This window comes from Streptacidiphilus carbonis, assembly GCF_000787775.1.
In the GTDB taxonomy this organism is placed as follows: domain Bacteria; phylum Actinomycetota; class Actinomycetes; order Streptomycetales; family Streptomycetaceae; genus Streptacidiphilus; species Streptacidiphilus carbonis.
Window position 1 is genome coordinate 205740 of the sequence record NZ_BBPM01000003.1, and the last position, 57249, is coordinate 262988.

Sequence of the window (57249 nt, forward strand, 5' to 3'; positions counted from 1 at the left end):
CTGCCGCCCCCGCCGCCGCCGTGCCCGCCGCCGGCCCCGAGCTGCCCGACCAGCCGTCCGGCCTGCGCCGGGACCTGGTCTCGGTGCGCCGCCGCGGCGCGGGCACCGATCTGCCCCCGAACGCGTGACCCCGCTGCGCCCGCTGCCCCCGGCGACCCAGATGTCCGCTTCGTCCAGGCTCGCCCCGGACCGGCTGCTCGAACTCGACCGCGCCCACGTCTGGCATCCCTACGGCGCGATGCCCGCCGCCGTCCCCCCGTTCGCGGTCGAGTCCGCGCGCGGGGTGCGGCTGCGGATGTCCCAGCCGGTCGAGGGCCGGGACGAGCTGATCGACGGGATGTCGTCCTGGTGGGCGGCGATCCACGGCTACGGTCACCCCGTGCTGGACGAGGCCGTCCGCGACCAGCTCGGCCGGATGAGCCATGTGATGTTCGGCGGCCTCACCCATGAGCCGGCGGTCCGGCTGGCCGCCCGGCTGGTGGAGATCACCCCGGAGCCGCTGCAGCATGTCTTCCTCGCCGACTCGGGCTCGGTCGCGGTCGAGGTCGCGGCGAAGATGTGCCTGCAGTACTGGCGCTCGGTCGGCCGCCCGGCCAAGCAGCGGCTGCTGACCTGGCGCGGCGGCTACCACGGCGACACCTTCCACCCCATGTCGGTGTGCGACCCCGAGGGCGGGATGCACCAGCTGTGGAGCGGGGTGCTGCCCCGTCAGATCTTCGCCGACGCACCCCCGGCCCCAGGGCCTGTCCGGAGTTCTGGCGCCAACGGCTTCGACGCCCCGGTCGACCCCGGCTACGCCGCCCACCTGGACGAATTGATCGGCCGCCACGCCGACGAGACCGCGGCCGTGATCGTCGAGCCGGTGGTGCAGGGCGCGGGCGGGATGCGGTTCCACTCCCCAGCGCTGCTGCGGGAGTTGCGGCGGCTCTGCGACCGGCACGGTGTGCTGCTGGTGTTCGACGAGATCGCCACCGGCTTCGGCCGCACCGGCGCGCTGTTCGCCGCCGACCACGCCGGGGTCTCCCCCGATGTGATGTGCGTGGGCAAGGCTCTGACCGGCGGATACCTGACCCTGGCGGCGACCCTGTGCACCGGCGCGGTGGCCGCGGGGATCAGCGGCGGCGAGGTCCCGGTGCTGGCGCACGGGCCGACGTTCATGGGCAACCCGCTGGCCTGCGCGGTGGCCAACGCCTCCATCGAGCTGCTGCTGAGCCAGGACTGGGCCTCGAACGTCAAGCGGATCGAGGCCGGGCTGCGGGCCGGGCTCGCGCCCGCCGCAGCGCTCCCCGGCGTCCGCGACGTCCGGGTGCTGGGCGCGATCGGGGTGGTCCAGCTGGACCACGAGGTGGACGTGGCGGCGGCCACCCGCGCCGCGGCCCGTGCGGGCGTCTGGCTGCGCCCGTTCCGCGACCTCGTCTACACCATGCCGCCGTATGTGACCGGCGACGACGATCTGGCCGCGGTCTGCGCGGGGGTCGCCGCCGCCGCCGGGAAGGGCTGATCCACGATGACCATCATGCTGGTGACCGGCACCGGGACCGAGATCGGCAAGACCGTGGTGACGGCCGCGGTCGCAACTCTGGCGCTGGGCGCCGGACGACGGGTCGCGGTGCTCAAGCCCGCGCAGACCGGGGTCGGCCCGGACGAGCCCGGCGACACCGACGAGGTCGTGCGCCTGGCGGGCCCGCTGACCACCAGTGAGCTGGGCCGCTACCCGGAGCCGCTGGCCCCGGCCACCGCCGCCGCACGCAGCGGACTGCCGCCGGTATCGCCGGAGCAGATCGCCAAGGAGGCGGCCCGGCTGGCCCTGGACCACGACCTGGTCCTGGTCGAGGGCGCGGGCGGGCTGCTGGTCCGCTACGACGAGCAGGGCTCGACGCTGGCCGAGGTGCCGGCCGCGCTGGCGGCGCTGGGCCACTCCTGCACGGTGCTGCTGGTGACCACGGCCGGCCTGGGCACCCTCAACACCACCGCGCTGACCGCCGAGGCACTGCGGAACCGGGGCGTACCGCTGCTCGGCCTGGTGATCGGCGCCTGGCCGGCCGAGCCGGACCTGGCCGCCCGCTGCAATCTGGCCGATCTGCCGGTCGTCGCCGGGGCGCCGCTGCTGGGCGCGCTCCCGGCCGGGCTGGTGGGCTCCGCGCACGGGGGAGCGGACCGTGTCCCCCTCCGGACCACGGCCCGCTCCTGTCTCGCGCCCGCCCTCGGCGGGGTGTGGGCGGTCAGCCCGTGATCTTGTTGAAGACCTTGGAGTAGGCGTACTTCACGGCCTTGTCGTAGCTGTCGACCTCCCAGAACGCCAGCTCCTGCACGCCCTTGGAGGCCGCGAAGGACTCCAGGGTTGCGGCGTTGGCCTGGGTGAAGTTCTCGTTGTCGTCGTTCTTCCCGGCGATCGGGGTCAGACCGATCTTGTTCCAGGTCGCCGAGGAGCTGGTGCCGTAGATCGAGGCGAGCTGCTTCTCGGTGGCGTTGGCGCCCGACTCGGCGTCCTTGAGGGCGTTCTCACCGTCGCCGAAGTCCATGGTCATGATGTTGACCAGGTTGACGTTGACGCCCTTGCTCCTGGCGTCCTTGAGCAGGGTGAGCGCGTTGGACTCCAGGCCGGTGGGGTCGACCGGGAGGGTGTAGTCCACCTGGACCGAGGGGTTGGACTTCTGCAGCGCCGCCAGCGCCTGGTCCCGGCGGGAGTTGGCCGCGGTGTTGTTCAGGTAGTCGCCCTCGATGTCGAAGTCCAGCCGGGTGATCCCGTAGGTCTTCACCACGTTGGCGTACGCGGCGGTGAGGCTGCTGACCGAGGTGCAGGTCTGGGCTATCTCGCCGCCGGACGCGCCGCCGAAGGAGACGATCACATTGCCGCCGGACGACTTCAGCGAGTTGACCTGCGAGGTGAACGCGCCGAGCGAGCTGTTGCCGTCCTCCCACATGGGCGTGCAACCGGACTTGGGGATCAGGAAGGCCAACGTGTAGTACTTGTCGCCGCTCGCCTTCAGGTCCGCGGCCATGTCGCCGGCGCTGCTGCTGGAGAGCTCCAGGTAGGGCGCGGAGTAGTGGGTGGGGAAGGAACCCGAGGCGTGGGCCGGGAGGGCACCGGCGAGCAGCGCCAGTGCGGGGGCGATGGCTGCGGCTGCGGCGAGGGCGACGGAGCGTGTGGGGGTCTTCGCCATGACGACCTTTCAGTTCCTGGTCGGATTATCGTTAGGAAGGTTTCCTAACTGCTGGCAAGGATCGTGGCCTTTTGCTAGGGCACTGTCAAGAGGTCGCACGGAAAGCACCGGCCGACTGCATGTAAGGGGCATCCGCAACCGGGGCGTCCTGCAGGAGGATGCGATTGTCAGTGCCCCCGCTTAGGCTCCTCTCAGGCGCCGCACATCCGGCGGCGGACCGACTGGGGGTGGGTCGATGCCTGCAATCTCCGAACCGGAACCGTCCGGGCGTACGCCGTCCGGGACCCCATCGCCCGGCAGTCCCGCGTCCGGGCATGCGACTGCGCCCGCTGCCGCCCGGGCCGAGCGGCTGACCAAGGCCTACGGCGCGGGCGACACCCGGGTGGTGGCGCTGGACACGGTGGACGTGGAGATCGGGCGGGGCCGCTTCACCGCCATCATGGGCCCCTCGGGCTCCGGCAAGTCCACCCTGATGCACTGCCTGGCCGGCCTGGACACGGTCACCTCGGGCCGGATCTGGATCGGCGACACGGAGATCACCGCGCTCGGCGAGAGGCAGCTGACCCGGCTGCGGCGCGACAGCGTCGGCTTCGTCTTCCAGGCGTTCAACCTGCTGCCCACGCTGAGCGCCGAGGAGAACATCACCCTGCCCGCCGACATCGCCGGGCGGCGCACCGACCCCGACTGGCTGAAGCGCGTGATCGAGACGCTGGGCATCGGGGACCGGCTGCGGCACCGGCCGTCCGAACTGTCCGGCGGGCAGCAGCAACGGGTCGCGGTGGCCCGGGCGCTGGCCTCCCGACCGGAGATCATCTTCGCCGACGAGCCCACCGGCAACCTGGACTCGCGCAGCGGCGCCGAGGTGCTGGGCTTTCTGCGCGGCAGCGTGGACGAGCTGGCGCAGACCGTGGTGATGGTCACCCACGACCCGGTCGCCGCCTCCTACGCCGACATCGTGCTGTTCCTGGCGGACGGTCGGATCGTGGAACAGCTCACCGCGCCGACGGCGGACGCGGTGCTGGAGCGGATGGGCCGCCTCGACGGCCAATCCGTCGACGGCCCGTCCATCGACGGCCGGTCGTCCGGGAACCGCTGACCGAGGGGAAGGTGAGCGCACCATGCTGAAGGCGACGCTGCGCGGCTTCCTGGCCCACAAGGGCCGGCTGCTGCTCTCGCTGCTGGCCGTGCTGCTGTCGGTGGCCTTCGTGGCCGGGACGCTGATGTTCACCGACACCATCAGCGGCACCTTCGACCGGCTGTTCCGCAACACCGCCCCCGATGTCAGCGTCACCCCGCACACCGAGCTGGCCACCGGCCGGCAGGACCTCTCCGGCTCGGTGGCCACCCTGTCCGATGCGCTGGTGGCCAGGGTCGCCGCGGTCCCGGGCGTGGCCGCGGCCCGGCCCGGGGTCGGCGTGTCCGGAATCGTGCTGGTGGACGCGGCCGACCACAACATCGGCTCGATCGGCGGAGCGCCGACCATCGGCGTCAACTGGGTGCCGACCTCCCGCTCGGTGGTGGACCTGACCTCGGGGAGCGCCCCGGCCGGCGACGGCCAGGCGGTCATCGACGCCGACACCGCGCGCAAGCACCATCTGACCCTCGGCGAGCAGCTGCGGGTGATCGCCGGGCCCGGCAGCTTCCCGATCCGGGTCACCGGCATCGCGACCTTCAACACCACCAACCCGGGCGCCACCCTGGTCTTCCTGGACACCGCGACCGCGCAGAAGCGCCTGCTCGGCCGGGCCGGCCTGCTCACCTCGGTGGACGTCACCGCCGCCCCGGGCGTCTCGGACGACGTGCTGAAGCAGCGGGTCGAACCCGTGGTCGGCAGCGGCTACGACGTCAAGACCGCCGCCCAGACGGCTAAGGACTCGTCGCAGCAGCTGGGCACCTTCCTGTCCGTGATCAAGGACGCGCTGCTGGGCTTCGCCGGGATCGCGGTGCTGGTGGGCATCTCACTGATCCTGAACACCTTCTCGATGCTGGTCGCGCAGCGCACCCGGGAGCTCGGCCTGATGCGGGCGCTGGGGGCCAGCCGACGGCAGGTGAACCGCTCGGTGATGGTGGAGGCGGTGCTGCTGGGGGTGGTCGGCTCCACCCTGGGGCTGCTGGTCGGGGTGGGGCTGGCGCAACTGCTGATCAAGCTGATCGGCGGGGTCGGCATGGAGCTGAAGGGCAGTGAGATCGCCTTCCGCTGGCCCACTCCGGTGGCCGCCTACGCGGTGGGCGTGATCGTCACGGCGGTCTCCGCCTACCTGCCGGCCCGGCGCGCCGCCTCGGTGTCGCCGATGGCCGCGCTGCGCGAGGCGGACACCCCGGGCCGCGGCGCGCCGCTGCGGCGGCGGGCGGTGCTCGGCGGGACGGTGGTGCTGCTGGGCGCGGCCGCGCTGGTGGCCGCGGGGACCCTGCACGCGGCCGGGACGGCGGCGGGCCTCCTCGGGATCGGCGTGCTGCTCAGCCTGATCGGCCTGATCATGACCGGGCCGCTGCTGGCCCGGCCGGTGATCCGGGTGCTCGGCGGCTGGTTCCCCCGGGTCTTCGGCTCCATCGGCGCACTGAGCCAGCGCAACGCGCTGCGCAATCCCCGCCGGACCAGCGCCACCGCCTCGGCGCTGATGATCGGCCTGGCGCTGGTGGCCGCGCTGTCCGTGGTGGGCTCCTCGATGGGCGCCTCGTTCGACAGCCAGGTCGACAAGACCATCGGTGCGGACTTCATCGTCCAGAACGGACAGGGCCAGCCCTTCCCTGCGGAGGTGGCCCAGGCCGTCCAGGGCGTCCCCGGGGTGGGCCTGCTGGTACGCACCCAGGCGGTTCCGGTGACCGAGATCGCCCCCGACGGCAGCCGGACCAAGGTGAACATGCTCGGCAGCACCAGCGGCCTCGACCGGGTGGTGCACCTGTCGCTGCGCTCCGGCACGGTCGCGGCGGCCACCGCCCCGGGCGCGGTGATGATCGCCTCCACCTACGCGGACGACCACCACCTGGCCCTCGGCAGCAGACTGACGGTGCTGTTCCCCAACGGCACCCAGGTGCCGCTGACTGTCGGGGCGGTCAACAACGTCGACAACAACAGTCTGACCGGCATCGGCAAGAGCCCGGTCGCCGGCACCGCCACAGTCCAGCAGTACGCCCCGGGGGTGCAGGACGACGGAGTGTTCGTCGACGTCGCCGCGGGCGCGGACAAGGCGCAGGTCAAGGCGGCGATCACAACGGCGATCGCCAAGGACCCGCAGGTCCAGGTCCGGGACCAGTCCGACTACAAGAAACTGATCCGGCAGCAGATCGACGTCCTGCTCAACCTGGTCTACGGCCTGCTGGCGCTGGCGATCATCATCGCGGTGCTCGGCGTCGTCAACACCCTGGCGCTGTCCGTGGTGGAACGCACCAGGGAGATCGGCCTGCTGCGCGCCATCGGCCTGTCCCGCCGCCAACTGCGCCGGATGGTGCGGCTGGAGTCGGTGGTCATCGCCCTGTTCGGCGCGGTGCTCGGTCTGGGCCTGGGACTGCTCTGGGGGCTGGCGGCCCAGCACCTGCTCTCCCTGAAGGGCATGCAGTCCCTCTCCATACCGTGGACCACCGTCATCGCCGTCGTCCTCGGCGCAGCCCTGGTCGGCCTACTGGCCGCCCTGGGCCCGGCCCTGCGCGCCTCCCGGCTGAACGTCCTGGACGCCATCGCCCACGAGTGACGCCGATGACGGACAACCGACCCCTAGAACTTCTTCACCCAGCGGCGCCACTGCGACTCCGGCGCATAGCCGGCGGCACGCCACGCCCGTTGGCCCAACTCGTTGCGCTCCAGCACCATCGCGTCGCCACGACGCCCGCCGAGCGCGGTGAAGCGCTGCTCGGCGGCCTCCAGCAGCGCGCCGCCGATCCCCTGGCGGCGGGAACCGGGGTCGACCGCCAGGCGGTACAGATGGCAGCGCCAGCCGTCCCACCCGGCGATGACGGTGCCGACCATCCGCCCGTCCCGCTCGGCGATGAGCACCGCATCGGCGTCCCGGGCGATCAGCCGGCCCACGCCGGCCTCGTCGTCGCTGATGCTCGTCCCCTCGGCGGCGCTCCTCCAGAACTCCAGCAGCGGGACGACGTCGGCGCGGGTGGCAGTACGTATCTGCAGGTCGGTCATGCACCGAGCCTCGCACGCCCGGTGGATCAGGTGCCAGTCATCCGGACAACGGCGGGAAGGACAGCTTCAGCAGCGCCAGCGTCTGCGGCCCGGCGCCCTCCAGTGCGACCTGCTGGGACCCGCCTCGCACACTCAACGTGCTCCGCTGGCACCCGGTCAGCGTGTCGACAGCCACGGCCACCGGCGACGCGGCGTCCGCTCCGCTGCCCCGGTAGAAGTCGACGGTGATCTCCGCGCCGAAATCCGCCGGGCAGGAGAACACCCCGACCGGCGCCGTGGGCAGCGCATCGACCAGGGGCACCGTCCTCGCCACCAGTCCCGGGTCGGTCACGGTCACCGGCGACCAGGACGGGAGAGGAGCGGGGCTGGACCTCCTGGACGCGGTGACCACCAGCCGGGTCACTCCGGTCGGGACCGTCGCCGCCGCCGGATGGGCGGGACGCCAGGTGTCCTCGGCCTCGACCCGCATCAGCGTGGCCCCCCTGTACGCCGCAAAGGAGACGTCCGTCGCGCGTGACTGAAGCAGCGCGCTGCCGGGCCAACCGAAGGTGAGCTCGTCCGGTACACCGTTCGTGCTGCCTCTGCCTATGCCCCAGTTGCCCTTCGGGGGATGCGCGGTGAACCAGCCGACGGCCTGCTGCGGGGTGCCCGGATAGGTCCAGTACGCGGTCGCGACCACAGTGTTGGCACCGGTCGGCAGTGCGTAGAACACGGCGGCGGATCCGGCGGGGGCAGCCGTCAACTGCAGGGCGCCTGGCGGCGCGACGAAGCCACGCAGCCTCGCGGACACGTCGGCCCGGGCGTCCTGCTGCGGTGTGGCGGCGCTCTGAGAGGCAGAGGGGGATGCCGGGTGTGCGGCCGAGGAGGCAGCCCCGCCCTGCGCCGCACACCCCGCCAGCAGTGCCGCGACGGCACCGAGGAGCACCCTTCGGTTCACTGTTCGAGTCATGGCCGTCTGACGTGGCGACTCACCTACCGGTTCCGCACCACCGCCCGGACCGGCACCGGGAGGGCGGCGGCGAACAGGTGGTTGCTGAGGCGACTCGGCTGGGGTCGTGCGTGGTTGATCGCGCAGTTCCCCGCGCCCCTGAGGGCTGCAACTGAGCCGGTTGCAGATGGTCAGGGGCGGCGGGGAACTGCGCGGCAGACCATGCGCACGCCTGCGGGCGGGGCAGCTCGGTAGCATGGCCGACGGGAGGTGCCAGGTGGCCGGTGTGCCGCTTCTCAGTGAGCTGATGCCGTGGTCGGTGCCCGGGCTGCGGGTGGGGCGGGGGTGGGTCAGGTCCGCGCATCCCGAGGTGCTGGCCGCGCGCTGGCACCGGCTGGCCGGGGCCGACCCGCGGCAGCGGGCCGAGCTGTTCCGGCCCACCCGGTCCCGGACGGTGGACAGCGCCGTACCCCAGCTGGCCGGCCAGGCCACCTCGACCCGGCGGCTCTCCCAGGAGCCCGGTCCCGCCCCGGAGCCGGTCCGGATCCGGCACGGCGCGTTCGACCGGCAGTGGCTGCTGGCCGACCAGCGGCTGCTGGACCAGCCCCGGCCCGAGCTGTGGCGGGTGGCGGACGGACGCCAGCTCTTCGCCGCCGTCCAGCCCCCCGACGCGGCCGGGGCTGCTCCCGGCGGCCCCGCCGTGGCCTTCTCGGCCGAGCTGCCGGACGGCGCCCGCCCCAAGGGCACCGGCCGGATCCATCCGCTCTACCGCCGCCCCGGCGGCACCGAGCCCAATCTGACGCCGGGTCTGACCGCGCTGCTGCGGCGGAAGTTGGGCGTTCCGGTCGGCGCCGAGGACCTTTTCGCCTGGATCGCGGCGGTGACCGCGCACCCGGTCGGCCGCACCGGCGAGGAGGTGCCGGTACCCCTGCCCGCCGACGCCGGCCTCTGGGCGGAGGGCCTGGAACTGGGTCGGCGGGTGCTCTGGCTGCACACCTTCGGCGAACGCTCCGCCGCCGGCCTCGGCCCGCTGCGGATGCCGGGCGGACGCCGCCCCTTCGTCCGGGAACGGGTCACCGGCCTCCCGGACGCCCTGGACCACGACGCCGAGGACGACTCCCTGCTGATCGGCAGCGGCCGCCTCTCCCCCGTCGCCCGCAGCGCCTGGGAGTTCCACGCCGCCGGGGAACCGGTGCTGGCCCGCTGGTTCACCGAGCGCTGCGCCGACCCCGAGGCCCAGCCGGGAACCCTGGAGGCCCTGGGGCTGACCGGCTGGCCCCAGCAGTACACCGCCGACCTCGTCGACCTGGTCACCGTCCTGACCCTCCTCGCCGAACTGCGCCCGGCCCTGACCGCGGTCACGGCCAAGGCCGCGGCGGACGGAATCGGCACCGCCGACCTGTCCGCGGCCGGCGTACTCCCCGTCCCGGACCGCTCCCGCCGCCCGGCGTCAGTGCTGCTGCACCACGAGGAAGGGCCTGACGGCCAGTTCGTCCTGTTGTGAGGGAGGGGCTTGCATCTCCAGCGGCTGGAGGTCGCAGACTCTGGGCCATGGACGGCACGCAGAACGCAGCCGCACCGCTGCTGACCATCGGTGAACTCGCACATCGTACCGGGCTGCCGGTCCGGACCATCCGCTACTGGTCCGAGGCCGGGGTGGTGGTCGAGGCCACCCGGAGCGCGGGCGGACACCGGCTCTACGATCCGGCCGGGGTGGCCCGGCTGGAACTGGTGGCCACCCTGCGCGAGCTGGGCCTCAGCCACGCCGAGGTCCGCAGGGTGCTGGACCGCGAGAGCACGGTGGCCGAGGTCGCGAGGACCCACGTCGCGGCCCTGGACACGCAGATCGCCACGTTGCGGCTGCGCCGCGCGGTGCTGTCCGCCATCGCGGCAGGAGATCGGGAGGAGCCCGAGAACATGGACCGGTTGAACCGTATGGCGCGGCTGTCGGCGCAGGAACGGCAGCAGATGATCGACGACTTCGCGGCCCGCGCCTGCGCGGGCCTGGACGGCGGACCCGAGCTCCAGGCCCGGCTCCGCGGCGCAGCACACCACCTGCCGGACGACCCCACCCAGGAGCAGACGGACGCCTGGCTGGAGCTGGCGGAGCTGATGTCGGACCCGGGCTTCCAGCAGCACGTCCGGAGTGCGGTGGAGCAGAGCTCCCAGCCGGAGCGGCACGGCCGTTTCGCGGAGAACCTGGACCGCACGGTGGGCGCAGCCCTGCGGGAGGGGCTTGCGCCCGACTCGCCCGAGGCGGCGGCAGTGGTCGACCGCCTGCTCGGCGACCCGGGCCCGGAACGGCTCGCAGCCGTCCGGGCCCGGGTCGGGGCCCAGCTCGACCCGGGCTACGACGAACGGCTGGAGAGCTATCGCCGACTGCTCGCGGTACTGCAGGACCAACCGGCGCCGACCTCCCGCCGGGCCGTCTACACCTGGCTGGTCGAAGCCATCGACGCCGTCGGCTGACCACCTTCTGACGCGCAGCTCCCCGGGCCCCTGATGGTGCGACTTGCTCCCGGTGGTTCGGTTGCAGCCCGGTAGGGGCGCGGGGAACTGCGCGACAAGTCCGGCACACGCCGCACCCGAGTCCCGACAACCACCCCGCAGGCGACCAACACGCTTCCCGCGATCTGGCCGAGGCCGAGCGTCCCCGTCCCCACCAGCGGCGCGGCCCCCGCCGCTGCGACCGGGATGACGCCGCTGAAGAGCCCTGCCCGCTCGGGTCCCAGCCGTTCGACCCCGGTGTACCAGGCCCAGAAGGCCAGTACGGTGACCGGCAGCGCCATCCAGGCCAGGGCCAGGGCCTCGGCCACGGTCGGCACCCGCAGCGCCGCCGGCCCCTGCAGCGCCAGCCCCAGCAGCAGGGCCTGGACCGAGCCCGCCGCACACGCGCACCCGGAGAGCAGCAGCGGGCCCAGCGGAGCGATCAGCGGGACGGCGACCAGGCCGAAGGCGACCTCGCCCAGGAGTGCGAGCAGCGAGAAGCCCAGACCGGCCGCGTCGGTGCGGCCGAAGCCCTGGACCACCGCCGCCCCGGCGACCACCAGCAGGGCCGCGCCGGCGATCCGCGGCGAGGGGCGGCGGCGCTCCAGCAGCGGTGCCAGGATCGCGATGGCCAGCGGGGCGCAGCCGACGACGACGCCGGGCACGGCCGGTTCGGCGCTGCGTTCGGCGGTGAGGACCGCGAGGTTGAAGCCCACCATTCCGGTGGCCGCCAGCAGTGCCAGCCGCAGCCAGAGCCGCAGCGGCAGCTCACGGGCCGGGGCCAGCCCACGCGGGCCGCGGGCGGCCAGGAACAGCAGTACCACGGCCGCCGCGCCGTAGCGCAGTCCCTGGCCACCGAGGCCGGGATAGCCGCCGAGCAGGCTCATCGCGACGAAGCTGGTGCCGACGAGGAGGGCGGCGCCGGCCGCGAGGACCGCGCCGGAGGCGGAGGGGAGGGGTGGTCGGTTCATGCAAGCAGCTTCCCGGCCGCAGTGGTCCGGATTAAGGTCCACTCCCATGCGGAGTTCACGGACCACTTCCCCCAGCGACTCCCCCGCTTCCCCCGCTTCCCCCGCCTGGGAGCTGCTGCTCCCGGCCGCCTCGGGTCCGCAGCGCGGCCGTGGCCGGGAGCTGGGCGCCGCGCTGCGGCAGGCGGTGCGGGAGGGGCGGCTCACGGCCGGGACCAGGCTGCCGTCCACCCGGGACCTGGCCCGGGACCTGCGGGTGTCGCGCAGCCTGGTCAGCGAGCTGTACGGGCAGCTCATCGCCGAGGGCTACCTGACCAGCCGTCAGGGCTCCGGCACCTGGGTCGCCGCGCTCAGCCCCACCCCGTCCCCGCCCGCCGTTGCCGCGCCTCAGCCGGTGCCGCCGCCGGTGACCGACTTCCGTCCCGGGCTGCCGGACCTCGCCCTGTTCCCCCGCGCGGCCTGGTCCGCCGCCCACCGCAGCGCCCTGACCGCCCTGCCCGACGCGGCCCTGGACTACCCGGACCCGCAGGGCCTGCCCGAGCTGCGCGCCGCCCTGGCCGAGCTGCTGGCCCGGCGCCGGGGGGTGGTCGTCGCGCCCGAGCGGGTGCTGGTCTGCTCGGGCGTCGCCCAGACGCTGACCCTGCTCGGACGGGTGCTGCGGGCCCGGGGACACCGGACGGTCGCCCTGGAGGACCCGGGCAGCCTGCCCCAGTACCCGCTGCTGACCGCCGCCGGACTGCGTCCGGTCCCGGTCCCGGTGGACGCGGAGGGCCTGGACCCCGGCGCGCTCGCCGCCAGCGGGGCCCGCGCGGCGGTGATCACGCCCGCGCACCACTTCCCCACCGGCGTGGTGCACTCCCCCGCGCGCCGGGCCGCGCTGCTCTCCTGGGCGGCGGCCGATCGCGGCCTGCTGGTGGAGGACGACTACGACGGCGACTTCCGCTACGACCGGGCCCCGGTCGGCGCGCTCCAGGGCCTGGCCCCCGACCTCGTCCTCTACACCGGCTCGGTGAGCAAGTCGCTGGCCCCGGGGCTGCGACTGGGGTGGATGGTGCCGCCCGCCGACCTGCTGGACGAACTGGTGGAGGCCAAGCGGGTCACCGACCTGGGCAACGCCGTCGCCGAGCAGGCCGCCTTCGCCGCCTTCCTGCGCTCCGGCCGCTACGACCGGCAGTTGCGGCTGTGCCAGCGCCGTTACCGCGAGCGCCGGGACGCCCTGATCGAGGCGCTGACCGCGGCCGTCCCCGGGGTCCGGGTCAGCGGCATCGCCGCCGGGCTGCACCTGATCGCCGAGTTCCCCTTCCCACTGCCGGAGGCCGTCACCGCGGCCGCCGGGGTGTGGCTGCGCCCGCTGAGCGACTACTGCGCCGAGGAGCGGCCCCGGGACGCCACCCGCTTCGTCCTCGGCTACGCCCACCTCACCCGTCCGGATATCCAGCGCGCCTTCGCCAGACTGGCCGAATCTTTGCGCAGTGTTGCCATTTGATACCGAAGCCGTTCATGAGCTGCAGAAACGCTCGCGAGCGCGCGCACCCCCCGGATACCATCCGGCTACCCCCGGGTACTCGAAGGAGAGCGGCTCGAAGGAGAGGGAAGGCGGAGAGTTGGCACAGCTCACCGGCGGCGACTCGTCGCTGCTGCGGCGGATCAACTCCGCCGTGACCCTGCACGCCCTGCGTGGCGGCGACGCGCTGACCCTCACCCAACTGGTCGGCGACACCGGCCTGTCCCGCCCCACCGTCGAGGGCGTCATCGAGGGCCTGATCGAGTCCGGACTGGTCGTCGAGGTCCATCCGGACCCCGACTCCCGCCGCGGTGACAGCACCCGCCAGCGCGGACGTCCGGCCCGCCACTTCCGCTTCCGCGCCGAGGCCGGCCACCTGCTCGGCATCGAGATCGGCACCCACGGCGCCCGGGTCGCGCTGGCCGACCTGACCGGCCGGCTGATCGGCTCCTACGCCCGTCCCATCGACGAGTCCACCGGCGCCACCGAGCGGCTGGGCCTGGTCCGGGCCACCGTCGCCGAGCTGCTGCGGCGCTCCAATGTGTCCAGGGACACCCTGTGGGCGGTCGGCGTCGGCACGCCGGGCGTGGTGGACGCCGAGGGCGTGGTGCGGCTGGGGACGGCACTGCCCGGCTGGACCGGCCTGGAGCTGGGGGCGCGGCTGCGCCGCTCGTTCCGCTGCCCGGTCCTGGTGGAGAACGACGCCAACCTCGCCGCCATCGGCGAGCACTGGAAGGGCGCCGCCGCCGGCATGGGCGATGTGGTCTTCGTGCTGGCCGGGCTCAGCCCCGGCGCGGGATCGCTGATCAACGGCCGGCTGCACCGGGGATTCGGCGGCGCGGCCGGCGAGATCGGCTCACTGCACCTGCTGGGCCGCGAGTCCAACCCGGCCCAGCTGCTCTCCGCGCCCAGCAAGCCGATCGACCCGCTGGACGAGGCGGCGGTGGCCCGGGTGCTGCGGCTGGCCGAGCAGGGCGACCAGGTCGCCCTGGACGTCCGGGACCGCTTCCTGGCCCGGCTGGTGCGCGACGTGGCCGCGCTGGTGCTCGCCATCGACCCGGAGATCGTGGTCATCGGCGGCTGGGCGGCCGGTCTGGACGGGATGCTGGAACCGCTGCGCCAGCAACTGACCCGGATGTGCCTGCGGCCCCCGGAGGTGCGGCTGTCGGCGCTCGGTGACGACGTGATCGCCACCGGCGCCCTGCGGCTGGCCCTCGAACACGCTGAGGAGCAGCTCTTCTCGGTGGATCAGGAGGCGGTGCGGACCTCGGCGGCGACCGGCTCGGCCGGGGCGACGTCGACGACGCCGGAGGCGCCGAAGGTCAGTCGGCACATGTCGGCGCGGTAGGTGGAGACGGCGACGGCGACCGTGCCGCCCTGGGCCTGGTAACGGGTCGTCAGCACCAGCACCGGGGTGCCCGGCGGGCGCTCCAGCAGTCGGGCCTGCTGCTCCTCGGCGACGCCCAGCTCGACCGAGCGGGACTCGCCGTCCAGCTCCAGCCGCTGCAGCTGGCGCAGCACCGAGCGGGCCCGGCTGGAGTCGGCGATGCTGGACCTCGCGAAGATGGCGGGCACATGCGAGGCCACCGTCTCGGGCACGTAGAGCGTCTCCGCTCCGATGGCCTGGCCGTGCATCAGCCGCAGCCTGCGGACCGCGTGCACGGATTCGTCGGCGGGGACGCCGAGGGTGGCGGCGACGGCGGCCGGGGCCGGGGCGTAGCCGGCGTCGACGATCCGCCAGCTGTCGCGGCCGGTCGTCCCGGCGACCGGGACGCCCATCCGCGGGGCGGCGACCAGGGTGCCGATGCCGCGGCGGCGCACCAGCCGGCCCTCCAGCTCCAACTGGTCCAGCGCCTGGCGCAGGGTGGCCCGGGCCACCCCGAAGCGCGCGGACAGGTCCCGCTCGTTGGGCAGCACCTCACCGGCGCTGAACTCCGAGTCGAGCGCCCGCACCAGGACGGTGCGCAGATGCCAGTACTTGGGCTCGGGCGCGTCCGCGACGGCGGCCCCGTTCCCTTGCGCGGCCTGTGTGGTCCCCACCCTGTCCTCCGCCTGTGAGCCGGTGCCCGTATTTATGAGCCCTTATTTTTTAAAGGACCCTGCACTAAGGCGACAGTAGGGGCTTCCCGGATCATTGGTCAAGACCAATGCCCAGGATGTCGCACACGGCCAGATACCGCGTCAAGCCGGTCATTCCACTGCTCATCATCACCGCGTGGTTGAGCCTGAAGGCCGGCCTGCCGGGCACCGCGAGCAGTCTCATCAGCGGCTTGCGCACTTCGACGTCCTCGTCGAAGACGGCCACCGCCGCGCCGTCGCCCCTGGTGGTGACGGTCCATCGGGTACGGCCCTCCAGGTCTCCGGTGAGCCGCGCCTCCAGCACCCCGGCCGCCGGGTCCTGCCGCGCCTCATGGGCGGTCACCTGCAACACATAGGGAAGCAGCGAGCGGAAGCGCATCGCGCCGGTGCTCCCGTCGAACTGCCGTACTTCCAGGATCTCCGGCCACCACACCGGGTAGGTGCGCGGATCGGACAGCACCGCGTAGACCCGGGCCGGCGGCGCGGGCAGGTCCCAGACGGTGGTGAAGCGGTAGCGGTGCCGGTCGGGTCGTCGAGACGTCATGGACAGCAGTCTCGCCGCTGGGGAGGGTTCGGCTGCCGGTAGCGTGCACTGCAGCCTTCGTTCTTTCACCATCCGGGAGCACCCCATGACCGAACCCGTAGCCCGACCGCTGATCGCCGCCGTCGCCGGACGCACCCCGGAGGTGGACCCGCAGGCGTTCGTCGCCCCGACCGGGACGGTACTGGGCTCGGTGCGCCTCGCCGCAGGATCCAGCGTCTGGTACGGGGCGGTGCTGCGCGGCGACTGCGAGACGATCAGCCTCGGTCCGGACAGCAACATCCAGGACAACTGCTCGGTCCACGCCGACTTCGGTTTCCCGGCGACGGTCGGCGCCCGGGTGTCGGTTGGCCACAACGCGGTGCTGCACGGCTGCACCGTCGAGGACGACTGCCTGGTCGGCATGGGCGCCACCGTCCTCAACGGCGCGGTCGTGGGCGCGGGTTCGCTGATCGCAGCCAACGCGCTGGTGCCGCAGGGGATGCGGATCCCGCCGGGCTCCCTGGTGGCCGGCGTCCCGGCCAAGGTCAGGCGCGAACTGTCCGACGAGGAGCGGGCCCACATCAAGCTCAACGCCGAGTGGTACACCGCGCTCAGCGGGCAGCACCGCGAGGCGTTCGGGGGTTGAGGCCCTGTCGGATCTTCGGCTGCGGACCGTAGCCGGCTCGTCGCGCAGTTCCCCGCGCCCCCGAGGGGCTGCAACTGCATCAGTTGCACATGCTGAGGGGCGCGGGGAACTGCGCGACAAGCCATGCACAACCCGCACCAGTACCTCTAGACGGGGCGCTCGTACCGCAGCATCACCACGCCGTTCCCGAACGCCCTGGTCTCCACCAGCCGCAACGAGGCGAACACGTCGGAGTCCTGGAACAGCCGCTTGCCCCGCCCGATGAGCACCGGATGCACGTAGATCCGGTACTCGTCGATCAGGTCGAGCTCCCGGAAGGCCCCCGCCAGGTCCGCGCCGCCGAGCACCAGGTCGCCGCCCGGCTGCGCCTTCAGGGCCAGCACCTGCTCGGCCACCACCTCCCGGACGACAGTGGTGTTCCAGTCGGCGTGCTCCAGGGTGCGCGAGTAGACGATCTTGGGCATGTCGCGCCAGATGCCGGCGAACTCGGCCACCTCCGACGACGCCTCCGGGGCGGCATCGGCGGTCGGCCAGAACCCGGCCATCAGTTCATAGGTGACCCGGCCGTCCAGGAACATGCCGGCCCGCCTGAGCGAGTCGTTGAAGTGCTGGTGCACCTCGGCGTCGACCCGGTGCCAGTCGATCTGCCGCTCCGGGCCCTCGATGAATCCGTCGAGGGAGATCGAGAAGGTGAGCACGATCTTTCGCATCCCACCAGCCTACGGCGAGGGGGCGGGGACGAGGTGGGCGAAGACCACGACATTGCCGAGGTAGCCGCTGGCCCGGGTGTAGCCGCCGCCGCAGGTGATCAGGCGCAGCTCGGGGTAGGGCGTCGGCCCGTAGACCTTGCGGTCCGGGAAGGACGTGCGGGAGTAGACGTCGATGCCGTCGACCCGGAACGTCGCGGTGCGCCGGTCCCGCCGCAGGATGCTCACGGTGTCGCCGCGGTGCAGCGAGCCCAGGCCGTAGAAGACCGACGGGCCGTGGGCGTTGTCGACATGGCCGGCGACGATCGCGGCGCCGGCGGCGCCCGGGGCGGTGCCGCCCGTGTACCAGCCGGCCAGGTTGCGCTGCCCGTCCGGCGGCGGCACCAGGTGGTGCTGCCCGTCCAACGTCAGTCCGGTCAGCGGTGCGTCCACGGAGATCGCCGGGATCCGGATCCGCAGCGGCACCGAGGCGGGCAGCGGCGCCGTCGGCGGGGCGTCGGCCCAGTCGGGGTGGGCGGCCAGGGCCTCCGCCGAGGTGGGTTGCGGCGGCGCCCCGCCCATCAGTCCGTGGTAGATCAGCGCCACCCCGAGGAGCATCACGGCGGCCAGTCTGGGGAACCCGGCCTTCCTCGCCCGTGGGGAGGCTGCCTCCGGGGAGGCAGCGGCCGGATCGTCAGGAGACCCCATCCGCGCCGCCGCGCCCGCTCCGCCGCCGCCGCCACACCGCCGTCCCGCCCGCGCCGAGCACCAGCGCGGCACCGGCGGCGATCTGGGCCGGGCTGGCCGAGTAGGTGCTGCCGCCGACCCCGGTCCGCACCGGGCCGACGACGCCCTCGCGCTCCCGGCGCGGACGCTCGGACTCCCGCGCGTCGTCGCCGCGGACCACCGTCAGCGTGGTCACGAACCCCGAGGACCGGGCGTCGTCGGGCTGGCACGAGCCGGCGACCGAGTAGGTGCCGGGCTTGACCGAGGTGCGGATGGTGGCGGCCGCGGAGAAGTGGCCCAGCACGCCGGCCACCGGGTGCAGCGGCACGGTGGAGCTGAAGGCCTGCGAGGAGACTCCCGAGGGCCGCGGGGTGTCGTAGGCGGAGCAGTCGACGTCGATCGACACCGTCCGCCCCGGCTCCAGCCGGGTCGGCGACAGCGCGATCGTCGCCGCGCTGCCGCCGCTGGAGGCCACCGCCACGGGCGCGCCCAGTCCGACCGCGCAGACGACGGCCGCCCCTATGGTGGCCAACGGTTGCATTCGCATCATTTTGAACCTCCGCGCCGAGTGCGGACCACGGGCCCGAGGCCCGGGTGCGGGGGGACACACCAGGCGATCGACCGTGATCGTCACCGTGCGCGCACGAATGCTAACCCTCCGGTCACACTATTCACCCGTTCGGCAGCCCCCAGCGCGGCGCCGGCGCGGTGGGCGGGACCGGGGCCACGGTGAGGTCGGGATCGGTGCCCACCGGCAGCACCAGCACCGACCGGCCCCGCTCCAGCGGGATCCGCAGGGTGCCGCCGCCGAGGTTCTGGTAGCTCACCGGCCTGCCGTCCTCGCCGCGCACCTCGACCGCGTCGGAGGGGATGTCGGTGCGCAGCGTGAGCGGCGCGCCCGCCTCGCTGTGGACCCGGACCCAGCGGGTTGCGCCGCCGGTGCGGGAGGCACTGAGCAGGAAGGCGCCCTGGGTCCGGAACTGGTGCACCATCAGATCCGGCCAGCCGTCCGGCACCGCCGGGAACACCCGGACCACCTCGCCCCAGCTCTGGCAGACCATGTCGTGCAGCGACTGGGCTGCCGACAGCGGGGTCTCGATGACCGGGCCGCTCTCCAGGTACATGGTGTTGGGCTTGACGTACTTGGCGAGCAGGTCGGCCAGGTAGCCGGCGGCCGCCGTGCCGTCCAGCATCTGCGCCGCGAACGAGGCCGCGCCGGTGTAGCTGTAGCCCTGGAGCGCGCCGGTGAAGCTGATCCAGTGGTCCACCGAGGTGCGGATCAGGTCGCGGTTCTCCGGCTGCTCCCAGTTGACCAGGTACAGCGGGTAGACCGAGAGCATGTGCGAGTAGTGCCGGTGCGACATCGCGAAGGGCTGGCCGGCGCCGATCATGAAGCCGTTGCCGTCGACCGGGTACGGAGTCAGCCGCCGCAGCACGTCCTGCCAGCGCGGCAGCAGCGGGTCGTCGACGCCCAGCAGCCGGGCCGAGTCGATCAGCGTGCCGCAGCCCCAGCGGATCAGTGCCAGGTCGTAGTTGGTGTCCGGGGTGTCCACGCCGTACTCGGGCGAGAAGGTCTTCGGCAGGTGGTAGCGGCCGTCCGCGCCGAGCGCCAGGAAGTGCAGGTAGTAGTTGACCGACTGGCGCAGCATCGGGAAGACGACGTCGCGCAGCACCGACTCGTCCATGCTGTGCCGGTACCCCAGCCAGACGTTGTGGAGGGCCCAGGTGAGGTTGCCGACCTCGGGGGTGGGAGGGTCCTCCCCCGGCACCGAGACCGTGTAGGTGCCGGAGCCGTCGTCCACCCCGTGGGTGAGGGTGATGTCCTGGCTGCGCGCCATGACCAGCGAGTCGGACCGGAACTGCGGCAGCACCTGGCCGCGGATGTTCTCCCGGTACTCCGACAGCGAGCGGGTCAGCGCGTCCAGCTCCGGGTGGTTGGAGCCGTTGATCAGCCAGTACTCCAGCTGGACGTTGAGGTTCCACCAGCTGGCCGGCCAGGGCGTGGGTTCCAGCCACGGCCCGGTGGTGGCCATCACCGGGGAGTCCCGGCGGGAGGCGGAGGCGACCTTGTAGAGCTGTATCCAGTAGAAGGACTGCAGTCTGGCGTCCGGGATGGACAGGAACGAGCGCTGGTAGTAGCGGTTCCACCAGTGCCGGTGGTCCGCGGCGAGGGCGTCCAGCGGATGCGTGGAGGCGTCCCGGACCGTGCGCAGCGCGGCGTCGGTGTGGCCGTCGGCGGGGAAGGAGTGCGCGACGGCGGCGTAGAGGGTGCGGCTGCCGCCGCGGACGACCTCCTGCCAGGCGGTGGTGTGGCCGCCGCCGGCGGTGAGGGTCTGCACGGCGGCGTTCGCGGCGGCGCGGCCGGATCCGTGCACCGCGACGGTGGCCGGCGGATTGGCCGCGTAGCCGGCGGGCAGTGGCTTGAACTGGGCCCTGGGGCTGATCGCCCGCGCCGGGTGGAAGGTCCAGCCGAACCCGGACTCGCCCGGCCCGGGAGTGACCTGGACGGCCAGCACCCCGCGGGCGCTGTGGATCAGCGCACGCAGGGTGAGCACCCCGGCGGTGGTGGTCACCGTGCCGGAGAGCTCGGCGTTCCACAGGTCCAGCCGCCAGTCGACGCCGGTGACAGTCCCCACCGGATCCAGGGTGAAGTAGCCGATCGGCAGCCTGCCCAGACCGAAGAGCGATCCGAACTCGGGCCGGTGGTCCTGGACTTCGCTGTGCTGGACCATGAAGCGCACGGCGTTGGCGCCCGGTTCGGCGTAGATGCCGGAGCCCAGCCGGGAGTTGCCCAGGAACGGGCCCTCGTACCAGGTCCTGGGCATGCTCTGCCAGACCGGGTCGGAATCGGCCAGCAGCTCGCGCCAGGAGCTCTCCGGCGCATGGATCCCGCCCGGCACCGCGCCGTGGCCCCCACTCGCCGCACCCGCCGTACCGCCTTCCGCGGCGGCCCCGGGCGGCGCGGCCCCGGTCCCCGCGACGGCCAGACCGGCGGCCCCGGCCATGGCTCCCCCGAGAACTCCTCTGCGTGACAGCTCGCTGCTCATGGCACCCTCCTGAACCAGACATCGGATCTCTCGGTGGGCGACGGTAGAAGGAAGTTGATGTGACGTCAACAAGGCTGGGCATCAGCGCTGGTGAAAGCCGCATCACCATATTCGACCCGTCAGGTGATGGAACATCAACAATGGAAACCTCCGACCCGTGCATTGACCGGGCCGTCGGACGGCGCGTACAACGGTGTCTGCGGATTCACGGACCCAATCCCTGTTCATGTATATGACCTGAAGGAGTTCGCCGTGCGAGTCCCCACCCGTCTCGTTCTCGCCGCCGCCACCGCGCTGGCCCTCGCCGGAGGCACCGTCCAGGCGTCCGCCGCCGGCTCCCCGGCCACCCGCGGTCCGGACCTGTCGCTGATCCGCACCTCGCCCACCCCGCCGATGGGGTGGAGCAGTTGGAGCGCCATCCGCAGCCATCCGACCGAGGCGAACATCGAGGCCCAGGCCCTGGCGATGCATCAGAACCTGCAGCGCTACGGCTACGAGTACGTCAACATCGACGCCGGCTGGTCCGACCACCTGGACGCCTACGGCCGCTGGGCCTGGAACGCCACCGCCTTCCCGGACGGCATCCCGGCCGTCGCACAGTACGTCCACCGGCTCGGGCTGAAGTTCGGCATCTACCTCACCCCGGGCGTCCCCAAGGCGGCCTACGACGCCAACCTGCCGATCAAGGGCACCCCGTACCACCTGCAGGACATCGCCGACCCGACCCAGCCCGGCAACACCCACAACGACTCCTACCGGATCGACTACGGCAAGCCGGGCGCCACGGCCTACATCCAGGGCTACGCGGACCTGTTCGCCTCCTGGGGCGTGGACTACGTCAAGATGGACTTCGTCGGCCCCGGCGGCGGTCTGGTCCCCGGCGACCAGCGGCCCGACATGGAGGCCTGGCACCAGGCGATCGTCAACACCCACCGCAGCATCCACCTGGAGCTGTCCAACTCGTTGAGCATCGCCGACATCGGCACCTGGAAGTCGACCAGCAACGGCTGGCGGATCGACGGCGACATCGAGTGCTACCACTGCACGACTCCCGGCCTGACCAGCTGGGCCCGGATGGCCGGCCGCTTCAAGGACGCGCCCGCCTGGGCCCGCTACGCCTCGCCGGGCGGCTGGAACGACCTGGACTCGCTGGAGGTGGGCAACGGCGCCGGCGACGGGCTCACCCCGGACGAGCGGCAGACCCAACTGACGCTCTGGGCGGTGGAGAAGGCCCCGCTGCTGCTCGGCACCGACCTCACCCGGCTGGACCAAAACGACCTCGGGCTGCTCGGCAACCGGGAGGTCGTCGCCGTCGACCAGCACGACACCGCGGCCGCCGTCCCGCTCTCGCAGGCCACCGACCAGCAGGTCTGGTCCGCCCGCAACCACGACGGCAGCTACACCGTCGCCCTGTTCAACCTGGGCCCGGCGCCGGCCACCGTCGCCGCCTCCTGGTCCGACCTGGGCTTCGGCGGCAACGCCCTGGTGCGGGACCTCTGGGCGGGCCGCTTCACCGGCATCGAGGGCACCGGCGTCTCGGCCACGCTGCCCGCGCACGGCTCGGCGCTGTACCGGATCCAGCCGCTGGGCAGCGGCGGCCGGACGGCGCAGACCGCGGGCTGAGCCCCCGTTCCCGCCGCACCCGTCCTGCCGCACCCGCTGCTACAGCCAGCCCCGTTCACGGGCGATGCGCACCGCGGTGTGGCGGTTGTCGGCGGACAGCTTGGCGGTGGCGGAGGACAGGTAGTTGCGGACGGTGCCCGGGGAGAGCGAGGCCCGTCGGGCCACGTCGCCGATCGGGGCGCCGTCCGCGGCCAGCTCCAGCACCTCCGCCTCGCGCGCGGTCAGCGGCGAGTCGCCGGCGCTGATCGCGTCGGCCGCCAACTCCGGGTCCACGTACCGCCCGCCGGCGTGCACGCTGCGGATGATCACCGCCAGCCGCTGGGCCGACACCGTCTTGGGAACGAAGCCGCGCACCCCGGCGGCCAGCGCCCGCTTGAGGTGGCCGGGCCTGCCGTGGCTGGTGACGATCATCGTGCGGCAGTCCGGCAGGACGGTGCGCAGCTCGGCGGCCACGGCCACCCCGTCCACCCCGCCGGGCATCTGCAGGTCCAGCACCGCCACGTCCGGCCGGTGCGCCCTGGCCATCGCCAGCGCCTCGGCGCCGCTCGCGGCCTGCGCCACCACCCGCAGGTCGTCCTCGTAGGAGAGCAGTGCGGCGACCGCGCCCCGGATCAGATGCTCGTCGTCGGCCAGCAGCACCCGGATCGGCCCGCTCATACGGCCGCTCCCCGGGGGTCCGCCGCGACCAGGGCGCCGTCCGTTCCCTCCGCGGTCGACGGAGGTCCGGGCAACGGGACCCGGGCCGTCAGCCGGAAGACCCCGGACCGCACCTCGGTGTCCAGGCTGCCGCCCAGCGCCGCCAGGCGTTCGGCCAGCCCCGCCAGGCCCGTCCCGGCCCCGGTGCCCGCGGCGGTACCCGCCGCCTCCGGCACCCCGTCGTTGTCGACCGAGAGCACCGCCGAGGCGTCCGCCGTCAGCCGGATGGTGCAGCTGCGCGCCTCGCTGTGGCGCAGCACATTGGTGGTCGCCTCGCGCACCACCCAGCCCAGGGCGGCCTGGACCTGGGCCGGCAGGCCGCCCCCGCCGTCGCCGTGCGCCTGCCCGTCGATGCCGGCCGCGCGCAGCACCGACAGCGCCCCGGCCAGTTCCACCGCCAGATCGGCGCCCCGGTAGCCGCGCACCACCTCGCGCACCTCGCGCTGCGACTCGCGGGCGATCCGCTGCACCTCGGTCATCTGCTCCACCGCGTCGGGATCGCCGTGGCGGGCCAGTTGCACCGCCAGCTCGCTCTTGAGCGCGATCACCGCCAGGTTCCGCCCCATCACGTCGTGCAGATCGCGGCCGAACCGCAGGCGTTCCTCGGCAACGGCCAGCTGCGCCTGCGCCTCACGGGCGGCGTCCAACTCCCAGACCACGCTGACCAGCCACAACGAGCAGCCGCTGGTGAAGACCATGGAGGCACCGGTGATCAGCACCGCGAGGGTGAGCGCCGTGCAGGACGAGAGGTCCAGGCCGAGCAGCACCGCCGCCAGGGCGGTGCCGGCCACCGCGCCCAGCAGCCAGGACAGCATCCCGCGGATCCCCCGCACGCCCAGGACGGCCGCGCCCAGGCCGAAGGCGAGCAGCCCCACCGCGACCACCGCCGACTGGCTCCCGTCCGGGATAGCCCCGGCCCGGTGCCCCATCGCCGCGGCCAGTGCCCCTCCCGCCGACAGCGCGACGACAGCGGCGAGCAGCCGGACCGGGCGCTCGCGCCGGGACAGGATCCAGTCGAGCCCCCGCGCCGACAGCAGCGCGCACAGCGCCGCGTGCACCAGCACCAGGGCGCTCAGCACGACCTTCACCCCGGCCGGCCCGTGCGCCTGGACCATCGGGCCGAGCAGGGCCGAGAGCTCGATCAGCGCGAAGAGGTGGAACGAGGAGCGGGTGTAGAGCTCGATCCGAGCCGGATCGCTGCGCCGGTCCCACCAGCCCGTCAGCCTGGCCATCCGTCTCCTCCTAGCGGCGCGGTTCCCAGCGGAACCACCGGTGTACAGCAAACACGGCCAGCAGCGTCCAGGCCAGCACCGCGCCCAGCTCGCGGACCAGTTCGGCGGCCGACGGGGTCCCTCCGAGCCAGCCGGCCCGGACCAGGTCCAGCACCGGGGTCAGCGGCAGCCATCGGCACACCTCCCCGAGCGGGAACGGCATGGACGACAGCGGCAGCAGCAGCCCCGAGCCGAGGGCGGACACCACCAGCAGCGGCGTGGTGGTGAGCTGGGCGAGCTCCACACTCCGGGTGATCACGGTGGACAGCGCCGCCAGCGCGGCCATCAGCACCACCCCCAGCGCCACCGCGACCAGCAGCAGCTCGGGGCGGCGCGGCAGCGGCAGGTGCAGCAGCGCCGTCCCGGCCGCGACCAGCGCCAGGCACTGGGCCACCGCCACCGCCGCGGCGGGCAGCGCGGTACCGGCCAGGATCTCCAGGTCGGTCGGCTCGCCGGTGCGCAGCCGCTTGAGCACCAGGGTCTCGCGGCGCGCCACATAGGCGGCGACCAGGTTGTAGTAGACGACGAACAGCAGGATGAAGCCGATGCCGCTGCTCACCAGCAACTCGTCGGCGTCAGCGGTCGCGGCCGCCCCGCCGGGGGCGAGTCCGCGCATGGCCGGGCGCCAGGCCGCGACCATCAGGGCCGGCAGCAGCAGGGCCGTGGCCAGCGCGGTGCGGTTGCGCAGCAGCAGCGTCGCCTCGGCCCGGCCCAGGGCCGCCAGTCTGCCTCGGGCCGGGGTCGCGGTCATCGCCCGGCTCCGTCCGCCGGGCCCGCGCCGGCGATGGCCAGGAAGGCCTCCTCCAGCGACGCCGTCCGCGCGTCCAGCCGGTCCAGGGCGACGTCGTGCTCGTCCGCCCAGCGCAGCAGTGCCGAGAGCGAGTACTGGAGCCGGTCGGTGTGCAGCAGCACCCGGCCCTCGCGTTCCTCGTGGGCCAGCACCGCGAGTTCCGGCAGCGGCGGCAGGTCACCCAGGTGCCAGCCGGTCGGCAGCCCGAAGCCGATCCGGGCCGGCCGCGCGCCGGTCACCTGCGCGGGCGTGCCGCAGGCCATCACCCGCCCCTGGTGGAGCACGGCCAGCCGGTCGGCGAGCGCCTCGGCCTCCTCCAGGTAGTGCGTGGTCAGCAGCACGGTCGTGCCCCCCGCCCGCAACTCGCGCACCAACTCCCAGGTGTCGTGCCGCCCCTGGGTGTCCAGACCGGTGGTCGGCTCGTCCAGGAACAGCACCTCCGGCCGGCCCAGCAGCGCCAGCGCCAGGTCGAGCCGGCGCCGCTCACCGCCCGACAGCTGTCCGACCCTGACGTCGCGGCGCTGCGCCAGCCCCACCAGTTCCAGCGCCTCGTGCCCGGGACGGGAGCCGCTGACGCAGCCGGCCCACATCCGCACGGTCTGTCCCACCGTCAGATCCGGTGCGAAGCCGCCCTCCTGGAGCATCACCCCGGTCCGGGGCCGGACCCGGGCCCGCTCCCGGTGCGGATCCCGGCCCAGCACCCGCACCGCACCGCCGCTGGGCCGGGCCAGACCCTCCAGCAGCTCCATCACCGAGGTCTTACCGGCCCCGTTGGTCCCCAGCAGCGCGAACAGCTCACCCCGCGCCACCTCGAACGACACCCCGCGCACCGCCTCGAACCCAGCCCCGTAGCGGCGGCGCACCCCGACGGCCTCGATCACCTTCTCCGCACTGTCCATGCCTCCAGCGTCGGGCCCGGAGTGCGCACCGGGCCGGGCGGACCGTCACCGAAACCGATGACAGATGTCACTGCTGGGACCGCGTCGGACGACGTCACCGTCAAACAGTTCCAGAAGTTCCAGGGATTCCAGGGGTTCCAGGGCAGGCGGGAGCGGTGCGCGCCGGACGGACGGGGGACCATCGGCGCGCACCGGGTGTCCGGTCCGGTGAAACAGGACCATGGACACCGGATACACAACTAGATACATTACTTTATGTCAAGCTGAGAGTAATGGGCGGCTCCGGGCAGACCGAGCCCCGCCGGAAGGGCCCGGGATGACAGGACTCGACAGCACCACGCGCCTGCTGCTCGCACTCGCCGTCCTGCTGGGGCTCAGCCGGGTGGCGGGGACGGCCGCGGCCCGGCTTGGCCAGCCACCGGTGGTCGGGGAGATCCTGGCCGGGGTGGCCCTCGGCCCCTCGCTGCTGGGCCACGCGTTGCCCGCGCTGCACCGAGCGCTGTTCGGACCCGACGTCCTGCCGTCGGTCAACGGCCTGGCGCAGGTGGGCCTGGCGCTCTACGCCTTCGAGATCGGCAACGAGCTGACCGCGCCCGGCCGCGGCAGGCCGGCCACGGGCCGACCGCTGCTGTGGATCACCACCGCCTCGCTGCTGGCCCCGGCCCTGGCGGCTCTCGCCCTCGGTCCGTACCTGCACGGCGACCACCTGGCCGGACCGCACGGGACCCCCGCCGCCCTGACCGTCTTCCTGGCCTGCACGCTGGGGGTGACCGCGGTGCCGGTCCTGGCCCGGCTCCTGCAGGACCGCGGCATGGCCGACACCACCGCCGGACGGCTGAGCCTGGCCGCCGCCTCGGTCGGCGACGGGGTCTGCTGGTGCCTGCTGGCCCTGGCCCTGCACCTGACCGGGCTGATCGGGACGGCGCGGACCGTCGCCGGGGTGGCCGGGGCCGCGTTCGCCGTGCTGGTGATCCATCGCCGGCACAGCCGCCCGCCCGGCCGGTCCGACGGGAGGCGGTGGGGGCTCGGCCCGATGCTGGCCCTGCTCTGCCTGGCGGCGGGCACCTCCTCCGCGCTGGGGCTGCACCCGCTCCTCGGAGGACTGCTGCTCGGCGCCGCCTGGCCCTCCACCGGCCCGAGCTCGGAGGTACTGCGGCGGATCCGCCCGATGGCCGCGGCACTGCTGCCCTGCTTCTTCCTGGGGATGGGCCAGCAGATCGACGTGACCTCGGCGGTCGGCGGAGCCGGCTTCATCCCTCTGGTCCTGCTGCTGCTCGCCGCCGCCGTGCTCACCAAGCTGGCCGCGGTCACCGGCGTCGGCCTGGCCTTCCACTCGTCGCTGCGCGAGTCGACCCGGCTCGGCGTGCTGATGAACTCCAAGGGGCTCACCGAGATCGTCGTGCTGTCCATCGGCTACCAGGACGGGCTGATCGGCAGGACACTGTTCGAAGCCCTGGTCGTCGTCGCCCTGGTCACCACGGCGATGACCGGACCGGCACTCACCCTGCTGGACCGGCCCCCGGCCGAGGACCGGGACCGGTCCGGAGACGGGAGCCGGACCGGAGACGGGAGCCGGACCGGACGCGAGGCACCGGCGCAGCTACTTTCTGACGGCGTAGTAGACCGGGGTACGGAAGCCGTCCATCGCCACGTCTGACACGGCGGCCGAATAGCCGGCGACGCTGTTCTCGTACCAGAGCGGGATCACCGGCATGACCGTCACCAGCTGCTTCTCGGCCTGCTGGTACAGCCGGTCGGCAGTGGCGGTATCGGGTGCCGCATTGGCCTCGTCGACCAGCGAGTCGAAGCTGCCGCTCCGGAACCCGGAGTCGTTGTCGGCGCCGTCGCCCGTGTAGGCGGGCTGGAGGAAGTCCTGGGCGAGCGGGTAGTCCTCCTCCCAGGAGTCGCGGAAGGGCCCGGTCATCCGCCGGCCGGTCACCTGGTCGCGCAGCTCCGCGAAGGTGGGAACCGGCCGGCCGGCGCAGGCGTGCTCGTCGCCCATCACGTTGTTGATGCTGTTGCAGACGGCGTCGACCCAGGGCTGGTTGCCGCCGTCGGCGTTGTAGCTGATGGTGATCGACCCGCCGGGAAGACCCCCGGCCGCGTCGATGAGCTGCTTGGCCCGAACCGGGTCGTAGGTGCAGTAACTGCCGCACAGCCCCGGCGCGTATCCGCTCACCCCAGGGGCCGTCCAGTCGGTGGCCGGGGTCATCGTTCCGTGCAGGATCTTGTCGATGATCAGCGGTCTGTTGATCGCCATCGAGATCCCCTGGCGGAGCCCGGCGGAGGCGGCCGTGCTCCAACCCTTGGCATACAGCGGAAAGGCCAGTCGCGACAGACTGGCTGACGGTAGGTCAATGTATCGGCCATGCAGATCCTTCGCAGCGTTGTCGAGCTCCCCGAGCGGCAGGTCGTCGTCGATGTCCAGCTTGCCGGAGAGCAGATCCGCATAGGCGGCGTTGGGATCGGTATAGACCTTGAAGTCGATCCCGCTGTTCTGCGGCCTCTGCAGACCCCGGTACCCCGGGCTGGGCGTCAGCACCATCTCCTCCTTCGGGGTGTAGGAGGAGATCCGATAGGGGCCGTCGCCGACCGGGTGCTGCTCCCAGGCCGACGGGTCCTTGAAGAACGAGGCCGGCAGCGGATCGAAGACGAAGTCGCCCAGCGTCTGCGGCCAGGTCGAGAACTTCTCGTTGAGCGCCACGGTGAAGGTGGTGGAGTCGACCACCTTCAGCCCCGACATGGTGGTGGCGGCCGCCTTGCCCGAAGCCGGGGCGACGGCCGCATAGCCCTGGATGCAGTCGAAGTAGCCGCTGTTGATCTGATGATTGCTCGCCAGCGCGGTGTAGTTCCAGGCATCCACATAGGACGAGGCCGTGACCGGTGACCCGTCACTGAATGTCCAGTCCGGTTTCAGCTTGACGGTGAAGTGCTGCTGGTCACGGGTGGTGATCGAGGCGGCGTTCTCGTAGACCGGGGCCGAGGTCTTCGGGTCGTAGGTCAACAGGCCGGTCAGAAAGCTGTCGACGACCTTGATGCCGTAGGAATCATAGGTGTCCCCCGGGACCAGCGGATTCTGCGGGACCCCCCAGGCCGCGATGACCATGCCGTCCGCTGCCGGTCCGGCACGTCCGGCACACGCTGTCATGATCAGGGATAAGGCGGCCGCAGCAACGGCCGCCTTCAGGCGCTTCCCCCGGAACAATGAAACCCTCTCCCCTGGGACCGGAAATCGGAATCAGCCGCAGTGCGGCGCGCTTCCCGCGCGAGGCCGTCACCACCCCGCCCCGACCAAATAATCTGCTGACCAGGGCCGTCAGCCGGTGAAGCCACACCCTATCCGCCAGGGACCTGACAGCGCCAGCACGCATTTCGTCAGGATTTTCGCCGGACCGGGAGGACGCTCCGCAGATCCGACAACCCGCCCGGTGAGATTCTCAGAAAATCAACAGGTTGCCTCCAGTTTCACCCGGACACGGCCGCCCGAAATGGAACTGGGGAATTCCGATTGCGCCCCATCGGGCGGACTCGGCGCGCCTGTCGTCGCGATGTCGTTCAGCAGCACCCACTGCCGCCCGTGTCGTGGTGAATGCGCACGACCTGCGTCGGACTGGGGGTCGAGCCCGGTGCTGTGGATCCGGAGAGCACGGCGGTGCGAGTTGCAATCGAGGCCATCAGAACCAAGCCGGCGACGACTGTGGCCATGACACAGAGAAACCGCTTCATGATCTTCCTCGGATTGGATGGAGTTGCGTTGCTTGACACGGCTAGTCAACAATATCTGACAAGTGTAGTCAAGTAAATTCTCTAGGCGATCACTATCGAAACTCAAGCCAATCCATCCGTCGTCGCCGGCCTGCGGATCGCTCTTCGAGAAGTGGATGACTTGCCTGACTTCTGCCAGTCATGTATGCAGTGGTTGTGAACGGGCATACCCCTTACGTACGCCCCCTCAGCTCGCGACCAGGAGGTCCCCGCCGTGTCTGAAGAGCAACCGCAGGGCACTGACGCCTCCGCGATCGGCCGCCGCCTGCGCGAACTGCGCCTCACCCGGGGCCTGCTCCAGCAGGACCTGGCCACCGCGGAGATCTCCACAAGCTATGTGTCGCTGATCGAGGGGGGGAAACGGCGTCCGTCGCCCGCGGTCCTGGAGGCCCTGGCGGAACGGCTCGGATCGTCCGTCGAGTACCTGCGCTCCGGCCGCGACGAGACGGAGCTGACCAACCTCCGGCTCGAACTGGGCTTCGCCGAGATGGCCCTGCGCAACGGGTCCCAGCAGGAGGCGCTGCAGAGCTTCAACCATGTGCTCACCAAGTCCGGGACGCTGGGCCCCGAGCTGCTGCTGCGCGCCCGGATCGGGCAGGCCACGGCTCTGGAGAAGCTGGACCGCTTCGAGGCGGCCCTGTCCATCCTGCACGAGATCGCCGACGATCCCGCCGTGGTCCCCGGATCGACCCAGTGGGCCGAGGTCACCGTGGCCCTGTGCCGCTGCTACCGGCGCACCGGGGACTTCGGCATGAGCGTGGACATCGGCGAGCGCGGACTGCGTCAACTCGACCAGCTCGCCCTGGATGTGACCGACGACCACATCATGCTCGGAGTGGACCTGGCCGGCTCCTACCTCCAGCGCGGCGACAACACCCGGGCCCAGCTGCTGATCGACCGACTCCTGACCCAGGCCGAGGAGACCGGCTCACGCACGGCCCGGGGGATGGTCTACTGGAATGCCAGTCTGATCGCCGAGTCCCGCGGCCAACGCCCCGAAGCCATCGCGCTGGTGGAACGCGCCCTCGGACTCATGGCCGAAGGGGACAACCCCCGGCACCTGGCCCGGCTGAAGGTGCTCTACGGCGGGCTGCTCATCCGCTCCGAGGGCGGTGACCTGGACCGCGCCGAGAATCTGTTCGAGCAGGCCAGGGAGTCCCTCGCCGATCTGGGCGGCAACTTCGACCTCGGCGACAGCGAAGGCGGACTGGCCCATGTCGCCCTGCTCCGCGGCCACTTCGAGGCGGCCGTGGAGCAGGCGCAGCACGCGCTGGGCATCTTCGACAACCAGGTCAACGAGCTGACCGTGGAGATCCTGCTCACCATGGGTGAGGCGCAGTTCCTCACGGAACGGACCGCCGAGGGAGAAGCGACCCTCCAGAAGGCCTTCCAGCAACTGCGCCAACTGCCGCGTGCGAGGTGGACCACCAAGCTCTACCGCGATCTCGGCGACGTATGGCACCGCCACGGCTACACCTCCGAAGCCGTGCTGGCCTACCAGGACGGTCTGACGTCCGCCGGAGCCGATCCGATGCCCGTGCCGCTCGGCAACCGCACCGTGGCTTCCCGTACGACCAAGTGACATCCGTTCAGGGGCGGTGGCCGGATCGGGATCCGGCGCCGCCCCTGCGGCGTCCCTGGTGTAGAAGGACATGCACGCCTTGGCATGTACGCTACAGGTAGTCCGATTTCCACCGACTCGGCCGGCATCCCGGCCGCGGCTCGGCATCGCCCGACGGGCCATCAGCCATGGGCAGGTGAGCACCAGGCGAATTGACATGTACACTAACAAAAGAGTGGCTTCCACTCATATCAGCAGGAAGCCCCCAGCGGTGGATCGGACTTATGACTGAGGGATCGAATCGCACCCCGGACAGCCTCGGGCAGCGGCTGCGGATGCTGCGCCAGAGGCGGGGTCTCAGCCAGCAGGACCTGGTGACCCCCGACATCTCGGCCAGCTACATCTCGCTGATCGAGACCAACAAGCGGGTCCCGTCGGAGGGGGTCCTGCAAGCCCTGGCCGAGCGGGTCGGCACCTCGGTGGGCTATCTGCGGACCGGCCAGGAGGATGACCAGGCCAAGGAGCTGGAATTGAAGATCGCCTTCGGGGACATGGCACTCCGCAGGGGCGACGACGGCGAGGCGCTGCAGGCCTACAGCGAGGCGCTGGCCGCCACGCCGTATCTCGACGCCGCCACCGCCCGCCGGGCCCGGATCGGCCAGGCGCTGGCACTGGAGCGGCTGGGGCGGCTGGAGGCCGCCATCTCACTGCTGTCGCCGCTGTTCGAGGACTCCGCGACGGTGCTGGCCTCGGCCGAGTGGAGCCGGCTCGCCCTGGCGCTGTGCCGCTGCTACCGGGACACCGGGGACTACGTACTGAGCGTGGAGATCGGCGAGCGGGCGATGCGCGAACTGGAGCGCCTGGGACTCGGCTCGACCGACGACCACCTGCAGTTGGGGGCGGTCCTGATCGACTGCTACCGGATCCGCGGGGACCTGACGCGGGCCCATCTGCTGGCCCTCCGACTCATCAGCGACGACGAGCACCCCGGCTCCCAGGTCGCCCGTGGCGGGGTCTACTGGAACGCCGCCCTGGTCGCCCGCGCGCGGCACCGCCCCGACGAGGCACTGATCCTGGCCGAACGCGCGCTGGCGCTGCTCGCGGAGACCGACAGCGCCCGGAACCAGGCGCTGCTGAAGGAGACCTGCGGCGAACTGCTGCTGGAGTCGGACCGGGTGGACGTCGACCATGCCAAGGAGCTGATCGAACAGGCGCTGGGGGTACTGGTCGCCATCGGCACCACCCACGACCAGGCCCGCGGCGAGATCGGCCTGGCCAAGGCGTCGCTGCGGCTGGGGGAGCCGGCCCGGGCCGGCGAGCACGCCAGCAGGGCCATCGGGCTGCTCAGCAACCAGCCGCCGTACCAGGCCGCGGAGGCACGCACGGTGCTGGCCGAGGCCCTGTTCGCCCAGGGCGAGGGCACGCATGCGCAGGACACCCTGCGCACGGCCGAGCGGCAGCTGGCGCTGCTGCCCGCCAGCAGGCTCTCCGCCGAGGTGTGGCGGCGCATCGGCGATCTGTGGCAGCACCACGGCCACGGTCCGCAGGCCATCACGGCGTACCAGCACGCGCTGGCGCAGATGGGGATTCCGGCGGCGCTGGGGGTCTCGGCGCACGCCGTCCAGCGCTCGGACCGGACCGGGGCCGGAAGCCACACCCAGGCTTCCCGCACGCGTAGCCGGCCTGAGGCTTAGCGGCTCTCCGACCGACCGTGGCCGGAACCGCAGTGGGTCGGTTGCAGCAATGTCAGGGGCGCGGGGAACTGCGCCACAGGCCACGCACAGCCGGCTGCCGAAAGGCCGTCAGAGACCGTGCACCAGACGGCGGATGGAGGAAAGCGGGATGGACAGCCAGTCAGGGCGGTGCTGGGCCTCGTAGACGGCCTCGTACACCGCCTTGTCGGCCTCGAAGGCCCGCAGCGGGACGGGGTGGCACAGGGGGTCCACTCCCCCCGCCGCGGCGTAGCCCGTGCTGAACGCGCGGCGGTTGCGGACCGCCCACGCGTTGGCCCGGCGCGAGCGCCGCAGCCGTTCGGAGGCCTCCACCGGGGTCTGCGCACGGTCGACCGGGACCGGTGAGACCAGCGACAGCGCCTGCCGGGCCGCGTAGTCGAAGGACCGGAGCATTCCGGCGACATCGCGCAACGGCGGCTGCGGCAGCGCGCGGTCGGCCACCGGACGGGCCGGCTCGCCCTCGAAGTCGATGACCGTCCAGCCGCCCGCGGAGGTCCGCAGCACCTGGCCCAGGTGCAGGTCGCCGTGGATCCGCTGGGCCTGGATGCCCCGCCCCCGCGCCGCCACCAGCACGTACTCGTCGTACAGCCGGCCGATCCGGCCGGAGTAGACCTCCAGCCGGGGCACCGCCTCGACGGCCTCCTTCAGGCTCCGGCGCATGGCTTCGGCCTGACTGAGTACCAGCTCCGGTCCGAGCCGGCTCGTCGGCAGGGTCGAGGCCAGGGCCTGGTGCACCCGGGCCACCGCCTCACCCAGGGCACGGGCGTCCTCGGCGAAGCCCCCGGCTGCGGGCACACCGGGGCAGGCCCCGGTGATGCAGTCCGCGGCCTGACGGACCGCCAGGTCCCAGCCGTCGCCGTCCGAGGGGAGGAACTCCTCGACGATGCCGAGGACGAACCCCTCCCCCGCCCGGCCCTCGGTGTGCAGCCAGCCGGCCAGGTCCGGGGTGTGCGCACTGCCCGCGGCCGTCAGCGCGCCGAGCAGCTCGACCTCGGGGTGGACGCCGCGCTCGGGCTGCCTGAACCACTTGATCAGGAACTGGTTGCCGTAGACCACGGTGCTGTTGCTCTGCTCCACGGACATCGCCCGGGCCGGCAGCCCCAGCGGGACGGCGGCGATGCCGGTCGGGGTGTACTGCAGCGCGGGCGCCGAGGCGCCTTCCGTGGCGACCCGCAGCAGCGCCCCCATCAACTCGGGGTCCGCTGTGCCCTCGAAGATCCACCAGCCGTCCCAGGGGCCGCCGGTGGCCCGGCCGACGGCGGCGTCGACCAGGTGCCGCGGAAGGGTCCGGCGCAGTCCGATCAGCAGCTGGTAGACCCGGTCCGGGGTGCCCGAGTGCTGCGCGGCGACCAGCGAGTGCAGCAGCACCGCGTCGTCCCCGTCGACCAGCACCGACTCGTTGAAGGGGCGCAGCCCGTCCAGGCACCGGCCCTCCTGGGTGAACCAGCGCCGGGTCACCAGCCAGGGGGTGAGCGCGGGGAGCAGCGGTCCCAGGATCCGGCTGGCCCGGAGGGTCTGGCCGTGCTCTGCGGCAAGACAGGACTCGCATACGGCGACGGGCATGTCAGGGCTCCTGGTGGACCGTGAGGATGTGGGCCGGCTGTCGGGCGGGGTCCAGCCGGACGTAGTTGTCGGCGCCCCAGCGGTAGCGCTCTCCGCCGAGCCGGTCATGGACGTCGAACCGGCTGTCCGGAGCCAGGCCGAGCTCGGCCAGGTCCAGCGTCACCGTGGCATGGTGGGCGTGGTGCGGGTCCAGGTTGACCACCACCAGCACGGTGTCCTCGCCGTGGCGCTTGCTGTAGGCGAGGATCTGGTCGTTGTCGGTCTCGTGGAACCGCAGGTTGCGCAGCAGCTGCAGCGACCGGTGCTCGCGGCGCAGCCTGTTCAGGGTGGTCAGCAGCGGCGCCAGCGAGTCGGCACGGGACCAGTCGCGCGGCCGCAGCTGGAACTTCTCGGAGTCCAGGAAGTCCTCGGTGCCGGGCGCCGCCGCGGCGTTCTCGGACAGCTCGTAACCCGAGTAGACGCCCATGCTGGGGCTGAGCGTGGCGGCCAGCACGGCCCGGACCGCGAAGGCGGGACGACCGCCCTCCTGGAGGTAGGCGTGCAGGATGTCCGGGGTGCTGGGGAAGAAGTTGGGCCGCAGATAGGACGCGGTCTCACCGGACAGCTCGGTCAGGTACTCGGTCAGCTCCTGCTTGCCGGTGCGCCAGGTGAAGTAGGTGTAGGACTGGTGGAAGCCGACCTTGCTGAGCGTGCGCATCATGGACGGGCGGGTGAAGGCCTCGGCCAGGAAGAGCACGTCGGGGTCGGTGCGGGCGATCTCGCCGAGCACCTTCTCCCAGAACACCACCGGCTTGGTGTGCGGGTTGTCGACCCGGAAGATCCGCACCCCGTGCGCCATCCAGTGCCGCAGCAGCCGCAAGCTCTCCGCGACCAGACCCTCGAAGTCCTGGTCGAAGTTGATCGGGAAGATGTCCTGGTACTTCTTGGGCGGGTTCTCGGCGTAGGCGATGGTGCCGTCGGCGCGGCGGGTGAACCACTCCGGGTGCTTCTCCACCCACGGGTGGTCCGGGGAGCACTGCAGCGCGAAGTCCAGCGCCACCTCCATGCCGAGCCCGGCGGCCCGGGCCACGAAGGCGTCGAAGTCCTCGATGGTGCCCAGGTCCGGGTGGACCGCGTCGTGGCCGCCCTCGGGCGAGCCGATCGCCCAGGGCGAGCCCACATCACCGGGGCCGGCCTCCAGACTGTTGTTGGCGCCCTTGCGGTAGGCACGGCCGATCGGGTGGATCGGCGGCAGGTAGACCACGTCGAAGCCCATCGCCGCCACCGCGGGCAGCCGCTCGGCCGCGGTGCGCAGATTGCCGGACACCGGCGCGCGGCGACCGCTGGGGTCCACCACCGCGCCCTCGGAGCGGGGGAAGAACTCGTACCAGGAGCCGTACAGCGCCCGCTCCCGGTCCACCTGCAGCGCGGCAGGCCGGGAGACGGACACCAGTTCGCGCAGCGGGTACCGGTCGAGGATCCGGGTCAGCTCCAGGTCCAGTGCGGTGCGCAGCCGGACCAGCGGTGAGAGCTCGTTCAGCCGCAGGGTCTGCGCGGCCCGCTCGACCAGCAGCCGCTGCGCGCCCGGCGGCACGCCCTTGGCGGCGCACAGCAGCAGCCGGGCGCCCTCCTCCAGGACCAGCGCGGTGTCGATGCCGGCCGGGATCTTGATCTCGGCGTGCGAACGCCAGGTGCTGAGGGGGTCGCTCCAGGCCTCGACGGTGTACGTCCAGCGGCCGGGCGCGGTGGCGACCACCTCGGCGCCCCAGCGGTCCTGGTCCTCGTCGAGCAGGCGCATCGGGGTCCACGGGCCGCTGCGGCCCAGTGGGTCGCGCAGCACCACATTGGCGCCCACCGCGCCGTCGCCCTCACGGAACACGGTGGCGCTGACCTCGAAGGGCTCGCCCACCACGGACTTGGCCGGGCGGGCGCCCCGGTCCACGGCCGGGCTGACGTCCAGCACCGGGATCCGGCCGACGGGCGGGGTGCGGGACTGGAGTTGGGACTGCGGCAGCGCCGGGGGCTGCGGGGGTCGGGCGGCGGTGTGGCGCTGGGCCGCCGGCGGGGTCGGGCTGTTGGGTCGGGTGGACGGGGCCTTGGGCACGAGCGCTGGTCTCCTTCCGCAGGAGGACCGGCGCACACCGTGCTGTCGTCGCCCTGCAGTCAAGGTGGGGACCCCTGATGCGGGGTCAGGCCGGCTGCCGGACAGGCGAGCCGCTGCGCTGTACGAGTTCGTCGATGATGGTCCGGGCGAAGAGGTGGCAGTGGTTGCCGGTGCGGGCGGTGACCAGGTCCGCGTCGACGACGACGTCCTCGTCCACATAGACGCCGCCCATGTTCTTCAGGTCGCCGAGCAGGTTGTTGTGGACCACCGCCCGGCGGCCCCGGATCACCTGCGGAACGGGGGCGACCAGCCACATGCCGTGGCAGATGATGCCCTTGACGATGGCCGGGTCGGCGAACGCCCGACGCAGCAGCGCGGTGGCCGGCGGCAGCACGGCCGGGTCCTCGGTGTAGCGGAGCCGGTCGGCGACGATGCCGGAGGGCACGATGACGGCCGAGTAGTCCTTGAGCGCGTACTCGTCGAGCTCCTCGAAGGACTCCTCCACGGTGAACGGCATCCGGTGCTCATGGCCGGTGAAGGTGATCTGCTGGTTGCCCCAGAGCCGGGTCAGGAAGTGGACCTCGGCGCCCTCCTCGGCGAAGCGCCGCTGGTAGTAGAGGATCTCCGGTTCGTAGAAGTCGCTCTCCATGAGCACTGCGATCTTCTGGCCGTGAAGACGAACGGTCACAGCGTCCAACTCCTCTCAGGAGGCCCGGGCGACGACGAGGTCGATCAGGAAGGGGCCGGGGTGGGCGAGCGCCTGGGCGATGGCCGGGGCGACCTCGTCCGCCTTCTCGACCCGGACCGCGGGCACGCCCAGCGAGCGGGAGAGGGACGCGAAGTCGATCTCCGGCTGGGACAGGTCGAACATCTCCGGGAAGGCGTGGTGGCTGATCTCCTGCGCCGTCCAGTACTGCTCGATATTGGCGTCCAGCAGCCGGTAGCGGCCGTTGTTGCAGATCACGAACTTGGCGGCGATGTCGTAGCGGGCCGCGGTCCACAGCGCCTGGACGGTGTACATGCTGCCGCCGTCGCCGGTGAAGCCGAAGACGGTGCTCTCCGGGTTGGCGATCTTGGCGCCGATGGCGCCGGGGATGCCGACGCCCAGCGAGCCGCCCCGGGTGGTCTGCACCTGGCCGGGCCGGTTGGCCGGCAGGTGGCGGAAGAGCTCGGGTGAGGAAGTGAGCGCCTCGTCGAAGAGGATGCAGTCCTCGGGCAGCTGCTTGGCCAGCTCCAGCGCGAACCCGGCGGCCGTGAGCGGCTGGGTCGCCGCGTCGGCCTCGTCCTTGGCCCGCACCTCGGCCTGTGCCGCGGCCTTGCGCTCGCCCCACACCCGCAGCCGCTCGGCGGCCTGCTCGCGGTGCACCTCGGACATCCGGCCGTCCAGTGCGGCCGCCAGCCGGCCCAGGGTCTGCCTGGGGTCGGCCACCAGGCCGAGGTCGACCGGGAAGTTCTTGGCGATGGCCCCGCTGTCCAGGTCGACATGGACCACCCGGGCGTCGTCCGCGAAGACGCCCTGGAGCAGCGGGTACACCTCGGGCAGCACATAGGTGCCGCAGATCAGCACCGCGTCCGCGGCGGCGGTCACCTTGGCGCTCAGCTCTCCGAACATGTGGCCGAGCTGGCCGTGGTAGGCGGGATGGTCGGCCGGCAGGTTGACCTCGGCCCAGTCGGCGCCCCAGACCTCGGCGCCCCAGACCTCCGCCAGTCGGGCCAGCTCCCGGTGCGCGCCGGAGAAGTGGATGCCGTCGCCGGCGATGATCAGCGGATGCCGGGCGTCGGCCAGCAGTCCCGCGGCGCACTCGATGGCGGCAGGCTCGGGCAGGCTGGAGGTGCTGGGGTAGGAGGTGGGCACCACCGGCTCGTCGGTCGGACTGTCCATCACATCGGCGGGCAGCACCACCAGCACCGGTCCGTAGGGCGCGGTGCCGGCGGTCTTGAAGGCCCGCCGCAGCACCCGCAGGGTGGAGCGGGGGTCGACCACCCGGGTCGCCCACTTGGTCACCGGCTTGGCCATGCCGACCAGGTCGGCCGCCATCTGCGCCTCCATGCTGTCGTAGGCGAGACCGGACTCCCCCACCACCACGACCAGCGGGGCGTGGCCGCGCATGGCCTGGTACAGCATCCCGATGCCGTTGCCCAGGCCGACGCCGGAGTGCAGCTGCACCAGGGTCGGCTTGCGGGTGGCCCGGGCGTAGCCGTCCGCGATGCCGACGACCACCGCCTCCTGCAGGGCGAGTACGTACTCCAGTTCGGGAAAACCGCGCAGCTCGTCGAGGAAGCCCTGCTCCACGGTGCCCGGGTTGCCGAACATATGGGTGACGCCGTCGGCCCTGAACTGTTCGAGCATCGCCACGCGTGCGGGCCTGCTGGTCATGGTGGTGTACCTCTCTGCGAGGGCGGTCTGCGGAGGACGGAGTCCCGTCGGGACCGGGGTGGAGGGGCGGCTGCCCGGGGGCGTGGGGGCAGCCGGGCAGCCGCCCGGGGGTTGGAGCAGCGGCCGGCTCCGCGTCAGGAGCGGAAGCCCCACTGCCGCAGCCCCTGCTCGAGGACCTCGACGACCTTCTGGCCGGTGAGGTACGAGTCCGGGGTGGAGCGCCCGGTGATGAACGGGTAGTCCACGATCACCGAGGTCTCCCGGCCGAAGTTGCCGTGGTAGGCGCCGTCGGGGGCGGTGGCGTCGCGCAGGATGTACTCCAGCGGGTACGGCGGCGGGCCGATCACGAAGTCGGTGCCCATGAAGCCGGTGCCGTCCTTGTAGTCGTACTCGATGCAGTGGCCGGTGACGTGCTTGTTGCGGATGATGCTGGTGCGGTCGTCCTGCTCGCGGGCGAAGGCCAGGCAGGCCACGCCGTAGCACTCGGCCGCGATCGGCAGGTCCAGCCCGTGGAAGGCCAGGATCAGGTCGTGCACCCGCCAGTTGTTGGCCAGGTCCACGATCGGGCCGCTGCCGCCCACGATCAGCAGGGCGTCGTAGCGCTCCGCGATCTGCCCCTGGATGTGCTCGCGGCGGGCGTTGTACGCCTCCCAGGCGCGCAGGAAGTCCGGCTGGCTGCGGTACGGCCGGTCGGGCAGCCAGGAGGACAGGTCCAGCGGGTTGTCCAGCCGGTCGGAGGTGTCCAGGGCCCGCACCTTGGCGGCGGTCTCGGCGCTGGTGACGGAGCGTCCCAGCGGGGGGTCGACGTAGTCCGGGTCCATGCTCGGCGGCAGTGCCACCGGCCGCTTGCCCGTCGGGGTGGCGAAGCTGACGTCGTACCCGGCCGCGTCGAAGGTCTCCAGCGGGCCGATCAGCTCCTCCCCCCAGTAGCCGTACTCGGACAGGACGATCAGGATGCGACGTGTCATCGGACGGTCTCCTTCGGTCTCTTACTGGTCGGCGGAGCCGATCACCCAGTGCTCGCGTACGGCCATCCGGTGGATGTAGCGGGGGTCGGCGAACGACTCCAGATCGTCGAACGCGGCCCGGAACTCCTCGCTGCGGGAGGCCAGTTCCAGCGCCTCCAGGCTGTCGAAGCCGAGCTGGTAGGCGGCGTCCAGGACGGCCTCGCCGATGGCGTAGGCGCCGTCGCGGTTGTGGTTCTGCAGGTACCGGCGCAGGCCGGGGATGCGCAGCACGGTCTGCGCGTGCTCGCCCAGGCTGCGCTTGCGGAAGTCCTCCAGGTCGGTCCCGGGCGCCCGCTTGACCAGGACCACGAGCTTGACGCCCTGGTCCGGGACCGGCTCGGCGCGCAGCACATGGGCGTCGGTGTCCAGCACCACGGTGCGCCAGAACGCGGCCCAGTTGGGCTCGTCGCGCCGGGCGCCGTCGAGGAACTCGGGGGTCTGCAGCGAGGCGAGCTGCTCCTCCTCGTTCTCCAGCCAGATCTCGGCGATGCCGCTCCACAGCGGATCGGCCGGCTCGGGGCCGAACGGGACCCTGGTGTCGATCAGGTAGCGCTTGATCTGCGGGATCCGGCTGGCGAACTGCGGGGCGTGGATCTCCAGCCAGTACCGCTGGAACTCCTGCTCGGACATGCCGGGCTTGGGGTGGGCGAAGATCAACTGGTGGATCATGGGGTCTCCAACGCTCAGGTCGGGTCAGGTCATCGGGTGCTTGCGCAGGAACTGCTGGGCGCCGCGGGCCACCGCCAGCGGGTTCATGCTCTGCATGCCGTGGGTGGCGTTCGGCACCGCCAGGCGCTCCGCCTGCGGCAGCCACGACATCAGGAACCGCTGGGTCTCCCGGAAGCCGGGCATCGCCGACTCGCTGTCCATCCCCATCGCCGCCAGGACCGGCATCTCCGGCTTGCGCTCCACCAGCTCGTCCGCCTTGGACATGACGAAGCCCCAGTTGCTGACGGCGGGGAAGTCCACCAGGAAGGTGGTGTCCACACACTGCTCCACCCGCTCCCAGACGTTGAGCGGGCCGGTCAGCTCGACGCAGCCGAGGAAGCTGGGGCCGCAGACCGACTCCATGTAGGCGAAGGCGGCGCCGAGCTTGTCCCCGGCCTGGAACAGCTCCATCGCGCCCATGTAGGCGTCGATGTTGGCCTGCACCGCGTCCGGGGCCTCCCGGGGCAGGTAGGGCTCCAGCAGGATCGCCGAGTGGGCCCGCTCCGGGTGCGAGAGCAGGAACTGGAAGGCGATCACACCACCGAAGGAGAAGCCCATGATGTGGGCCTTCTCGATCCCCAGGTGGTCCAGCAGCTCGGCCGCGTGGTCGGCGCCCTGCTCGATGCTGAGGGTGTCGCCCTCCAGCGTGCTGCCGTTGTAGCCGGCCCGGTAGTAGCTGATGAACTGGTACTCGTCGAACAGCTCGGGGTGGAACTGCAGCGGGGTGATCAGGCTGTCCGCGACGCTGGTGCCGTGGATGCAGAGCACGGGCTCGCCCTTGCCGACCACGGCGTAGCGCAGTTCGGCGCCGGTCACCTTGGCCGTCCGGTCGTGCTCGATGTTCCACTCGCGGCCCAGGTAGAGCGTCTCGGTCTCCATGCCGGTCCTCTCTTCGTTCAGGAAGCAGGTCGGGTCGGGAAGCAGGTCGGGTCGGGAAGCAGGTCGGGTCGGGAAGCAGGTCAGGTCGGGAAGCAGGTCGGGGGCGGCGGGCCGGGAGGGGGTTCGGCCCGCCGCCGCACCGGGGGGTGGGGCTTCGGGTCAGCCGTCGGCGAGCAGGGCGCGCAGCTCGGCGTCGACGGCCTTCACGTCCTGCTCGGACAGGGCGAAGGTGGCCAGGTGCCCGTAGGCGCTGACGATCTCGCGGTACTCGGCGCCGGGGACCCGCTCGGCGTCGCGGCGGCCCTCCTCCGGCGGGAACATGAAGTCACGGGTGAACGCGACCACCAGCGTCTTGGCGGTGATCCCGGCCAGGGCCGCGGGGAGGTCGCCGCCCCGGGCGGGGTCGGCCGCCCGGGCCTTTCGGGCCTGGGCGATGATCCCGTTGGGGTCGTGCGGGGCCCAGAACGCCTCGAAGAAGCGCTTGACCACGTCCTGGGTGCTGGCGAACCCGAGCGGAGCCCACAGTTCCTCGCCCTCGCGGTAGAAGCCGATCGGCGGCAGGGTGATCGCGGTGACGTGGGCCATCCGGCGCACGCCGGCCTGCACCTCGGCCGGGTCGTTGTAGAAGCCGTTGTTCCAGGCCGGGTCGCCGGTGATCTGCTCCTCCAGGGCGCTCAGGAGCCACTGCTTGGTCCACGGCGAAGGCATCGGCGCGCCGGCGATGGACGCCATCCGCTTGACGGCCTGCGGGAACCGCACCGCCCACTCCCAGGTCTGCAGCGCGCCCACCGACCAGCCCAGCACCAGCTGGAGCTCGGTGATGCCGAACTGCTCGGTGAGCAGCCGCTGCTGCGCGATCACGTCGTCGGCGATCCGGACCTCGGGGAAGGCGCCGCGGTCGAACGGGACGGCGGTGTTCTCCGGCGAGGTCGACGGGGCCAGGCCGAAGTGCCCGGGCATGACGATGAAGTAGCGCTCCGGGTCCAGCGGGCGGCCGGGGCCGATCCAGCGCAGCAGCGCGTCGGGCTCGGCGGCCAGGAACGCCGGGAACAGGATGGCGTTGTCCTTGGCCGGGCTCAGCGTGCCGACGGTCTGGTAGGCGAGCTTGACGTCCGGGACGGTGACGCCGGACTGGAACGTGAAGTCGCCGAGGTTGAAGATGTCCATGGTGGTGTGTGCCCTTCCGGGATCTGGGAGTGCGGGTTCGGGTGCGGGACCGGCGGGGCGCCTCAGGGCACCAGGCCGGTCTCCTGCAGGGCCGGCATCAGGTCCTTGACCAGGTACTCGAGGTAGCTCTGACCCCACATCAGGTGCCACAGCGTGAACTTCTCGCTGAACGGCTCCCCGCGCCGGTCGGCCAGCCGCTCCTCCAGCGACCAGATGCCCGCGTCGAACTCCTGCTCGGTGAAGCCCAGGCCGAGGCCCTCGGCCGCGGCCAGCACCTCGTCCTTGCCCTGGATGCCCAGGACCGACAGCAGCGCCGGGTTCTCGTCCAGCTCGCGCAGGAAGGCGAAGAGGTTGGACTCGCTCACTGGGTGCCCCCCGCGCCGCCGGCGGCGATCTCGGCCAGCTCCTGGTCGGAGTGGCGGGCCACCAGGTGGTTGACCACGTAGTCGAGGTGGCGCCGGCCCCACATGGCCCGCCACAGGGTGCTGCTGCCGTCGAAGGGCTGCTGGTCCTTGTCGACGATGACGCTCGCCTCCAGCCGCCCGACCACCTGCTCGACGTCCAGCACGGTGAAGGCGAAGCCCTCGTTCCTGGCGTGGAAGAGCAGCTGGGAGAGGTTGCGGCGGTCGTACTGCTCCAGCAGCGCGGGTTCGGTGCGCAGGCTGGAGAGGAACTTCACGAAGTTCTCCTGGGACATCGGTGGTCTCCTCGGATCTCTGGACTGCTCAGTGGCCCAGGACTGCTCAGTGGCCCAGGGCCTCGATCAGCAGGACGGCCACCTTGCGGCCGGAGTACTGCTGCTGACCGGTGATCAGGCGGCCGTCGCGCACCGCGAAGGGCTTCCACAGGCCGCCCTGGACGTAGTTGGCGCCGCGGGCCTTCAGCGCCGGCTCCAGCCGCAGCTCGCGCGGGGTGATCTCGCGACCGTTGCGCTCGTCGGAGAACTCCTCCTCGATGTCGGCGAAGGCCGTCACGGTCTTTCCCTGCACCAGGTAGGAGCCGTCCGAGAGGGTGGCGTCCACCAGGGCGGCCACCCCGTGGCACAGCACGGCGGTGGGCTTCTCGGACTCGTAGAAGGCGCGGATCGCCTGGTGCAGGTCCTTGTTGTCGCGGAAGGTGAAGCTGGGCGACTGGCCCCCGCAGACCACGATGGCGTCGAAGTCGTCCGGGTCCAGGTCCGCCAGCCGGGGGGTGTCCTCCAGCAGCGCCATCAGCTCGGGGGTGTTCAGGAAGCCCATGCTGATCAGGTCGTCGGCGGACCAGCGGCTGGCGTCGCGGGGGTCGCTGAGCCGGTCGACCTCCACCTTGCCGCCGTCCGGGCTGGCGACCGTGACCTCGTAGCCGACCTGGGAGAACTCGAAGTAGGGATGGGTCAGTTCGGCGGCCCAGAAACCGACGCTCCATCCGGTGGTGGTGGAGACGGCCGAGTTGGCCACCACCATCAGCACGCGCGTCGGTGCGGTCCGGACCGTGTCGATCGACGAGTGGTGCACGGGGGCGGGGGGTGTGGCAGTCACCGGTGGTCCTCCTGATCGATCGGAACATGCGTCAAGTCCAGGTGTAGCCAAGGAAGTTGCCCGCACGGCCGGACGGCGGCGGCGGTCCGCGCACTGCGCGGACTGACCGCCGGTACTTCGGCAAGTCAGTCCGGTCGGTCCGGGTCGGACGGCGTGAACGAGACCACCACGGCGGCGCCGACCAGCAGGGCCATCAGCACACCGGTGGCCAGCACCGCGAAGCCGGTCAGGGCGAAGAACGGGATGACCGCGGCGGCCAGCGGGAAGACGGCGTTGCCGGCCACTCCGGTGGCGTGCGGACGGAGGTGGAGCACCCACACCATCAGCAGGAACAGCGCCACCGGGACGCAGAAGGCCAGGTTCGCCGCGATCTCGCTGAGCTGCGAGGCACCCTTGACCCGGTCCACGCCGACGCCCAGCCCGGCCCCGACCGCGGCGGCCCCGGCGTAGACGAACAGGTGCCCGTAGCCCCAGACGAAGCCGACCTTGTTGGAGCGCAGGAAGCCGTGCGCGGGCTTGGCGAAGTAGAGCCACCACATCGAGAACAGCGTCAGCAGTCCGCCCGCGGCGATGCAGTACAGGCTCAGCGGCGGGTGCGGGGCGTCCACGGCGACCTGGACCGCGGTGGTCGAGGCCAGCACCGACTCCCCCAGCACGATCAGGGTGAACAGGCCGAAGCGCTCGGCGATGTGCTGGGGGTGCCAGGGGCTGACCCCGGCCCGGCGCGCCCAGAGCGGCACCGCGAGCTCGGCGGCGGCCATCAGCGGCCACAGCGCCAGCCTGCAGCCGGGCGGCGACGCCAGCAGCAGCACCGCCCAGCCGCCCCAGCAGCAGCTCACTCCGGCCGCGTAGCGCAGCGCGGTGCGCCGGCCGCTGGGGTAGCTGTGCGCGGCCCGCAGCCACTGGGCCACCAGTCCGCAGCGCATGATCGCGTAACCGGCCACCACGGTGCTGAAGTCGTGCAGGGTGAAGGCCCGCGGCACACCGGCGGCCAGCACCAGCACCCCGGCGATCTGCACCAGGGTGCTGAGCCGGTAGAGCGCGTCGTCGGTGTCGTAGGTGGAGGCGAACCAGGTGAAGTTCACCCAGGCCCACCAGATCGAGAAGAAGACCGTGGCGTAGCCGATCAGTCCCTGCCCGACGTGGCCCGCGCCCAGGCTGTGCCGCAGCTGGCTGCCGGCCTGGGACACGGCCACCGCGAAGCACAGGTCGAACAGCAGCTCCAGCGGGGTGGAGACGCGGTGCTCCTGGGCCGGGTTGCGGGCCACCATCGGGCGGAGCCAGTGGTGCGTGCCGCGGGTGCGGACCGGCCGGGGACGGGTCAGGATGCTCATCAGAGCCTCTTAGTCGTGCTCGTCGGTCACACCGGGTCAGTCGCGCTGGTCGATCCAGACGGACTTGGTCTGGGTGTAGCTCTCCATCGTCTCCGGGCCCAGCTCGCGCCCGTAGCCGGAGGACTTGTAGCCGCCCATCGGCATCGAGGAGTCGAACTGGGTGTACGTGTTGACCCAGCAGGTTCCGGCCTTCAGCGCCCGGGCCATCCGGTGGGCGCGCTTGACGTCCCGGGTGTGCACACCCGACGCCAGGCCGTAGGGGGTGCCGTTGGCCAGCGCCACGGCCTCCTCCTCGGTGTCGAACGGAATGACCGTCAGCACCGGCCCGAAGATCTCCTCCTGGGCGATCCGCATGGTGTTGTCCGCGCCGGTGAAGACCGTGGGCCGGTAGTAGAGGCCCTTGGGCTGCTGCTCCGAGTGGTACGCGCTGCCGCCGGCCGCCAGCTCGGCGCCGTCGGCCAGGCCGACCTCGACGTACTCGGCGACCTTGCGGAACTGGCCCTCGTGGCCCAGGGGTCCGAAGTAGGTACCGGGGTCCAGCGGGTCGCCCGGGACGACCCCTGCGGCGCGCTCCGCGATCCGTCCGGCCACCTCGTCGTAGACCGGGCGCTGCACCAGCAGCCGCGAGCCCGCCACGCAGACCTGGCCGGAGTTGAAGAAGCCGGCCCAGAAGGCGTCCTCGACGGCCTGGTCCAGGTAGGCGTCGGCGAAGACGATGTTGGCGGACTTGCCGCCGAGCTCCAGGGTGACCTTCTTCAGGGTGTCCGCCGCGGAGCGCACGATCGACTGGCCGATCGCGGTGGAGCCGGTGAAGGTCACCTTGTCCACCTTCGGGTGCGCCACCAGGGCCCGGCCGAGTTCCGTGCCGGGGCCGGTGACCACGTTCAGCACGCCCTCGGGCAGTCCGGCCTCGGCCAGCAGCGCGGCGATCTTCAGCGCCGACAGCGGGGTGGTCTCGGCCGGCTTGTGCACCACGGTGTTGCCCGCGGCCAGCGCCGGGGCCAGCTTGCTGCAGGACAGCAGCAGCGGGAAGTTGAACGGGGTGATCGCGCCGACCACGCCCACCGGCTCGCGCAGGGTGTAGCTGAAGGTGGGGGTGGCGGTGGGACGGGTGGCTCCGCCCAGCTCGCTGGTGGCCAGTCCGCCGAAGTAGCGGTACATCTGGGCGGCGATCGGCACGTCGTGGCCGACCGAGAAGGAGATCGGCTTGCCCATGTCGACGGTCTCCAGGTAGCCGATCTCCTGGGCGTCGCGTTCGATCAGCTCGGCCGCGCGGATCAGCACCTTGGCGCGGTCGTGCACGGACATCCGCGGCCAGGGTCCCTCGTCGAAGGCCCGGCGGGCGGCTTCCACCGCCGCGTCGAGGTCCTGGACGGAGGCCGCGGCCACGTCGGTGGTCCGGGAGCCGTCGGCCGGGTTGACGGTGGCCTGGGTGCGGCCGTCCCGGGCGTCGGTCCAGGAGCCGGCGATGAACAGCCGCCCCGGTCCGACCACGGGCGGTGCGGGGGTCTCGGTCATGGTCTGGCTCTCCTAACGGGAACGCCGGCGGCCGGGCGCGGGGAGGTGCGCCCGGCCGCCGGCTGAGGGGTCAGTGGGCGCCGACGGGCACCGGGGCCACCGTGCTCCCCGCCGCGTCGTGGGTGGCCAGGCAGCAGGGTCCGGGGGTGTGCTGGACCACTGGCTGGTGGGCGCCGACGCGTCCGCTGCGGTGGTGCCGCGAGACGAACGGCAGGCTGCCGAGGGCGATCACGACCAGGACCGCGACCACCGCGGTGAACACGTTGGTGGTGGTGTGCAGGCCGGCGTGCGGCACCGCGATGCCCGCCGCGATGGCGGGCAGGCACATGGCCAGGTAGGCCACCACGTACACGCCGGCCAGCAGTTCGCCGCGGTGCACCGGGTCGGCCAGCGCCGCCATCGAGCGGAAGGCGCCCATGAAGGCCGAGCCCCAGCCGAGGCCGAGGATCGCGGTGCCGGTGAAGAAGAGCGCGGCCGAGCCCTGGGAAAGCGACAGGGTGTCCACCCCGAGGCCGACCAGCAGCAGCACCCCGCCGAGCACGATCGGGCGCAGCCCGGTCAGCCGGCCGAAGAGCAGCTGGGCCACGGTGCCGCCGCCGGCCAGCGCGGTGACCACCAGGCCGCCGAGCACATGGCTGTTGCTGTGCAGCATCTGCGCCACCAGGGACGGCCCCAGCGAGAGGAACAGTCCGCCGATGGCCCAGACCGCGACGATGGTCAGCGCGACCAGCGCGAAGGGACGGCGGGCGGCCTTGGGGATGGAGATCCGCCGGGGCACGATCCGGAACCCGTGGCCGGCGCTGGGCGCCGTCTCGGGCAGGAACAGCAGCGCCACGCCGAGGCAGGCGAAGACCAGCAGCAGGATGATGTACGAGAGCTTGGTGGGCGAGGGCGCGTACTGCACCAGCAGGCCCGAGCCGAGTGCGCCCAGGGCCATGCCGAAGGTGGGCGCCACGGTGTTGATCAGCATGCCGCGGGCCGGGGCGCTCCTCGGCGACAGCTCGATCAGCGCCGCGCCCAGGGTGCCGGTGGCGATGCCGACGCCGACGCCCTGCACCGCGCGGGCGACCAGCAGCCACCACACATTGCCGGCCACGGCGAACAGCACCATGGCGACGACCATCAGCAGCAGCGAGAACACCAGCACCGGACGGCGGCCGACGGTGTCGGACAGGGAGCCGAACAGCAGCATGCTCGCCAGCACGAACAGGGCGTAGACCCCGAACACCACGGTGATCATCGCTGCCGAGAAGTGCCAGCGCTGCTGGTAGATCACATACATGGGTGACGGGACCGTCGAGGAGATCAGCAGGAGCACCGACACCAGGCCGACGAGCCAGAAGGCGCCGCCGCGCGGCAGGCCCCTGCTCCGGCCGGTGTCCGCGGGCGCGGCGGGCGCCTGGACCCCGGGACTGTTTGTGGAAACCACGATGACTTCTCCTTCGTGCTTTTGAGGCGGTCTGTCCAGCCAACCGGGCGGGGGCGGTCGGGCGCCGCCCTTCCGGCGGCGGGACGCCGGATACGTCGGGTACGGACTGGTACTACGTCAGGTCCGGGCGGCTGAACACCAGTTCAGACCGACCGCAGGTCCTCCTTGATGAACTGCGCGACGCGCTCGCCGATCATCACCACGCTGGTGTGCGGGTTGGCGGAGACCAGCGAGGGCATGACCGAGGCGTCGGCCACCCGCAGCCCCTCGACCCCGTGCACCTTCAGCCGCGGGTCCACCACGGCGTGGCTGTCGGCCCCCATCCGGCAGGAGCCGGCGAAGTGGTAGTAGGAACCGGTGTTGGCCAGCACCCAGTCGCGCACCTCGGCGCGGGTGGTGGCCTGCGGGCCCGGGGCCACCTCGGTGATGCCCCAGTCGTCGGTGAACGCCCTGGTCCGGTAGACCTCCCGGGCGATCTCCACCATGGTGGTGGTGCGCTCCAGGTCGACCGGCTCGCCGTAGTAGTTGGCGCTGATCCGCGGGTGCAGGGTCGGGTCGGAACCGGCCAGCCGCACCTCGCCGCGGGACTGCGGCCGGACCAGGCCGGGCAGGCTCAGCACCACATGCGGGTCCACCAGTTCCTGCACCGGCGCGACCGGCTGCCCGGTCTGCACCCGGCGGATCACGTTGGCGAAGAACCTGTCGCCGAACGGCGCCCGGTGGACCAGGCAGATCTCCAGGTCCGGGACGGCCAGCAGGGGCTCGGAGTTGCAGAACAGCGCGACCTCGGTGACCTGGCCCAGCGGGTCGGGCCCGGGCTTGTCCAGATAGCCGATCGGCCCGATCACCAGCGGGTGGTCCTGGAAGTTGCGGCCCACCCCGGGCAGGCTGCCGCGCACCGCGATACCCGCCTCGGCCAGCCACTCCGGGTCGCCCAGGCCGGAGAGCATCAGCAGCTTCGGCGACTGGATCGCCCCGGCGCTGACCACCACCTCGGCGGAGGCGTGCACGGTCTCGGTGCGGCCGTCGCGCAGGTACTCCACCCCGGTGCAGCGGTCGCCGCTGAACAGCAGCCGCGCGGCCAGCGCCCCGGTGCGGGTGGTCAGATTGGGCCGGTCCAGGGCGGGCTGCAGGTAGCCGGTGTAGGCGCCGTTGCGGGCCCCGTCCCTGATGTCGACATGGTGCCAGCCGGCCCCGAGGTCCTGGGCGTTGAAGTCGGCCACGGTCGGATACCCCAGCTCGGCGCAGGCCTTGAGGAAGGTCTCCGAGACAGGGCTGCCGGTGTCCTTGGCGTTGACCACCTGGATCGGTCCGGCGTGGCCCGCCCGGGGGTTGGTGCCGTCCTGCTGGTTCTCCAGCCGCTGCAGATACGGCAGCACCTCCCGGGCGGACCAGCCGGCCGCGCCCTGGTAGGCCCACGCGTCGTAGTCGGCGTCCCGGCCCCGGGTGTGGATCATGTGGTAGATGTTCGAGGTGCCGCCCAGGCCGCGGCCGGCGGCCGAGTAGACCCGGGTGCCGCCGAGGCCGGGCTGGGGCTCGCTCATGTAGGCCCAGTCCAGGTCGGTGAGCAGCACCTCGTTCCAGCGGTGCGGGCTGGTCACCGCGTCGGTGACCTCCGCCGTGCCGGCTTCCAGCAGCAGCACGGTGGCGTCGGACAGTTCGCTCAGTCTGGAGGCGATCACGGAGCCTGCGGCTCCCGCGCCGACGATGACGAAGTCGAAGCTCTCGGGCATGGTTCGGTTCCTCACTCGGCAGTGGTAGGACCGGAGTTCGGTGCAGGCCCTATGCGGGCCGGGTGGCGGGGGCGACCAGGTCGGCCGCCTTCTCGCCGATCATGATCGCGGCGGCGTTGGTGTTGCCCCGGGTGATGGTCGGCATGATCGAGGCGTCCACGACCCGGAGGCCGTCCACACCGCGCACCCGCAGCGCCGGGTCGACCACGCAGTCCTCGTGGACGCCCATCCGGCAGGTGCCGACCGGGTGCCAGACGGTGGACGCGTAGGCGCGGACGTAGGCCTCCAGCTCGCTGCGGCGCGCCTCCGCCCCGGGAGCCAGCTCGCGACCGGCGAACGGGGCGAAGGCCGGGCGGCCGGCCAGTTCGCGGGCCAGTTCCAGGCCCCGGACCAGGACCTCCAGGTCGGCCGGGTGCTCCAGGTAGTGCGGGTCGACCACCGGGAGGTCCTCCGGACGGTCCGAGGCCAGCGTCACCGAGCCCCGGCTGCGCGGCTGGACCACGATCGGGGCGAAGGTGAATCCGGGCCCGTCGGTCTTGAAGGTGTCGTCGACGAACTGGACCGGGCCGAAGAAGAACTGCAGGTCCGGGTCGTCGGCTCCGGAGTCCCGCCCGGTGGCGGTCACCAGGCCCGCCTCGGAGAGCAGTTGCGGGAAGGGCAGGTCCACCAGGCTCTCGAAGGCGATGCCGACCAGCAGGTGGTCCTGCAGGTTGCGGCCCACCCCGGGCAGGTCGACCAGGGTCCGGATGCCGTGCCCGCGCAGCTGCTCGGCCGGGCCGATCCCGGACAGCATCAGCAGCTTGGGGGTGGCCAGCGCGCCCGCGGCCAGCACCACCTCGCTGCCGGCCAGCGCCTGCCGGACCACGCCCTGGTGCAGATAGCGCACCCCGACCGCCCTGCCGTCCCGCAGCAGCACCTGCTGGACCGACGCGTCGGTGCGCACCGTCAGCCGCGGGTCGGCCAGCACCGGGCCGAGGTACGCCACCGAGGTGCTGCAGCGCTGGTCGTCCTTGGTCCGGGTGGACTGGTAGTAGAAGGCGGTGTCCTCCTGCCGCTCGGCGTTGTAGTCGCCCTCGCCGGCGGCCAGACCCGTCTCCAGCGCCGCGGCGACGAACGCCCGGGCCACCGGCGAGGGGTCCTCGTAGCCGACCACGCTGAGCGGACCGGCCGTGCCCCGGTACCCGTCGCCGTCGGCGCCCGCGTCCGCGAACGCCTCGGCCCGGGTGAAGTACGGCAGCACGTCGCGGTAGCCCCAACCCGTGTTGCCCCGGGCCTGCCAGCCGTCGAAGTCCCTGCGGTTGCCGCGGACGTACATCATCGCGTTGACCGAGCTTCCGCCGCCCAGCAGCCGGCCCTGGGGCAGTGGTATCCGCCGTCCTTCCAGCCCGGGTTGAGGTGTCGTCAGATACGGCCACACGTACTCGGGCCGGTCCCACATGGAGGCCGTCGACGGGATGTCGGTGCGGTGCACCACGGCCCGGTCGTCCGGGCCGCCGGCCTCCAGCAGCAGCACCCTGGCCCCGGTCCGCTCGATCAGGCGCCGGGCGAGGACGCAGCCGGCGCTTCCTGCGCCGACGATGACGTAGTCGTGCTCTTCCTGCCGGTCCATCGGTTTCCTCCCTGGTCGGACTGGAGCTGTTGCAGGGCGTGGAAGCCCCGCGCCGCGGAGACGAGGGTGACGTGGTGGTGCCAGCCGGGGAACGAGCGGCCCTCGAAGTCGCCCAGACCGTAGTCCTGGTGCAGCCGGTCGCAGCCGTGGGCGGAGTGGTGCCGCAGTTCGGCCAGCGCGATGGTCTCGGATAGCCGCTGCGCGGACAGGTCGGTCACCCAGTAGCGGCGCGGCCTGGCGTGCCCGAAGGGCCACTCCAGCACCAGGTGCCGGGGGCGGGCGGGCTGCCTGGGGTGGGCCGCCGCGCACCGGCCCAGCTGGGCCACCAGGAACTGCGAGCGGGACGAGCGGGCGCCGTGGTGGTGCCGCCAGTTCAGCACCGCCCGGTCCAGGTGCCGGCCCAGGCCGTCGGCGACCGAGGCCACCGGGCTGGCCCCGGCCGGCGGTGCGGCCCGCAGCGCCGCCGGACGCACCGGCAGCATGGTCTGCGGGCCCACCTCGACCAGGTAGTGCAGGTCCCGGTCCTCCAGGCCGGCCAGCAGCTGCCGCGCGTCCGGCTCGAAGCGCCAGTCGGCCAGCACCGGCGCGGAGGGCACGTCCCAGCCGCCGAGCATCTCGTCCAGCGAATCCAGCGCATAGCGCCAGCGCGGCCGGCTCTGCTCGTGCGGGGGGACGTGGGCGCCGTCGCGCAGCTCCTCGTCGCTGTCCCAGGAGCGGGGCATCAGCAGCCGCCAGTTGACCGGCAGGCTGCCCTCGGCGTGCACCAGCGAGGTGGCCAGCGCCAGCTGACAGTTCATCACCCGCCCCTGGGTGGGCGCGAACTGACGGGCGACGCCGACCGAGCGGTTTCCGTTCTTGGGGAACACCACCTCGTCCAGGGCCCAGGCCCGGGGCGGGGCGACCGCGCACATCTGCTCGGTGAGCCGCTGCCGCAGGGTGTGGGCCGGCCAGGTGCTCTGGTTGACGAACTGTTGGATGGGCTGGGGGGTGCGGCGCCCCAGGACCTGCTCGGAGATGGCGCCCGGGGTCTTCCGGCCGGGGGTGCTGAGCAGCCCGCGCAGATAGACCTCGCCCCACCGTCGCTGGTCCGAGCGCGCGAAGATGGTGAACAGTTCGTCGCAGTACGCGGAGATCTCGTCCTGGCGTTCTGCGGCGCGCGACTCGCGGAGGTACGTAATCGTCGACACGTTGCCCCTTCGGAGAGGTCGGGCGGACACGGTTGGGTGCGGTCCCGGGTGCCCGGCGCGCGTCGGCGCCGGGCACCCGGGAACCGGCGGGGTCAGGCCGGGTCGTCGCAGTGGTGGTCGTTGTCCAGCACGAAGGCGTCGGTCGCCATCAGCGCCTTGGTCACCTCGGGCAGCGAGCAGCCCGCGATCACGAAGTCCGTCTCCAGCCCGATCTTGGCGCGCTGGAACAGCAGTTCGTTGATGGCCGGGCGGCAGATCTGGCTGACCTTGCAGAGGTGGAACTCCACCCGTCGCGGCTTGGCCTCCAGCGCCTCGGCCAGCCCGCGGCGGAACTTCTCCAGCTCGTCGCGGTCGATCACGCCCTCGCAGTAGACGTGCGCCGTGTCGCCGTCGCTCTCGCTGGACATCCGCAGCCGGATCGAGGCCGGCTCGACCTCCACCCGCACCTTCAGCGGGACGTCGCTCTCGGGCAGCTGGACCGTCAGCTCCTTGGCGTCGAAGTGGTGGTAGGGCTCGTCGCCGATCCACACCCGGGCGATCTCGATGCTGCCGGGCGGCAGCAGGTCGGGACTGACCCGCAGCGTTCGGTCGGCGTCCGGACGCGGCCGGAAGTGCAGCGTCATCGGAGCGCCGGTGATCAGCAGCCCGGTGTAGGTGGCGGCCAGGTAGCACAGCTCCAGCGCGTGGTAGCCGGCCATCGAGTGGCTGCCCTTCAGCCGCTCGGTGCCCACCAGGTACGGGGTGCCGTTGGCCAGCACGTTGAAGTACACGCCGCCGTCGTCGTAGTCCAGGAAGAAGGCGTTGTAGAACGCCGCCGCCTCCCGGGCCAGCCGGCGGTGCTCCGGGTCACCGGTGGTGCCCGCGAGGATCAGGTAGGCCAGGATCGACTGCTCCTGCTGCCACCAGGCCTTGCGGTCGTGCCAGACCAGCCGGTGCGCGCCGCTGTCCGGGTCGGCGCGCCGCTCGACCACGTCGTACCAGCCGCCGCGCTGCTGGTCGCTGCCGACCGCGGGCATGATCTCGGCGATCCGCTCGGCCAGCACCGAGTACTGCTCCCGGTCGACCAGGGAGCGGATCCGGGTGAGGTTCCAGGCGATCTTCAGGTTGTGGCCGACCACGGCCCGGTCCTGCTGCCAGCCCCAGGTCCGGTCCGGGCTCCAGTCCTCGTGGAAGCGCTCCTGCACGAACGGGCTGTTGGGCTCGTCCGGGAAGCGCTCCGCGATGGTGTCCGCGGTCTCCGCCAGCAGGGACGCGAAGTCCTCGCGGCCGGTGGCCAGATAGGCGTTGATCAGGTAGGCCGGCGCGTGGTCGCCCACCGAGTTCCAGTTCTTCCGGGCCCGGTTGCGGCCCAGCGAGTCGGACCGGGGGTCCATGGTGATGGGGTCCAGGTGCGAGAAGAACCCGCCGCGCTCCCGGTCCCGGAAGTGCCGGTCGAACAGGGTGACGGTGCGGTCGATGTCGGAGAGGATCCGCGGGTCGCCGGTGATCCGGAAGGTCTGGGTCGGCCCGGCCAGCGCGTAGATCTGCTCGTACATCGGCACCGCGTCGTAGTCGTCGCCGAACTCGGAGGCGAAGACCTTGCGCTGCCCGGAGGGCGTGATGTCGATGCCGTGGTACCAGTAGACGAAGCCGCCGTCGTCGTCGGCGACCCGCATGTGCTCGCGCAGGTAGCCGGTGCCGCTCTCGGCGGCCTCCAGGAACCGCTCCTCACCGGTCAGCATGAAGGCGGTGGCCAGACCGTAGACCAGCCGGGAGATGGTGTCCGTCTCCTGGCGGATGTCCTGGCCGTTGTCCGGCACGTGGGTGCCGTGCAGGGTCAGCTTGGTACGGAAGTTGCGCCAGTCGTAGACCCCGTCGGGGAAGTGGCCGCGCAGGTAGAAGTCGGCTATCTGGCAGGCCTGGTGCACCCACCAGCCGGGGTGCTCGAACACGTAGGCGCCGCGCGCCTGCTCGGGGAAGGTGATCATCCGCGCCTCGACGCGCTCGCCGCCGTCCCACTGGTAGAAGAGGCCGTACACGAAGACGAACCGGCCCTCGGCGAGCATGTCGCGGGTGGCCGCGGTGGTGTCCTGGTACGGCTCGCCGAGGTTGCGCACGATCTGGGAGTTGACGTTCTCGTCCAGGTGGATGGTGACGGTGCGTCCGTTGGAGGTGCGCAGGCCGAACCGGTCCAGCGTGGGCTCGTAGGTGGTCACGTAGCCGGCGATGCTGTCCGAGAAGGTGCGGGTGTCCGTGGGAGTGCTCATCAGGCGGTGCCTCCGTCGTCAGGCAGCGACGTCAGGACGACGACGCTGCGGCCTTGGGCGTGGTAGATCCCGCGGTGGGAGATCCGCGCTTCGGCCCCGGCGGGCAGGACGTCCTCGGGCGACTCCAGTGCGGTGTCGACCTTGCGCGCCCAGTGGCGGCCGGGGATCTGCGGGATCTCGAAGTCCAGACCCAGGTGGTACATGTTGAGGATCACGTGCAGGTCCGGGTCGCCGTCGAAGCCCGCGAGGGTGAAGGCGAGCACCCTGGCGTGGGTGTCCTCCCAACCGGGCTGCTCCAGCTTGGTGCCGTGCCAGACCACGTCCGGCAGGCCCCGGTGATTGCGGCGGCCGGAGAAGAAGGCCGGCTCGCGCACGGCGCGGTAGTGGCGGCGCAGGGCGATCATGCCGCTGCAGAAGCGCCGCAGGTCCGACTCCTTCTCCGCCTGGTCCCAGTCCAGCCAGGAGATCTCGTTGTCCTGGCAGTAGCCGTTGTTGTTGCCGCCCTGGCTGTTGCGGAACTCGTCGCCGGCCAGGATCATCGGCGTGCCCCGGCTGAGCAGCAGGACGGCCAGCAGGTTCTTGCTCTGCCGCAGCCGCAGCGCCTCGATCTCCGGGGAGTCGCTGGGGCCCTCCTCGCCGCAGTTCCAGCTGTAGTTCTCGTAGGAGCCGTCGGCGTCAGACTCGCCGTTGCCGTAGTTGTGCTTGCGGTCGTAGCTGACCAGGTCGTTGAGGGTGAAGCCGTCGTGGCAGGTGATGAAGTTGATGCTGTTGGTGGGCAGTTCCTCCTGCGGCGCGAACAGGTCCGCCGAGCCGCCGATCCGGCTGGCGACCGCGCCGACCAGCCCCTCGTCGCCGCGCACGAACCGGCGGACGTCGTCGCGGAACGGGCCGTTCCACTGGGCCCAGCGCTTCCCCGGGAAGTGGCCCACCTGGTACAGGCCGCCGCCGTCCCAGGGCTCGGCGATGATCTTCGACTCGGACAGCACCGAGGACAGCTCGATCGCCCACAGCACCGGCGGCGAGTCCATCTCGTACCCCTCGGCGCCCCGGGAGAGCTCGGAGGCCAGGTCGAAGCGGAAGCCGTCGACGTGGTGCTCCTTCACCCAGTACTCCAGGCACTCCACGATGAACTTCGTGGTCACCGGGTGGTTGGCGTTGATCGCGTTGCCGCAGCCGGTGAAGTCCATGTAGTGCCGCCGGTCCTGGGACCAGAGGTGGTAGTACGCCTCGTTGGCCTGGCCGCGGAAGCTGATCATCGGGCCGTTCTCGTTGCCCTCCGAGGTGTGGTTGAAGACCACGTCGAGGATGACCTCGATGCCGGCCCGGTGCAGCGCCTTGACCATGTCCCGGAACTCGGTGATGTGGGTGGCCAGGTGCGGGCTGGTGCAGTAGCCGGTGTGCGGGGCGAAGAAGCCGAAGGGGTCGTAGCCCCAGTAGTTGTGCAGCGGCCGGCCGTCGGGGCCGGTGCGCAGCACCTGGCGCTCGTCGAAGTCGAAGACCGGGAGCAGCTCGACCGCGGTGACGCCCAGCGACTGCAGGTAGGGGATCTTCTCCACCAGCGCGGAGAAGGTGCCGGGATGGGTGGTGCCCGAGGTGGGCGAGGCCGTCAGGCCGCGTACGTGCGCCTCGTAGATGACGGTCTCGGCCAGCGGGGTGTGCAGCGG

General features: G+C 72.1%; 47 protein-coding genes (1 of these 47 cut by a window edge). 13 read left to right on the forward strand and 34 right to left on the reverse strand.

Annotated elements, in window-relative coordinates:
• Nucleotides 1–160: 160 nt before the first annotated feature.
• Complete coding sequence (locus tag TR46_RS03720; RefSeq protein WP_042393419.1) at nucleotides 161–1501, forward strand: adenosylmethionine--8-amino-7-oxononanoate transaminase; 1341 nt, start codon at nucleotides 161–163, stop codon at nucleotides 1499–1501.
• 6 nt (nucleotides 1502–1507) lie between these two features.
• Nucleotides 1508–2233, forward strand: a complete 726-nt coding sequence (bioD, locus tag TR46_RS03725) for a dethiobiotin synthase (protein WP_042393238.1) — start codon at nucleotides 1508–1510, stop codon at nucleotides 2231–2233.
• Here bioD and TR46_RS03730 read toward each other — a convergent pair.
• Nucleotides 2223–3164 (reverse strand): chitinase, encoded by a 942-nt coding sequence (locus TR46_RS03730; protein ID WP_052432522.1) that lies wholly within the window; start codon nucleotides 3162–3164, stop codon nucleotides 2223–2225. The two genes, bioD and TR46_RS03730, sit on opposite strands and share 11 nt — an antisense overlap.
• 235 nt (nucleotides 3165–3399) lie before the next feature.
• Between TR46_RS03730 and TR46_RS03735 the strand changes: the two genes are divergently transcribed.
• The gene (locus TR46_RS03735; protein WP_052432523.1) at nucleotides 3400–4260 is read left to right on the forward strand and encodes an ABC transporter ATP-binding protein; all 861 of its coding nucleotides are present in this window, start codon (nucleotides 3400–3402) and stop codon (nucleotides 4258–4260) included.
• Between the two features lie 22 nt (nucleotides 4261–4282).
• The gene (locus tag TR46_RS03740; protein ID WP_042393239.1) at nucleotides 4283–6853 is read left to right on the forward strand and encodes an ABC transporter permease; all 2571 of its coding nucleotides are present in this window, start codon (nucleotides 4283–4285) and stop codon (nucleotides 6851–6853) included.
• Nucleotides 6854–6876: 23 nt separating this feature from the next.
• On the opposite strand, the gene TR46_RS03745 is transcribed toward TR46_RS03740, so the two are convergent.
• Both TR46_RS03745 and TR46_RS03750 read right to left on the reverse strand, forming a co-directional pair.
• The gene (locus TR46_RS03745; RefSeq protein WP_042393240.1) at nucleotides 6877–7296 is read right to left on the reverse strand and encodes a GNAT family N-acetyltransferase; all 420 of its coding nucleotides are present in this window, start codon (nucleotides 7294–7296) and stop codon (nucleotides 6877–6879) included.
• Nucleotides 7297–7333: 37 nt separating this feature from the next.
• Nucleotides 7334–8233, reverse strand: coding sequence for a hypothetical protein (locus TR46_RS03750; protein WP_152626286.1), 900 nt, complete (start codon nucleotides 8231–8233; stop codon nucleotides 7334–7336).
• A gap of 277 nt (nucleotides 8234–8510) precedes the next feature.
• Here TR46_RS03750 and TR46_RS03755 point away from each other — a divergent pair, with 277 nt between their 5' ends.
• Nucleotides 8511–9728 (forward strand): type ISP restriction/modification enzyme, encoded by a 1218-nt coding sequence (locus TR46_RS03755; protein WP_369405977.1) that lies wholly within the window; start codon nucleotides 8511–8513, stop codon nucleotides 9726–9728.
• A 47-nt stretch (nucleotides 9729–9775) separates the two neighbouring features.
• Complete coding sequence (locus TR46_RS03760) at nucleotides 9776–10693, forward strand: helix-turn-helix domain-containing protein (RefSeq protein WP_042393246.1); 918 nt, start codon at nucleotides 9776–9778, stop codon at nucleotides 10691–10693.
• On the opposite strand, the gene TR46_RS03765 is transcribed toward TR46_RS03760, so the two are convergent.
• Nucleotides 10654–11682, reverse strand: a complete 1029-nt coding sequence (locus tag TR46_RS03765; protein ID WP_052432524.1) for a DMT family transporter — start codon at nucleotides 11680–11682, stop codon at nucleotides 10654–10656. The genes TR46_RS03760 and TR46_RS03765 overlap by 40 nt on opposite strands.
• A 46-nt stretch (nucleotides 11683–11728) precedes the next feature.
• Between TR46_RS03765 and pdxR the strand changes: the two genes are divergently transcribed.
• Together pdxR and TR46_RS03775 are read left to right on the forward strand one after the other, a co-directional pair.
• Nucleotides 11729–13165 (forward strand): MocR-like pyridoxine biosynthesis transcription factor PdxR, encoded by a 1437-nt coding sequence (pdxR, locus tag TR46_RS03770; protein WP_042393248.1) that lies wholly within the window; start codon nucleotides 11729–11731, stop codon nucleotides 13163–13165.
• A 118-nt stretch (nucleotides 13166–13283) separates the two neighbouring features.
• Nucleotides 13284–14531, forward strand: coding sequence for an ROK family transcriptional regulator (locus TR46_RS03775; RefSeq protein ID WP_084717848.1), 1248 nt, complete (start codon nucleotides 13284–13286; stop codon nucleotides 14529–14531).
• On the opposite strand, the gene TR46_RS39070 is transcribed toward TR46_RS03775, so the two are convergent.
• Nucleotides 14432–15223: a GntR family transcriptional regulator gene (locus tag TR46_RS39070; protein WP_084717850.1), complete on the reverse strand. Its 792-nt coding sequence runs from the start codon at nucleotides 15221–15223 to the stop codon at nucleotides 14432–14434. The two genes, TR46_RS03775 and TR46_RS39070, sit on opposite strands and share 100 nt — an antisense overlap.
• A gap of 91 nt (nucleotides 15224–15314) precedes the next feature.
• Entirely contained in the window at nucleotides 15315–15806 is a 492-nt protein-coding gene (locus tag TR46_RS03790) for an SRPBCC family protein (RefSeq protein ID WP_042393254.1), read from the reverse strand.
• An 85-nt stretch (nucleotides 15807–15891) separates the two neighbouring features.
• On the opposite strand from TR46_RS03790, the gene TR46_RS03795 reads away from it, so the two are divergent.
• A complete protein-coding gene (locus TR46_RS03795; RefSeq protein WP_042393256.1) occupies nucleotides 15892–16431 on the forward strand; it encodes a gamma carbonic anhydrase family protein in 540 nt (179 codons plus the stop codon).
• Nucleotides 16432–16577: 146 nt separating this feature from the next.
• On the opposite strand, the gene TR46_RS03800 is transcribed toward TR46_RS03795, so the two are convergent.
• The 4 genes from TR46_RS03800 to TR46_RS03815 all read right to left on the reverse strand — a co-directional run bounded on the left by TR46_RS03800 (nucleotide 16578) and on the right by TR46_RS03815 (nucleotide 20890).
• The gene (locus tag TR46_RS03800) at nucleotides 16578–17141 is read right to left on the reverse strand and encodes a dihydrofolate reductase family protein (protein WP_042393260.1); all 564 of its coding nucleotides are present in this window, start codon (nucleotides 17139–17141) and stop codon (nucleotides 16578–16580) included.
• A gap of 9 nt (nucleotides 17142–17150) precedes the next feature.
• Nucleotides 17151–17735 carry a class F sortase gene (locus TR46_RS03805; protein ID WP_201776365.1) on the reverse strand — a complete coding sequence of 195 codons (585 nt, stop codon included), beginning with the start codon at nucleotides 17733–17735 and terminating at the stop codon, nucleotides 17151–17153.
• Nucleotides 17736–17811: 76 nt separating this feature from the next.
• Nucleotides 17812–18393, reverse strand: a complete 582-nt coding sequence (locus TR46_RS03810) for a hypothetical protein (protein WP_152626287.1) — start codon at nucleotides 18391–18393, stop codon at nucleotides 17812–17814.
• A gap of 121 nt (nucleotides 18394–18514) precedes the next feature.
• Nucleotides 18515–20890, reverse strand: coding sequence for a glycosyl hydrolase family 95 catalytic domain-containing protein (locus TR46_RS03815; RefSeq protein ID WP_042393266.1), 2376 nt, complete (start codon nucleotides 20888–20890; stop codon nucleotides 18515–18517).
• A gap of 252 nt (nucleotides 20891–21142) precedes the next feature.
• Here TR46_RS03815 and TR46_RS03820 point away from each other — a divergent pair, with 252 nt between their 5' ends.
• Nucleotides 21143–22513: a glycoside hydrolase family 27 protein gene (locus TR46_RS03820; RefSeq protein WP_052432525.1), complete on the forward strand. Its 1371-nt coding sequence runs from the start codon at nucleotides 21143–21145 to the stop codon at nucleotides 22511–22513.
• A gap of 39 nt (nucleotides 22514–22552) precedes the next feature.
• Here the strand turns inward: TR46_RS03820 and TR46_RS03825 are convergent, their stop codons facing one another.
• From TR46_RS03825 to TR46_RS03840, 4 genes are read right to left on the reverse strand one after another with little or no spacing between them, the layout of a single operon-like run.
• Nucleotides 22553–23170 (reverse strand): response regulator transcription factor, encoded by a 618-nt coding sequence (locus TR46_RS03825; protein ID WP_042393270.1) that lies wholly within the window; start codon nucleotides 23168–23170, stop codon nucleotides 22553–22555.
• A complete protein-coding gene (locus TR46_RS03830) occupies nucleotides 23167–24441 on the reverse strand; it encodes a sensor histidine kinase (protein WP_042393273.1) in 1275 nt (424 codons plus the stop codon). Before TR46_RS03830 ends, TR46_RS03825 begins: the two co-directional genes overlap by 4 nt.
• 10 nt (nucleotides 24442–24451) lie before the next feature.
• A complete protein-coding gene (locus TR46_RS03835; RefSeq protein WP_042393277.1) occupies nucleotides 24452–25231 on the reverse strand; it encodes an ABC transporter permease in 780 nt (259 codons plus the stop codon).
• Nucleotides 25228–26169: an ABC transporter ATP-binding protein gene (locus tag TR46_RS03840; RefSeq protein ID WP_042393280.1), complete on the reverse strand. Its 942-nt coding sequence runs from the start codon at nucleotides 26167–26169 to the stop codon at nucleotides 25228–25230. Before TR46_RS03840 ends, TR46_RS03835 begins: the two co-directional genes overlap by 4 nt.
• Nucleotides 26170–26485: 316 nt before the next feature.
• On the opposite strand from TR46_RS03840, the gene TR46_RS03850 reads away from it, so the two are divergent.
• A complete protein-coding gene (locus tag TR46_RS03850; protein ID WP_052432526.1) occupies nucleotides 26486–27826 on the forward strand; it encodes a cation:proton antiporter in 1341 nt (446 codons plus the stop codon).
• Here TR46_RS03850 and TR46_RS03855 read toward each other — a convergent pair.
• Entirely contained in the window at nucleotides 27770–29317 is a 1548-nt protein-coding gene (locus tag TR46_RS03855) for a peptide ABC transporter substrate-binding protein (RefSeq protein ID WP_042393284.1), read from the reverse strand. The genes TR46_RS03850 and TR46_RS03855 overlap by 57 nt on opposite strands.
• Nucleotides 29318–30148: 831 nt before the next feature.
• Between TR46_RS03855 and TR46_RS03860 the strand changes: the two genes are divergently transcribed.
• Complete coding sequence (locus tag TR46_RS03860) at nucleotides 30149–31516, forward strand: helix-turn-helix domain-containing protein (protein WP_042393286.1); 1368 nt, start codon at nucleotides 30149–30151, stop codon at nucleotides 31514–31516.
• A 263-nt stretch (nucleotides 31517–31779) separates the two neighbouring features.
• Nucleotides 31780–33189 (forward strand): helix-turn-helix domain-containing protein, encoded by a 1410-nt coding sequence (locus tag TR46_RS03865; RefSeq protein WP_063770518.1) that lies wholly within the window; start codon nucleotides 31780–31782, stop codon nucleotides 33187–33189.
• A gap of 108 nt (nucleotides 33190–33297) precedes the next feature.
• Here the strand turns inward: TR46_RS03865 and TR46_RS03870 are convergent, their stop codons facing one another.
• The 19 genes from TR46_RS03870 to glgX all read right to left on the reverse strand — a co-directional run.
• Nucleotides 33298–34791 (reverse strand): maltokinase N-terminal cap-like domain-containing protein, encoded by a 1494-nt coding sequence (locus TR46_RS03870; RefSeq protein ID WP_042393288.1) that lies wholly within the window; start codon nucleotides 34789–34791, stop codon nucleotides 33298–33300.
• A 1-nt stretch (nucleotide 34792) separates the two neighbouring features.
• Nucleotides 34793–36874: an alpha-1,4-glucan--maltose-1-phosphate maltosyltransferase gene (locus tag TR46_RS03875; protein ID WP_201776366.1), complete on the reverse strand. Its 2082-nt coding sequence runs from the start codon at nucleotides 36872–36874 to the stop codon at nucleotides 34793–34795.
• A gap of 85 nt (nucleotides 36875–36959) precedes the next feature.
• Complete coding sequence (locus TR46_RS03880; protein WP_269084238.1) at nucleotides 36960–37562, reverse strand: DJ-1/PfpI family protein; 603 nt, start codon at nucleotides 37560–37562, stop codon at nucleotides 36960–36962.
• 15 nt (nucleotides 37563–37577) lie between these two features.
• Nucleotides 37578–39251, reverse strand: coding sequence for a thiamine pyrophosphate-binding protein (locus tag TR46_RS03885; protein WP_042393290.1), 1674 nt, complete (start codon nucleotides 39249–39251; stop codon nucleotides 37578–37580).
• A 134-nt stretch (nucleotides 39252–39385) separates the two neighbouring features.
• On the reverse strand, nucleotides 39386–40219 hold the full coding sequence (locus TR46_RS03890) for a type 1 glutamine amidotransferase domain-containing protein (protein ID WP_042393291.1): 834 nt from the start codon (nucleotides 40217–40219) through the stop codon (nucleotides 39386–39388).
• Between the two features lie 21 nt (nucleotides 40220–40240).
• Nucleotides 40241–40927: an EthD domain-containing protein gene (locus tag TR46_RS03895; protein ID WP_042393292.1), complete on the reverse strand. Its 687-nt coding sequence runs from the start codon at nucleotides 40925–40927 to the stop codon at nucleotides 40241–40243.
• 24 nt (nucleotides 40928–40951) lie between these two features.
• Nucleotides 40952–41845, reverse strand: coding sequence for an alpha/beta fold hydrolase (locus tag TR46_RS03900; RefSeq protein ID WP_042393293.1), 894 nt, complete (start codon nucleotides 41843–41845; stop codon nucleotides 40952–40954).
• Nucleotides 41846–42004: 159 nt separating this feature from the next.
• The gene (locus TR46_RS03905) at nucleotides 42005–43012 is read right to left on the reverse strand and encodes an alpha/beta fold hydrolase (protein WP_042393294.1); all 1008 of its coding nucleotides are present in this window, start codon (nucleotides 43010–43012) and stop codon (nucleotides 42005–42007) included.
• A gap of 62 nt (nucleotides 43013–43074) precedes the next feature.
• Complete coding sequence (locus TR46_RS03910; RefSeq protein WP_042393295.1) at nucleotides 43075–43377, reverse strand: Nif11-like leader peptide family natural product precursor; 303 nt, start codon at nucleotides 43375–43377, stop codon at nucleotides 43075–43077.
• Complete coding sequence (locus tag TR46_RS03915) at nucleotides 43374–43709, reverse strand: Nif11 family protein (RefSeq protein ID WP_042393297.1); 336 nt, start codon at nucleotides 43707–43709, stop codon at nucleotides 43374–43376. The genes TR46_RS03910 and TR46_RS03915 overlap by 4 nt, the downstream gene beginning before the upstream one ends.
• A gap of 46 nt (nucleotides 43710–43755) precedes the next feature.
• Nucleotides 43756–44529: a type 1 glutamine amidotransferase domain-containing protein gene (locus TR46_RS03920; RefSeq protein ID WP_201776364.1), complete on the reverse strand. Its 774-nt coding sequence runs from the start codon at nucleotides 44527–44529 to the stop codon at nucleotides 43756–43758.
• 125 nt (nucleotides 44530–44654) lie between these two features.
• Nucleotides 44655–45863: a low temperature requirement protein A gene (locus TR46_RS03925; RefSeq protein ID WP_042393299.1), complete on the reverse strand. Its 1209-nt coding sequence runs from the start codon at nucleotides 45861–45863 to the stop codon at nucleotides 44655–44657.
• A 36-nt stretch (nucleotides 45864–45899) separates the two neighbouring features.
• Nucleotides 45900–47381, reverse strand: a complete 1482-nt coding sequence (locus TR46_RS03930; protein ID WP_042393301.1) for an aldehyde dehydrogenase family protein — start codon at nucleotides 47379–47381, stop codon at nucleotides 45900–45902.
• 70 nt (nucleotides 47382–47451) lie between these two features.
• Nucleotides 47452–48810: an MFS transporter gene (locus TR46_RS03935; RefSeq protein ID WP_052432527.1), complete on the reverse strand. Its 1359-nt coding sequence runs from the start codon at nucleotides 48808–48810 to the stop codon at nucleotides 47452–47454.
• A gap of 143 nt (nucleotides 48811–48953) precedes the next feature.
• Nucleotides 48954–50543: a GMC family oxidoreductase gene (locus tag TR46_RS03940; protein WP_042393303.1), complete on the reverse strand. Its 1590-nt coding sequence runs from the start codon at nucleotides 50541–50543 to the stop codon at nucleotides 48954–48956.
• A 49-nt stretch (nucleotides 50544–50592) separates the two neighbouring features.
• Nucleotides 50593–52152 carry a GMC family oxidoreductase gene (locus tag TR46_RS03945; RefSeq protein ID WP_042393304.1) on the reverse strand — a complete coding sequence of 520 codons (1560 nt, stop codon included), beginning with the start codon at nucleotides 52150–52152 and terminating at the stop codon, nucleotides 50593–50595.
• Nucleotides 52077–53339: an IS701 family transposase gene (locus TR46_RS03950; protein ID WP_063770519.1), complete on the reverse strand. Its 1263-nt coding sequence runs from the start codon at nucleotides 53337–53339 to the stop codon at nucleotides 52077–52079. The genes TR46_RS03945 and TR46_RS03950 overlap by 76 nt, the downstream gene beginning before the upstream one ends.
• 92 nt (nucleotides 53340–53431) lie before the next feature.
• Entirely contained in the window at nucleotides 53432–55585 is a 2154-nt protein-coding gene (locus TR46_RS03955; RefSeq protein ID WP_042393306.1) for an AGE family epimerase/isomerase, read from the reverse strand.
• Nucleotides 55585–57249, reverse strand: partial view of a glycogen debranching protein GlgX gene (gene glgX / locus TR46_RS03960; protein WP_084717858.1) — the 3' portion only. It continues 498 nt past the right edge of the window; only the last 1665 of its 2163 coding nucleotides appear in the window; its start codon lies beyond the right edge, outside the window; the stop codon is at nucleotides 55585–55587. Before glgX ends, TR46_RS03955 begins: the two co-directional genes overlap by 1 nt.

Bases quoted from the DNA above. Each gene is read 5' to 3' on its own strand.
- TR46_RS03720 (WP_042393419.1), top strand. From the start codon at position 161: ATGTCCGCTTCGTCCAGGCTCGCCCCGGACCGGCTGCTCGAACTCGAC.
- bioD (WP_042393238.1), top strand. From the start codon at position 1,508: ATGACCATCATGCTGGTGACCGGCACCGGGACCGAGATCGGCAAGACC.
- TR46_RS03730 (WP_052432522.1), bottom strand. From the start codon at position 3,164: ATGGCGAAGACCCCCACACGCTCCGTCGCCCTCGCCGCAGCCGCAGCC.
- TR46_RS03735 (WP_052432523.1), top strand. From the start codon at position 3,400: ATGCCTGCAATCTCCGAACCGGAACCGTCCGGGCGTACGCCGTCCGGG.
- TR46_RS03740 (WP_042393239.1), top strand. From the start codon at position 4,283: ATGCTGAAGGCGACGCTGCGCGGCTTCCTGGCCCACAAGGGCCGGCTG.
- TR46_RS03745 (WP_042393240.1), bottom strand. From the start codon at position 7,296: ATGACCGACCTGCAGATACGTACTGCCACCCGCGCCGACGTCGTCCCG.
- TR46_RS03760 (WP_042393246.1), top strand. From the start codon at position 9,776: ATGGACGGCACGCAGAACGCAGCCGCACCGCTGCTGACCATCGGTGAA.
- TR46_RS03765 (WP_052432524.1), bottom strand. From the start codon at position 11,682: ATGAACCGACCACCCCTCCCCTCCGCCTCCGGCGCGGTCCTCGCGGCC.
- pdxR (WP_042393248.1), top strand. From the start codon at position 11,729: ATGCGGAGTTCACGGACCACTTCCCCCAGCGACTCCCCCGCTTCCCCC.
- TR46_RS03790 (WP_042393254.1), bottom strand. From the start codon at position 15,806: ATGACGTCTCGACGACCCGACCGGCACCGCTACCGCTTCACCACCGTC.
- TR46_RS03795 (WP_042393256.1), top strand. From the start codon at position 15,892: ATGACCGAACCCGTAGCCCGACCGCTGATCGCCGCCGTCGCCGGACGC.
- TR46_RS03800 (WP_042393260.1), bottom strand. From the start codon at position 17,141: ATGCGAAAGATCGTGCTCACCTTCTCGATCTCCCTCGACGGATTCATC.
- TR46_RS03805 (WP_201776365.1), bottom strand. From the start codon at position 17,735: ATGCTCCTCGGGGTGGCGCTGATCTACCACGGACTGATGGGCGGGGCG.
- TR46_RS03810 (WP_152626287.1), bottom strand. From the start codon at position 18,393: ATGATGCGAATGCAACCGTTGGCCACCATAGGGGCGGCCGTCGTCTGC.
- TR46_RS03815 (WP_042393266.1), bottom strand. From the start codon at position 20,890: ATGAGCAGCGAGCTGTCACGCAGAGGAGTTCTCGGGGGAGCCATGGCC.
- TR46_RS03825 (WP_042393270.1), bottom strand. From the start codon at position 23,170: ATGAGCGGGCCGATCCGGGTGCTGCTGGCCGACGACGAGCATCTGATC.
- TR46_RS03830 (WP_042393273.1), bottom strand. From the start codon at position 24,441: ATGGCCAGGCTGACGGGCTGGTGGGACCGGCGCAGCGATCCGGCTCGG.
- TR46_RS03835 (WP_042393277.1), bottom strand. From the start codon at position 25,231: ATGACCGCGACCCCGGCCCGAGGCAGACTGGCGGCCCTGGGCCGGGCC.
- TR46_RS03840 (WP_042393280.1), bottom strand. From the start codon at position 26,169: ATGGACAGTGCGGAGAAGGTGATCGAGGCCGTCGGGGTGCGCCGCCGC.
- TR46_RS03850 (WP_052432526.1), top strand. From the start codon at position 26,486: ATGACAGGACTCGACAGCACCACGCGCCTGCTGCTCGCACTCGCCGTC.
- TR46_RS03855 (WP_042393284.1), bottom strand. From the start codon at position 29,317: ATGACAGCGTGTGCCGGACGTGCCGGACCGGCAGCGGACGGCATGGTC.
- TR46_RS03865 (WP_063770518.1), top strand. From the start codon at position 31,780: ATGACTGAGGGATCGAATCGCACCCCGGACAGCCTCGGGCAGCGGCTG.
- TR46_RS03870 (WP_042393288.1), bottom strand. From the start codon at position 34,791: ATGCCCGTCGCCGTATGCGAGTCCTGTCTTGCCGCAGAGCACGGCCAG.
- TR46_RS03885 (WP_042393290.1), bottom strand. From the start codon at position 39,251: ATGACCAGCAGGCCCGCACGCGTGGCGATGCTCGAACAGTTCAGGGCC.
- TR46_RS03890 (WP_042393291.1), bottom strand. From the start codon at position 40,219: ATGACACGTCGCATCCTGATCGTCCTGTCCGAGTACGGCTACTGGGGG.
- TR46_RS03895 (WP_042393292.1), bottom strand. From the start codon at position 40,927: ATGATCCACCAGTTGATCTTCGCCCACCCCAAGCCCGGCATGTCCGAG.
- TR46_RS03900 (WP_042393293.1), bottom strand. From the start codon at position 41,845: ATGGAGACCGAGACGCTCTACCTGGGCCGCGAGTGGAACATCGAGCAC.
- TR46_RS03905 (WP_042393294.1), bottom strand. From the start codon at position 43,012: ATGGACATCTTCAACCTCGGCGACTTCACGTTCCAGTCCGGCGTCACC.
- TR46_RS03915 (WP_042393297.1), bottom strand. From the start codon at position 43,709: ATGTCCCAGGAGAACTTCGTGAAGTTCCTCTCCAGCCTGCGCACCGAA.
- TR46_RS03925 (WP_042393299.1), bottom strand. From the start codon at position 45,863: ATGAGCATCCTGACCCGTCCCCGGCCGGTCCGCACCCGCGGCACGCAC.
- TR46_RS03930 (WP_042393301.1), bottom strand. From the start codon at position 47,381: ATGACCGAGACCCCCGCACCGCCCGTGGTCGGACCGGGGCGGCTGTTC.
- TR46_RS03940 (WP_042393303.1), bottom strand. From the start codon at position 50,543: ATGCCCGAGAGCTTCGACTTCGTCATCGTCGGCGCGGGAGCCGCAGGC.
- TR46_RS03945 (WP_042393304.1), bottom strand. From the start codon at position 52,152: ATGGACCGGCAGGAAGAGCACGACTACGTCATCGTCGGCGCAGGAAGC.
- TR46_RS03955 (WP_042393306.1), bottom strand. From the start codon at position 55,585: ATGAGCACTCCCACGGACACCCGCACCTTCTCGGACAGCATCGCCGGC.